The sequence below is a fragment of the Megasphaera sp. UBA4233 genome, from assembly GCF_002395615.1.
Classification (GTDB): Bacteria; Bacillota; Negativicutes; order Veillonellales; family Megasphaeraceae; genus Megasphaera; species Megasphaera hexanoica.
Genome location: NZ_DGXL01000007.1, coordinates 1 through 57,671, shown reverse-complemented (window position 1 = coordinate 57,671; position 57,671 = coordinate 1). Strand labels below are relative to the sequence as shown.

At 44.4% G+C, this 57,671-nt stretch carries 52 protein-coding genes, 5 tRNA genes and 1 pseudogene; 38 read left to right on the top strand and 20 right to left on the bottom strand.

Going from position 1 to position 57,671, the window contains the following annotated elements; all coding sequences use genetic code 11:
• Positions 1 to 181: 181 nt before the first annotated feature.
• From amrS to B2U90_RS01700, 5 genes are all read right to left on the bottom strand, one after another.
• Entirely contained in the window at positions 182 to 1,033 is an 852-nt protein-coding gene (amrS, locus tag B2U90_RS01720; protein ID WP_292016952.1) for an AmmeMemoRadiSam system radical SAM enzyme, read from the bottom strand.
• Positions 1,034 to 1,043: 10 nt separating this feature from the next.
• Positions 1,044 to 2,405, bottom strand: coding sequence for an AmmeMemoRadiSam system protein A (gene amrA / locus B2U90_RS01715; RefSeq protein WP_292016951.1), 1,362 nt, complete (start codon positions 2,403 to 2,405; stop codon positions 1,044 to 1,046).
• A 93-nt stretch (positions 2,406 to 2,498) separates the two neighbouring features.
• Positions 2,499 to 3,833 (bottom strand): MATE family efflux transporter, encoded by a 1,335-nt coding sequence (locus tag B2U90_RS01710; protein WP_292016950.1) that lies wholly within the window; start codon positions 3,831 to 3,833, stop codon positions 2,499 to 2,501.
• Positions 3,834 to 3,844: 11 nt separating this feature from the next.
• Positions 3,845 to 4,282, bottom strand: coding sequence for a MarR family winged helix-turn-helix transcriptional regulator (locus B2U90_RS01705; protein WP_059076597.1), 438 nt, complete (start codon positions 4,280 to 4,282; stop codon positions 3,845 to 3,847).
• Positions 4,283 to 4,389: 107 nt separating this feature from the next.
• Entirely contained in the window at positions 4,390 to 6,192 is a 1,803-nt protein-coding gene (locus B2U90_RS01700; protein WP_113856342.1) for a sulfatase-like hydrolase/transferase, read from the bottom strand.
• A 303-nt stretch (positions 6,193 to 6,495) separates the two neighbouring features.
• Here B2U90_RS01700 and B2U90_RS01695 point away from each other — a divergent pair.
• From B2U90_RS01695 to B2U90_RS01675, 5 genes are all read left to right on the top strand, one after another.
• A tRNA-Asp gene (locus B2U90_RS01695) sits at positions 6,496 to 6,572 on the top strand.
• 5 nt (positions 6,573 to 6,577) lie between these two features.
• Positions 6,578 to 6,653: transfer RNA gene (locus B2U90_RS01690), tRNA-Phe, on the top strand.
• A gap of 15 nt (positions 6,654 to 6,668) precedes the next feature.
• Positions 6,669 to 6,754 (top strand) — tRNA-Leu (locus tag B2U90_RS01685).
• A gap of 278 nt (positions 6,755 to 7,032) precedes the next feature.
• Entirely contained in the window at positions 7,033 to 8,394 is a 1,362-nt protein-coding gene (locus B2U90_RS01680; RefSeq protein ID WP_292016949.1) for an amidohydrolase family protein, read from the top strand.
• A 19-nt stretch (positions 8,395 to 8,413) separates the two neighbouring features.
• Complete coding sequence (locus B2U90_RS01675) at positions 8,414 to 9,829, top strand: Na+/H+ antiporter NhaC family protein (RefSeq protein WP_292016948.1); 1,416 nt, start codon at positions 8,414 to 8,416, stop codon at positions 9,827 to 9,829.
• A gap of 97 nt (positions 9,830 to 9,926) precedes the next feature.
• Here the strand turns inward: B2U90_RS01675 and B2U90_RS01670 are convergent, their stop codons facing one another.
• The 4 genes from B2U90_RS01670 to B2U90_RS01655 form a co-directional block, all read right to left on the bottom strand.
• Positions 9,927 to 11,201 (bottom strand): SLC13 family permease, encoded by a 1,275-nt coding sequence (locus tag B2U90_RS01670; protein ID WP_113856339.1) that lies wholly within the window; start codon positions 11,199 to 11,201, stop codon positions 9,927 to 9,929.
• Between the two features lie 69 nt (positions 11,202 to 11,270).
• Complete coding sequence (locus tag B2U90_RS01665; protein ID WP_059076601.1) at positions 11,271 to 12,173, bottom strand: hydroxymethylglutaryl-CoA lyase; 903 nt, start codon at positions 12,171 to 12,173, stop codon at positions 11,271 to 11,273.
• Between the two features lie 25 nt (positions 12,174 to 12,198).
• Positions 12,199 to 13,395 carry a CaiB/BaiF CoA transferase family protein gene (locus B2U90_RS01660; protein ID WP_059076602.1) on the bottom strand — a complete coding sequence of 399 codons (1,197 nt, stop codon included), beginning with the start codon at positions 13,393 to 13,395 and terminating at the stop codon, positions 12,199 to 12,201.
• Positions 13,396 to 14,000: 605 nt separating this feature from the next.
• Positions 14,001 to 15,908, bottom strand: coding sequence for a sigma 54-interacting transcriptional regulator (locus B2U90_RS01655; RefSeq protein ID WP_113856338.1), 1,908 nt, complete (start codon positions 15,906 to 15,908; stop codon positions 14,001 to 14,003).
• Between the two features lie 208 nt (positions 15,909 to 16,116).
• Between B2U90_RS01655 and B2U90_RS01650 the strand changes: the two genes are divergently transcribed.
• From B2U90_RS01650 to B2U90_RS01640, 3 genes are all read left to right on the top strand, one after another.
• The gene (locus tag B2U90_RS01650) at positions 16,117 to 16,749 is read left to right on the top strand and encodes an NAD(P)-dependent oxidoreductase (protein ID WP_292016947.1); all 633 of its coding nucleotides are present in this window, start codon (positions 16,117 to 16,119) and stop codon (positions 16,747 to 16,749) included.
• A gap of 83 nt (positions 16,750 to 16,832) precedes the next feature.
• A complete protein-coding gene (locus B2U90_RS01645; protein ID WP_349678354.1) occupies positions 16,833 to 17,165 on the top strand; it encodes a type II toxin-antitoxin system Phd/YefM family antitoxin in 333 nt (110 codons plus the stop codon).
• Positions 17,158 to 17,418: a Txe/YoeB family addiction module toxin gene (locus B2U90_RS01640; RefSeq protein ID WP_170088017.1), complete on the top strand. Its 261-nt coding sequence runs from the start codon at positions 17,158 to 17,160 to the stop codon at positions 17,416 to 17,418. Before B2U90_RS01645 ends, B2U90_RS01640 begins: the two co-directional genes overlap by 8 nt.
• A 216-nt stretch (positions 17,419 to 17,634) precedes the next feature.
• Here the strand turns inward: B2U90_RS01640 and B2U90_RS01635 are convergent, their stop codons facing one another.
• Entirely contained in the window at positions 17,635 to 18,882 is a 1,248-nt protein-coding gene (locus B2U90_RS01635) for a M20 metallopeptidase family protein (protein ID WP_075581562.1), read from the bottom strand.
• 606 nt (positions 18,883 to 19,488) lie between these two features.
• Between B2U90_RS01635 and B2U90_RS01630 the strand changes: the two genes are divergently transcribed.
• A complete protein-coding gene (locus B2U90_RS01630) occupies positions 19,489 to 19,692 on the top strand; it encodes a helix-turn-helix domain-containing protein (RefSeq protein WP_059075608.1) in 204 nt (67 codons plus the stop codon).
• A gap of 44 nt (positions 19,693 to 19,736) precedes the next feature.
• On the opposite strand, the gene B2U90_RS01625 is transcribed toward B2U90_RS01630, so the two are convergent.
• Entirely contained in the window at positions 19,737 to 21,686 is a 1,950-nt protein-coding gene (locus B2U90_RS01625) for a sigma 54-interacting transcriptional regulator (protein WP_292016946.1), read from the bottom strand.
• Positions 21,687 to 21,945: 259 nt separating this feature from the next.
• Between B2U90_RS01625 and B2U90_RS01620 the strand changes: the two genes are divergently transcribed.
• From B2U90_RS01620 to B2U90_RS12555, 13 genes are all read left to right on the top strand, one after another.
• On the top strand, positions 21,946 to 23,073 hold the full coding sequence (locus B2U90_RS01620; RefSeq protein ID WP_292016945.1) for a 2-oxoacid:acceptor oxidoreductase subunit alpha: 1,128 nt from the start codon (positions 21,946 to 21,948) through the stop codon (positions 23,071 to 23,073).
• 11 nt (positions 23,074 to 23,084) lie between these two features.
• Positions 23,085 to 23,906 carry a thiamine pyrophosphate-dependent enzyme gene (locus tag B2U90_RS01615; RefSeq protein ID WP_292016944.1) on the top strand — a complete coding sequence of 274 codons (822 nt, stop codon included), beginning with the start codon at positions 23,085 to 23,087 and terminating at the stop codon, positions 23,904 to 23,906.
• 12 nt (positions 23,907 to 23,918) lie between these two features.
• Positions 23,919 to 24,443 carry a 2-oxoacid:acceptor oxidoreductase family protein gene (locus tag B2U90_RS01610; protein ID WP_292016943.1) on the top strand — a complete coding sequence of 175 codons (525 nt, stop codon included), beginning with the start codon at positions 23,919 to 23,921 and terminating at the stop codon, positions 24,441 to 24,443.
• A 12-nt stretch (positions 24,444 to 24,455) separates the two neighbouring features.
• Positions 24,456 to 24,698, top strand: a complete 243-nt coding sequence (locus tag B2U90_RS01605; RefSeq protein WP_292016942.1) for a 4Fe-4S dicluster domain-containing protein — start codon at positions 24,456 to 24,458, stop codon at positions 24,696 to 24,698.
• Complete coding sequence (locus tag B2U90_RS01600) at positions 24,691 to 24,972, top strand: hypothetical protein (RefSeq protein WP_292016941.1); 282 nt, start codon at positions 24,691 to 24,693, stop codon at positions 24,970 to 24,972. The genes B2U90_RS01605 and B2U90_RS01600 overlap by 8 nt, the downstream gene beginning before the upstream one ends.
• A 146-nt stretch (positions 24,973 to 25,118) precedes the next feature.
• Positions 25,119 to 26,249, top strand: coding sequence for a CoA transferase subunit A (locus B2U90_RS01595; RefSeq protein WP_059075614.1), 1,131 nt, complete (start codon positions 25,119 to 25,121; stop codon positions 26,247 to 26,249).
• Positions 26,250 to 27,104 (top strand): CoA-transferase subunit beta, encoded by an 855-nt coding sequence (locus B2U90_RS01590; protein WP_292016940.1) that lies wholly within the window; start codon positions 26,250 to 26,252, stop codon positions 27,102 to 27,104.
• Positions 27,105 to 27,149: 45 nt separating this feature from the next.
• Entirely contained in the window at positions 27,150 to 28,598 is a 1,449-nt protein-coding gene (locus B2U90_RS01585; protein ID WP_292016939.1) for a sodium:solute symporter family protein, read from the top strand.
• Positions 28,599 to 28,621: 23 nt separating this feature from the next.
• Complete coding sequence (locus B2U90_RS01580) at positions 28,622 to 29,815, top strand: pyridoxal phosphate-dependent aminotransferase (protein WP_292016938.1); 1,194 nt, start codon at positions 28,622 to 28,624, stop codon at positions 29,813 to 29,815.
• Positions 29,816 to 29,997: 182 nt separating this feature from the next.
• Entirely contained in the window at positions 29,998 to 30,162 is a 165-nt protein-coding gene (locus B2U90_RS01575; protein ID WP_292016937.1) for a hypothetical protein, read from the top strand.
• A gap of 8 nt (positions 30,163 to 30,170) precedes the next feature.
• Positions 30,171 to 31,286, top strand: a complete 1,116-nt coding sequence (locus tag B2U90_RS01570; RefSeq protein WP_292016936.1) for an acetamidase/formamidase family protein — start codon at positions 30,171 to 30,173, stop codon at positions 31,284 to 31,286.
• Between the two features lie 104 nt (positions 31,287 to 31,390).
• Positions 31,391 to 31,618: an SDR family NAD(P)-dependent oxidoreductase gene (locus B2U90_RS01565; protein ID WP_292016935.1), complete on the top strand. Its 228-nt coding sequence runs from the start codon at positions 31,391 to 31,393 to the stop codon at positions 31,616 to 31,618.
• Between the two features lie 29 nt (positions 31,619 to 31,647).
• Positions 31,648 to 31,725: a hypothetical protein gene (locus B2U90_RS12555; protein WP_366788511.1), complete on the top strand. Its 78-nt coding sequence runs from the start codon at positions 31,648 to 31,650 to the stop codon at positions 31,723 to 31,725.
• Here the strand turns inward: B2U90_RS12555 and B2U90_RS01560 are convergent.
• Positions 31,693 to 33,054, bottom strand: a complete 1,362-nt coding sequence (locus tag B2U90_RS01560; protein WP_059075620.1) for an ATP-binding protein — start codon at positions 33,052 to 33,054, stop codon at positions 31,693 to 31,695. The two genes, B2U90_RS12555 and B2U90_RS01560, sit on opposite strands and share 33 nt — an antisense overlap.
• A 280-nt stretch (positions 33,055 to 33,334) precedes the next feature.
• Positions 33,335 to 34,240 carry a LysR family transcriptional regulator gene (locus B2U90_RS01555; RefSeq protein WP_292016934.1) on the bottom strand — a complete coding sequence of 302 codons (906 nt, stop codon included), beginning with the start codon at positions 34,238 to 34,240 and terminating at the stop codon, positions 33,335 to 33,337.
• Positions 34,241 to 34,740: 500 nt separating this feature from the next.
• Here B2U90_RS01555 and B2U90_RS01550 point away from each other — a divergent pair, with 500 nt between their 5' ends.
• The 3 genes from B2U90_RS01550 (at position 34,741) to B2U90_RS01540 (ending at position 37,507) form a co-directional block, all read left to right on the top strand.
• A complete protein-coding gene (locus B2U90_RS01550) occupies positions 34,741 to 36,204 on the top strand; it encodes an alanine/glycine:cation symporter family protein (protein WP_292016933.1) in 1,464 nt (487 codons plus the stop codon).
• 143 nt (positions 36,205 to 36,347) lie between these two features.
• Positions 36,348 to 36,842, top strand: coding sequence for an aminotransferase class I/II-fold pyridoxal phosphate-dependent enzyme (locus tag B2U90_RS01545; RefSeq protein WP_292016932.1), 495 nt, complete (start codon positions 36,348 to 36,350; stop codon positions 36,840 to 36,842).
• On the top strand, positions 36,782 to 37,507 hold the full coding sequence (locus B2U90_RS01540; RefSeq protein WP_292016931.1) for a pyridoxal phosphate-dependent aminotransferase: 726 nt from the start codon (positions 36,782 to 36,784) through the stop codon (positions 37,505 to 37,507). Before B2U90_RS01545 ends, B2U90_RS01540 begins: the two co-directional genes overlap by 61 nt.
• Positions 37,508 to 37,601: 94 nt before the next feature.
• On the opposite strand, the gene B2U90_RS01535 is transcribed toward B2U90_RS01540, so the two are convergent.
• Entirely contained in the window at positions 37,602 to 38,882 is a 1,281-nt protein-coding gene (locus tag B2U90_RS01535; protein ID WP_141700313.1) for a nucleobase:cation symporter-2 family protein, read from the bottom strand.
• Positions 38,883 to 39,116: 234 nt separating this feature from the next.
• On the opposite strand from B2U90_RS01535, the gene B2U90_RS01530 reads away from it, so the two are divergent.
• From B2U90_RS01530 to B2U90_RS01510, 5 genes are read left to right on the top strand one after another with little or no spacing between them, the layout of a single operon-like run.
• Positions 39,117 to 40,706, top strand: a complete 1,590-nt coding sequence (locus B2U90_RS01530) for a hypothetical protein (RefSeq protein ID WP_292016929.1) — start codon at positions 39,117 to 39,119, stop codon at positions 40,704 to 40,706.
• Positions 40,707 to 40,718: 12 nt separating this feature from the next.
• Complete coding sequence (locus tag B2U90_RS01525) at positions 40,719 to 40,934, top strand: hypothetical protein (protein ID WP_059075626.1); 216 nt, start codon at positions 40,719 to 40,721, stop codon at positions 40,932 to 40,934.
• Positions 40,931 to 41,368, top strand: coding sequence for a hypothetical protein (locus tag B2U90_RS01520; protein WP_292016928.1), 438 nt, complete (start codon positions 40,931 to 40,933; stop codon positions 41,366 to 41,368). Before B2U90_RS01525 ends, B2U90_RS01520 begins: the two co-directional genes overlap by 4 nt.
• Before the next feature lie 5 nt (positions 41,369 to 41,373).
• Positions 41,374 to 42,987: an AAA family ATPase gene (locus B2U90_RS01515; RefSeq protein WP_292016927.1), complete on the top strand. Its 1,614-nt coding sequence runs from the start codon at positions 41,374 to 41,376 to the stop codon at positions 42,985 to 42,987.
• An 18-nt stretch (positions 42,988 to 43,005) separates the two neighbouring features.
• Positions 43,006 to 43,509, top strand: a complete 504-nt coding sequence (locus B2U90_RS01510) for a hypothetical protein (RefSeq protein WP_292016926.1) — start codon at positions 43,006 to 43,008, stop codon at positions 43,507 to 43,509.
• A gap of 83 nt (positions 43,510 to 43,592) precedes the next feature.
• On the opposite strand, the gene B2U90_RS01505 is transcribed toward B2U90_RS01510, so the two are convergent.
• The 3 genes from B2U90_RS01505 to B2U90_RS01495 all read right to left on the bottom strand — a co-directional run bounded on the left by B2U90_RS01505 (position 43,593) and on the right by B2U90_RS01495 (position 46,222).
• Positions 43,593 to 44,987: an SGNH/GDSL hydrolase family protein gene (locus B2U90_RS01505; RefSeq protein ID WP_292016925.1), complete on the bottom strand. Its 1,395-nt coding sequence runs from the start codon at positions 44,985 to 44,987 to the stop codon at positions 43,593 to 43,595.
• A 19-nt stretch (positions 44,988 to 45,006) separates the two neighbouring features.
• Complete coding sequence (locus B2U90_RS01500) at positions 45,007 to 45,909, bottom strand: mechanosensitive ion channel family protein (RefSeq protein ID WP_059075631.1); 903 nt, start codon at positions 45,907 to 45,909, stop codon at positions 45,007 to 45,009.
• Between the two features lie 142 nt (positions 45,910 to 46,051).
• Positions 46,052 to 46,222: a hypothetical protein gene (locus tag B2U90_RS01495; protein ID WP_154662685.1), complete on the bottom strand. Its 171-nt coding sequence runs from the start codon at positions 46,220 to 46,222 to the stop codon at positions 46,052 to 46,054.
• 888 nt (positions 46,223 to 47,110) lie between these two features.
• Here B2U90_RS01495 and B2U90_RS01490 point away from each other — a divergent pair.
• The 3 genes from B2U90_RS01490 (at position 47,111) to B2U90_RS01480 (ending at position 50,717) form a co-directional block, all read left to right on the top strand.
• A complete protein-coding gene (locus tag B2U90_RS01490) occupies positions 47,111 to 47,704 on the top strand; it encodes a recombinase family protein (protein WP_292016924.1) in 594 nt (197 codons plus the stop codon).
• A gap of 585 nt (positions 47,705 to 48,289) precedes the next feature.
• Positions 48,290 to 49,183 carry a hypothetical protein gene (locus tag B2U90_RS01485; RefSeq protein ID WP_292016923.1) on the top strand — a complete coding sequence of 298 codons (894 nt, stop codon included), beginning with the start codon at positions 48,290 to 48,292 and terminating at the stop codon, positions 49,181 to 49,183.
• A gap of 505 nt (positions 49,184 to 49,688) precedes the next feature.
• Positions 49,689 to 50,717 carry a tyrosine-type recombinase/integrase gene (locus B2U90_RS01480; protein ID WP_292016922.1) on the top strand — a complete coding sequence of 343 codons (1,029 nt, stop codon included), beginning with the start codon at positions 49,689 to 49,691 and terminating at the stop codon, positions 50,715 to 50,717.
• Between the two features lie 111 nt (positions 50,718 to 50,828).
• On the opposite strand, the gene B2U90_RS01475 is transcribed toward B2U90_RS01480, so the two are convergent.
• Positions 50,829 to 50,905 (bottom strand) — tRNA-Val (locus tag B2U90_RS01475).
• Positions 50,906 to 51,066: 161 nt separating this feature from the next.
• On the opposite strand from B2U90_RS01475, the gene B2U90_RS01470 reads away from it, so the two are divergent.
• The 3 genes from B2U90_RS01470 to B2U90_RS01460 all read left to right on the top strand — a co-directional run bounded on the left by B2U90_RS01470 (position 51,067) and on the right by B2U90_RS01460 (position 53,839).
• The gene (locus B2U90_RS01470; protein WP_292016921.1) at positions 51,067 to 52,632 is read left to right on the top strand and encodes a tetratricopeptide repeat protein; all 1,566 of its coding nucleotides are present in this window, start codon (positions 51,067 to 51,069) and stop codon (positions 52,630 to 52,632) included.
• An 81-nt stretch (positions 52,633 to 52,713) separates the two neighbouring features.
• Positions 52,714 to 52,789 (top strand) — tRNA-Ala (locus B2U90_RS01465).
• Between the two features lie 498 nt (positions 52,790 to 53,287).
• Positions 53,288 to 53,839 carry a hypothetical protein gene (locus B2U90_RS01460; RefSeq protein ID WP_292016920.1) on the top strand — a complete coding sequence of 184 codons (552 nt, stop codon included), beginning with the start codon at positions 53,288 to 53,290 and terminating at the stop codon, positions 53,837 to 53,839.
• A 503-nt stretch (positions 53,840 to 54,342) separates the two neighbouring features.
• Here the strand turns inward: B2U90_RS01460 and B2U90_RS01455 are convergent.
• Entirely contained in the window at positions 54,343 to 55,491 is a 1,149-nt protein-coding gene (locus B2U90_RS01455; RefSeq protein ID WP_292016919.1) for an ISLre2 family transposase, read from the bottom strand.
• Positions 55,492 to 55,602: 111 nt separating this feature from the next.
• A complete protein-coding gene (locus B2U90_RS01450; protein ID WP_292016961.1) occupies positions 55,603 to 55,839 on the bottom strand; it encodes a hypothetical protein in 237 nt (78 codons plus the stop codon).
• Positions 55,840 to 55,941: 102 nt separating this feature from the next.
• On the opposite strand from B2U90_RS01450, the gene B2U90_RS01445 reads away from it, so the two are divergent.
• Positions 55,942 to 56,646: a transposase gene (locus tag B2U90_RS01445; RefSeq protein ID WP_292016959.1), complete on the top strand. Its 705-nt coding sequence runs from the start codon at positions 55,942 to 55,944 to the stop codon at positions 56,644 to 56,646.
• Between the two features lie 464 nt (positions 56,647 to 57,110).
• Positions 57,111 to 57,671: pseudogene (locus tag B2U90_RS01440) on the top strand (ATP-dependent helicase); the annotation flags it as partial.

The following is a 57,671-nucleotide window of genomic DNA, read 5'->3' as shown; positions in this document are numbered from 1 at the left end:
AAAAGAATGGAAATAAGAGGGAAAGAAGGTAGTATCCTTTTTCCGTTTGCCTTGCAATTACCTTGCAAGGCTGTTGTTAGTATACCATATTCAGGAGAAAAAACAAGGAATAATAGCCTATGAGTATGTAAAATATTTAAAACAATTCCATGATAGAATAAACACGACGGTATGTCACGCCTTATACGTTTCCCATATGGACATGGGACAGGTACTGACAGGCAATCTGCTGCAGTGTTTTCAATGTTTCTATGGGAGTCGGCGGCAGCGTGCAGTGATATCGTGGGAAATATCGTGTAATATGCAGGGGAATATCCGGACGGATGGATGCCAGCCACGAGGCGAGAGAGACCATGTCTTCCGGATTATCATTGACTCCGGGAAGAATGAGACAGGTTACTTCTACATGAGATACAGCGGCTGCTTTTTCGATAGTATGAAGAACCGGGGATAATGTGCCCTGACAGATACGCCGATAGTAATCATCACTCCAGCTTTTCAAATCGATGTTCCAGGCATCGATAAGCGGGAGAAGCGATTGGAGAGGCGAGTCTTCTATGTATCCATTGGTTACTATCACATTATAGAGCCCGGCCTCGCGGATCAGTGGTGCTGTATCCCGTATCCATTCATAGGTCACGGACGGTTCATTATATGTATAGGCAAGACCAATATTATCCCGTTCTTTCAGGCTCCGGGCCAGATGGGCTGCTCTCCGGGGAGACAATTCCTGCCAGGAAGGGCTGCCCTGGGATATGCGCCAGTTCTGACAAAATGTGCAGGTCAGATTGCAGCCCCACGAGCCAGTAGATAAAATCTGACTGCCAGGGTGAAAATACCGGAACGGTTTTTTCTCGATAGGATCCAGCACCAAGGATGTGCACTGACCGTAATTGAGGGCCAGAAGGGTCCCATCTTCATTTTTTCGGGTGCGGCAGAATCCTGTTTCCCCTTCTCGTATATGACAGTGATGAGGACAGAGCTGGCATTGAATCACCTGGTCACTTCCCCGCTTGTAATATGCAGCTTCCATGGGGCATCACCTACTTGTAACGGGTTACCGTAAAGCGGTATAAATCAGGGCGGACCTGTGGCGGGATGCCGGCCTTTTCTTTGGCAATATCTATCTGCTGCTGTACCGTATCGACACCAGGAAGATCCGGGAGCAGCAGACCTGTACGGGCATGGCTCATGACGATGACACCGTATTTTTTCGGGTCCAGTTTGTCCGGTGAAGTGATGGCTTCAGGAGCGCCGAGTACGTCAACGGAGATAGACAATTCATTCAGTTCTTCCGGCCGGACCGGATAGAAACGGGGGTCTCTGGTGGCGGCAGAGACGGCGTTATGAATAATTTCACTGGCAATGTTCATCTGCATGGGAAGAAATGTCCCGATGCAACCGCGGAGCATGCTGCCTTTGTGAAGCGAAACAAAAGCACCTGCCCGGTCTGTCAGGCCTTCCGGAAGATTTTTTGGCACGGCCATTACGCTGTGATGTTCCAGATAATAAGCAATACTTTCCCGGGCCAGGCGCACGCGAATATCGGGAACAGCCCGGTCTGTGACCTGGGCGCCGTCGCTTTCATTGAGATAGAGTGCCACGCCGTATCCGACTCCGAAAGGCCCTTCATAAGAGAATACAGGCATCGATGGATGCATGCAGCGCAGGGCTCCAAAGAGAAAGTAGACCGAGGGGAGGCCGCACATTCCCGCTTCTTCAATGAGCTGGGATGACATGGCGCGGATGCCGGAGAGATCTTGTTTTTTCAATCCTTCCATGACGGTTTTGTCGAAGATAGCGCCCGATGGGGAATACCCATTGGGTGATCCGGGAGAAAGGCGGTGGGACAAGTCACCAGAGGCGATGATAGCAATGCGACGGCCGGTCCTGGCTGCAGACTGGACGACGAGGTGACCTAATTCCGTCATGCTTTCATAATCGTCAAAACGGGGCGACAGCAGGACGACAGGACCGTCAAATCCGGCTTTCTTCATATAATACAGGGGGACGAACGCGCCCTGGTCCAGGAAGATGGCATGGCCGTATTTTTCGGCCCACTCTTCATCAATCCGGTATAGAGGTGTGTGACCATCAGCCTGACGGAGGATTCCTTCAGCCAGTTCCATGTCGGTGTTGACGTTCATGGTCAGGTCAGGAAAACCGAATTTTCCCAGGTCCCCGTGAATCCGGGCTGCGGGAAAGATAGCCGCGCTGTCAGAAAAGACATAATTATGTGGGGTAATGACGACCAGTGTTTCTGGCCGGCGTTCCACCAGAAGCGATGCAGCCGTTGAAACAGCGGTTACAGTAGCTTCCATTTTTTTCAGTTCCTGCTGGCCGATTTCCGGCAGCATGATGGGCGGATGTGGCAGCAGTGCGGCGCCCAGACAAGTCGTATCCATAGGAAAACCCCCTTTGTGGAAGGAATAGAAATCAGATATATTCTTATATACTATATTCTACACTATTTTCAGGAGAAAAACAGACGTCCATGCCTAATGGAGATAGCCGTAGCGGGAACCCAGTCTGTAAAATGTGGATACCGTAATCAGACAGGTGCAGATTTCGGCTATGGGAAAAGCCGCCCATATACCGGTCGTCCCATATAAAAGAGGAAAAATGATGATACAGAGCGGTTCAAGTACGAGTGTCCGGACAAATGCCAGAAGTCCTGAAACGAGGCCGTTGTTGAGGGCCGTGAAAAAGGCGGAGCCGAAATAATTAAAGGTACTGAACAGAAATGCCAGACTATACCAGCGCATGCCCTGCAGGGTAAAAGCCCACAGGTGCTGGTCATAACCGACGAACAGAGCGGTAAGGGGTGAGGCGAACAGCTGGGTGATGGAAAACGTCGTGAGACTAAACGCGGCCAGGATATGCATGCTGCGGCGGAACAAATTGTGCAGTTCTTCCCTGTTTTTCGCGCCCAGATGATAGGCAATGACTGGCGATGCTCCCATAGCATATCCGATATAGACGGCGGCAAAAATGAAGCTGAGGTACATGACGACGCCATAGGCGGCAACCCCGTCCGGGCCCGCCCATTTCAGCAGCTGATAATTGTATAGGAATGTGACGAGAGAACTGGCGGCGACGTTTACCATTTCTGAAGAGCCGTTCAGGCAGGCACGACCCAGTATACGGGCTGCATAAATGCCTCTGCCCAGGCGGAGGAGACTCGTATTGGGGCGGATGAAATACAGGACGGGAAGCAGTCCGCCTACGGCCATGCCGAGTACCGTGGCAGCAGCGGCTCCTGTCAGGCCCCAGTCCAGAACGATGATGAACAGGGCATCGAGAAGGGCGTTGGTAATGCCGGCGGCAATGATGATTTCCAATCCCAGACGCGGTTTTTCGGCTGCGGCAAAAAAACTTTGAAAGGCATCCTGCAGCATCAGAAACGGAACGCCTAGCAGGGCGATTCGTCCGTAGTGAAGACTTTCTGCCAGAAGCGTTCCTTGGGCGCCGAAGAGTTGTAAAGCCGGCTGCAGCATCCATTGGCCCAGTATCAGGACGATGATACCGGCTGCAGCAGTGGTCTGAATCAGACTGGAAAAAAATCCGTTGGCAAGGTGGCGTTTCTTCTGGCCCAGCGTCGCGGCGACAACAGCTGTACCGCCTGTCCCCAGGAGATAGCCGGGACCGCTGAGAAAATATAAGACAGGCATGACCAGATTGACAGCAGCGAAAGGAGTTGATCCTACGAAGTTGGAAACGAACAATCCATCTACGACGCCGTAGATGGATGTGAATACCATCATAATCATAGACGGGAGAGAAAAGCGCAGCAACGTGCGGTACGTGAAGTGATCTGATAACTGAATACGCATAGGGGATACCTTTACGGCATGTCTTTTAAACGCTGTTCCAGCTCCCGGCTGAAACACTTCATGCTGTTTACAAAAGAAGGATATACTTGCAATACCGCGTCCAGAGCCCCGGATTCACACTGGTACATGACTTTTAAGGCTTCGTTGGCGTAAGCGATGCCCTTATCTGTAAGCCAGATTTTCTTTTCACGTCGTTTGCCGGGAATCGCTGCCTGCGTAATCAGCTCGTCCCGTTCTAAATCTTTTATGATGGAATTGACCGTAGTCCGGGGTAGTAACCAGTTTTCGCTGATTTCTTTCTGGGAATGGCCCTGTCCATCATTCAGTGCATAAAGCAGGATGAGCTTGTTTTCCCCAATGGAACTGTTGCGGGCAAACTGATAGTAGACATTGTCAATCCGGTTGAATGCCAGGATAAGCTGGCGCATTTCTGTTGTGTGATGGGGCATAACAAATCCTTTCTAAAAAAATAAAATCCGAAATCGTACTATTATCATAGTAATACGATTTCGGATTTTTGTCAAACTGGGTGTTGTATCATCACCCTGCCAGAATTCTAATATTCCGTATCATCCATCAGGCTGTCCCGGCCAAAGCGGGTACGCAGGTCCTGACGTTCCAGATGCCACTGATCAGAAGCGAGGCTCCACGACGGGTCGTAGTTGGGCGACTGCATATTGAGGATGCCGCAGATAAATTCATATTCCAGATCATTAGTAAAATACGCATTCTGGTGCTCTTTGACGGTGCGGGTGATTTGCGGATTCCGCGCCGTATAAGCGTCTGATAAGTAGACGAACATAGGGATGCGGAGGACTTTAAAGCTGGAGCCATCCGGGGCACGGGCTACGTCCGGATCGGAACCGTGGTCGGAGAAGTAAATCATGGCATCGAGGTTCAGATTCTGACGGCCATAATCATAAATCTGCTGGAGAATCCAGTCAGTATAGAGAACGGTGTTGTCAAAATCGGCTTCTTCATTGATCTTACCATCGTTGAAGTGCTGGAATTCTGCCGGGTACCGGTTGCGGTATTCGATATGGCTGCCCATAATGTGGAGGACAATGAAATTCTTTTCATCGGGATTTACCTGATTGAGGAATTTCAGCAGGGCTTCGTCATGGGTTGATTCTTTGAGATCCCGGTCTACCCATTCGGATACATCGGCTGTATTGGCAACCAGGGTGATGGGCGTATCGGCGACGCCGACAGATCCCTGGTTGCTGAACCAGTACGTTTTATACCCGGCTTTTTTTGCCATGTCAATGATAGAAATAGACTGGTTAAATTCCTTATTATTATAGAAATTAGATTCTGTCAGGGCATGTTCCAGAACGGGGACGGTATACCAGACACAGGCGTAAGCGTTGTTAAACAAGGTAAAACGGGGATTGCTTTTTTCTGACGTCAGCCAGGGCGTGTTGGGAACATGATCCGGATTATAGGCATTCATGAGTGTCCGCGTTTCCGATTCACCGATGACGACGATGATTGTATCGGGATACTGCGCCGGATTCAGTTGGACTGCCTGGAGATTGGCAAATTTGCTGGAGTGGTTCTCGGCATAGAGTGCGGACCGTTCCATATAATCATGAGTATCCAGGAAGGTACGGATGGGGAAGCATTCCGGAAAGATTTCTTCTCCCAGGGCGCCGATGGAAGGCAGCACAATGACCAATGAGAGCAGTGGCAATACTTTGCGGTATAACGTCGTGCGAGGTAATGGCTGCTGCAGATACTGGCAGATGACAAAAAAGGCAATCAGGGCTGCTACAAAGAAAAGAGCGAGCAGCATATTACCCAAACCGAGGGAACCGAAATATTCCTTTACTTCCGCAGGGCCGGTCTGAAAAATCAGAAGGGCGCCCGATGTGGTGATGGAGGAATGATAAAGATAATAATATCCCCATTGCAGGACGATGACCGAAATGGCCAAAAGCTGGATCAGTGTCATGAGAACCATCCGCACTTTTGGTGGGGCATATTGGCGCAATGCCATAGAAAGGCAAAACAAAATAGCAAAAAAATACAGCCCCACATAAATGTCATAAATATTGTTTAAATAGACGGTATTACTATTTAATAATGTATTATAACTCAGTACGGGACCTGTTATAATCCAGGAAATGCCAATGATGGCATTGGGGAGGATGGCTGAAAGAGTCAGATGTTTCCAGTATAAAGCCAACGATAACGTAACGGCGGCAACGGCCGGTATGAGGCCGAAGGTCATATCTTCGATGTTATCTTCACCCAGGCCTAGTGACACGAGAAGCTCCCATTGGAAGCATAATGCATATATGACGGCAAAGATACAAATAAGGTAGAAAATCTGGCGTCCGGTATTGCCCCTGGCCATTGAAGAATCCTGATTTTTCCTGCATGAAGGTGCAGGACGTTTTTTGTGAAAACCTAACATAGGATGACGCTGCCTTTCTGACATAATATCTATTTGTAAAAAGTCCGGGTACTTCATGTAAGAATCCTGTAAATAGCGGACCGTCCTTATTATACATCATTATAAGTTCTTTACCTAGAGGAAAAATGGTTCTTTTCACCAAAAAAATGAAAAAAACTAAAAAAAGTACTTGCCAAAGTGCGCGATACATGATACAATTCTTTTTGTTCGAGGCACTCAGGCCTCGGAACTGGAAGTGGAAACGGCCTCGTGGTGTAGCGGTTTAACATGTCGCCCTGTCACGGCGAAGATCGTCGGTTCAAATCCGATCGAGGTCGCCATATTCGCTCAGGTAGCTCAGTCGGTAGAGCAGGGGACTGAAAATCCCCGTGTCGGCGGTTCAATTCCGTCCCTGAGCACCACAAACAATTTCATATGCGGTCGTGGCGGAATGGCAGACGCGCTACTTTGAGGGGGTAGTGAACGTAAGTTCATATGGGTTCAAGTCCCATCGACCGCACCAACAGATAGCGAAGGTTTTCAGTAGATTTACTGGAAACCTTTTTTATTGTGTATGTGGAATAATCTGCTTCTGCCAGGAATTATATTCATTCAGTTTTTTGATTGAGTGCATCGTATTTTTTTATCGCCATTGGGGGGCATTTTTTATTGTCATAAAACGTGATACGTGCTAAGATAAAAATAATTTCAAGGCTTATAAATGAAAAAATATATATAAACACGATTGAATCATTATCGTTTTTAATGCGCGTCGTGTTTTCTGGGAAAGAATGTGATTTTTTGAAAACCCTGATTAAAAATGGCCTTCTCATTGATCCGGCTAATGCGGTACAGGCGAAACTGAATCTGGTGCTGGAGGATGATCACGTGCTGGGTGTGACAACGGAGGAACCGGAAGCCGATACGATCATTGATGCGGCAGGTCAGGTCGTATCTCCGGGCTTTATCGACATCCACATGCATGAAGATTTTGTAACGCCCCAGGGCACTCTGGAACAGAACGAAAACAACGCCATTTTCGGCTGTATGCTGCGCATGGGTGTGACGACGGTCCTGGGCGGTGAATGTGGTGTTAACCGCTATAATCCTATACAGTATCTGGATATCGTGGACCGCGATGGAACTCCCGTTAATGTGGCTCTCCTGGTCGGGCACAGCTGGCTCCGGGAAGCTGTCGGTCATACGGATAAGTACAGTCATGTGACAGATGATGAACTGCAGGCCATGGTGCCGCTTTGTCGGCAGGCACTGGATGCTGGCTGCTTTGGTATTTCCTATGGGATGCGCTATGTGCCAGGAATCGACCGCCGGGAATTTGTGACGACGGCCCGGACCTGCGTGTCAGACCGGCGACTTATCGCAGCCCATGTCCGGGATGATGCGGCAGGCATATTTGCAGCGGGCCGGGAATTTCTTGATGTGGCCTGCGAACTGGGACTGCCGGCGGAAGTGTCCCACATCGGATCCATGGCGGCATTCGGTCAGATGGAAGAGTTTTTGCAGATGATCGATGCCTATCGCCTGAACGGTCTCGATGTGACTTGTGACTGCTACCCTTATTATGCCTTTTCTACGGCAATCGGTTCGACAACGTATGATGATGGGTGGCTGCAGCGGTACCATTGCGATTATGATGTGGTGCAGCTTTGTGAAGGCACTTATCAGGGACAGCGTTGTACGAAGGCGATATTTGAAGAAGTGCGCCGGACCCACCCGGAATATCTCACTGTCTGTTATGTCATGAAAAAACAGGAAGTAGACATGGCACTCCGCAATCCCGGTGTCATGATTGGCAGCGATGGCATCCTGAATCATGGACAGGGACATCCTCGGGCGGCCGGGGCATTTCCCCGCGTATTCAGCCAGTTTGTCCGCACAGGAAAACTCTCCTTGTACGAAGCCGTCCGCAAAATGACGGCTATGCCGGCGGCGCGCATGGGTATTTCCCACAAGGGAAATCTGGCAGCCGGATCTGATGCCGATGTTGTCATTTTTGATCCTCACGTCATTGCCGACGGAGCGACCTTTGAGAATCCGGTTCTGCCGGGCAGGGGGATTTCACATGTCCTGCTCGGCGGCCAGGTGGCAGCCCAGGATTGTCAGGTGACCCAGTGGCATCTGGGACGTTCTGTCCGTAAATAATTTAAGGGGGAAATATAGTATGGAATATGGTTTTCTATCAGTTATACCACCGCTAGTGACAATTGTACTGGCTCTGGCTATACGAAATGTGTTTATCGCTCTCCTGGTCGGGATTTTCATGGCAAGCATGACGCTCAGTCCGGATATTTTTACGGGGATTAATGCAACCTTTTATAATGTCGTAAAGACCTTTGCCAGCAATGGCAATACGATTGTTATCATGTCCCTGCTCCTGATCGGGGCGATGCTCTATCTCATTGAACGGTCCGGCGGTATCGAAGGTTTCGTCGATATTATGGTCCGCAAAAAGAGCATCATCCGTTCCAAAAAAGCGGCAGTCTTTTTTACCTGGCTTCTGGGAATTGTCATCTTCACGTCCGGCTCGCTGAGCTGTATGGTCACAGGATCTATTGCCCGACCCCTCAATGACAGCATGAAAGTGTCTCATGAAAAAGCGGCATTTCTCATTCATACCACATCGACACCTTGGTGCGTATTGCTGCCACTCAGTGGCTGGCTCGGGGCGATGACAGGCTATCTGACATCGGGCGGTGTTCCTGCCGATCAGGCCATTACTGTTCTGTTTCAGTCCATTCCTTTGAATTTTTATTGTATTATAGCTGTCGTTTTTGCCCTGATTTCCTGCCTGGCTCCTGTCGATTTCGGACCGATGAAAAAAGCGGAAGAACGGGCGTCTCAGACGGGCTATCTTGATGATCCGTCCCATGTAGCTGCCAATGCTTCCCAGAATGCGACTAAATTGGCGCCTAAAGCAAAACCGCATCTGGCCAACATGATTGTGCCCATTGTCGTCATGATTGTGACCATTATCGGTGTCCTCTACGTAACCGGTTCGGGCAACCTCACCAAAGGCGCTGGCATGCAGGCATTGCTCTGGGGATCGGTCTTATCAGTACTTTCTATTTCCATCATGTGTCTCGTAGAAAAAGTATTTACCCTGGAAGAACTGACCAGTGAAATACTGAAAGGCATGTGCACCATGTTTGGCATTGCCACCATCCTGTGCCTGGCTTTTACATTGGGCCCTCTGGTAAAACAGCTGGGAACCGGTGCCTATCTGTCGTCTATCTTTATGCAGTTCCTTACACCGTCTCTCCTGCCGCTTCTGACATTCATCATCGCCATGATTTTGTCCTTTGCAACGGGGACATCCATGGGGACAATGGCTATCATGGCCGTTATTGCCCTCCCTATGGCGATTAATATGGGTGTAAGCATTCCTCTTACGGCAGGAGCCATGTTTGGCGGATCCATTTTTGGTGACCATGCCTCGCCTATTTCTGATACGACCATCATGTCCTGCGCTACATCAGGCTGTAACATCATGGACCATATCAAGACACAGATGCCTTATGTAATAGGCTTTGCCTGCGTCTCTATGGTATTATATGTTGTCTGCGGATTCATCATGTAAGAAGCATATATACTAACGGAAAAACGCGTACCAGCCATTGACTGATACGCGTTTTTCGTTAATGTGTGTACAGCGTATGGGATGCATGCATAGGAAGTTAGCTGTGATATAGCATGTCGGCAATAGGACCATAGGTCAGACCTGATATAATAGCAAGCAGGACTAAGGCACCGCCGGCAAAAATTAACAATTTGACAAATACCTTTGTTTGCTGCGTAGAGGTGAAATTGTCTAAGTTTGTTCCTAATGCTGCCAGAATCAAGGCACCGCCTGTTGACATAGGAGAAAGACCGGCGAGTGAACCGCCGCCACCAACAGCCGCCATTAGTGCAACAGGACTGACTCCACCTACCTGGGCGGCAATATCAGGACACATAGGCATCATGGTCGGGTAGACAACGGCCAGTGCCGAACTGACCAGGCTGAGCAAACCAGCAGAGATACCCATGAGAGGTACAGCTGTACTGCTGGTCATAATAGAAGAAATAGCAGAACTCATAAGCTTGATACCGCCTACTTTGTTAACTACTCCGAGTAGGGCACCGACGGCAACAACCATGATAATTGTGCTCCATGGCAGTGCTTTCAGGGCTTCTCCATCTTTAGCTACGCCACATAAAACGAGAATAGCAGAAGCAAAGAATGCAGCCAGACCGATATTTACTTTGAACCCAATCATAAGTAATAACATGAGTGGGATTCCTAGCAAGGATAAAATTTGGTCTCTGGTGAAAGAGGGCAATTTTGTATCTGTCAAATTTTGTTTTGGGGCTTTTAATTTATATCCTTTAAATACAATGAACACAACTATACCGTAAACAAACGTTACTAGTGTCTGGCAAACTAATACCGTTGGCATGACATCACCAAATCCGGCGCTGGTTGCGGCATTAGTGATAATAGCGGCTTCAGGCGTGATACTGGTCATTCGGCCTGCCATAAGTCCGAATTCGCCAATCAGGGCAAGCATTAGTGGATCATATCCTACTTGAATTGCTGTGGTGACAGCCAATGCAGGGATAATAGCTAGTGCTGGAATTGCCCCAGGACCGACACCGGCGATAACGAAACCAGCGATGTAAATTGTAATGGGGAGAAGCCAGACACGATTCCCGGTACTGGAGACTATTTTTTTGGCAAGCAAATCCAGAGCACCAGTCTGTTTGATAATGGCGAACAGGAGTGTAATCCCAACCAGGGTGCAGAACATACCACTGCTGATACCGCTGATTAAATTTTTATCCGTTAGTCCAAAGATTCGTACACAAATTACGCCCATTGCTAAGGCTACGATACCAATGTTGACATGACGGACAAATGCTAATATAATCGCCACGAGAAATAGGATAATTGCTAATAAATCCATACTCATGATGAACAACTCCTTTCTGTTCTGCCCAGATTATATGTATCCGGGCAGAACCTAGGGGATAATGTAAAATTATTTAGAGCAAGGTTCACCAATATGAATCTGGTGGCTGCTGAAATTTCCGTCTATGATCGTCGTTTCGTATTTTGCGGCAGCAAGCATCTTATCAAAATCAATACCCGTTTCCATATCCATAGCATTGAACATGTAAATTAAGTCTTCTGAGGCGACATTACCGGAAGCACCTGGTGCAAAGGGGCAACCTCCCAGACCACCCAAGGCGGCCTGGACATTGGGAATTCCAGCTTCAATCGCTGCTAGCGTGCAAGCTACGCCCATATTACGGGTATCGTGGATGTGCACTTCAAAATATTCGTTTGGGAATACTTTTTTTACAATTGCTATAGTATCGCGGACCATTTTAGGATCAGCCTGACCAATTGTATCGGCTAAGCAGTATTTGTGAATACCCAGCTGTACGCCTCGGCGGATGATGCGCAATACATTTTCTACGGGGGTTATGCCCTCAAAGGGACAGGTAAAAGTTGTAGCCATAGAGAGAATAATATCTATATCGGGTAATTCTTCACGAATTTTTGCCAGCCCTTGTAGAGATTCTTCTACGGTCCGGTTGATATTTGCCTTGTTGTGAGATTCGCTGACGGAAATAACCGTATCGATTTTTTTTAAACCACAGGCTGCAGCTGCTTTAGCACCATAGAGATTAGGGACGAGAGCGAAGAAATCGATGCCTTCATCACCGTGTTTTTCTAACGTTTTCGTGACGACTTCTTTGATGTCCTTCATCTGGGGGATGGCTTTGGGATGGACGAAGGATCCGATTTCCATGGATTTGACACCAGCGTCGATGAGCATATCGATTATTTTCAACTTTTCTTCTGTAGGAATAAATTCTTTTACATTCTGGAAGCCATCGCGGGGACCGACTTCAACAAAATTTATTTTTTGTGTCATGATATATACACTTCCTCACTGGACATTACAAAATTTTTTTATCTTGTAGCTGCTTAACTTCGTCTTCTGTAAGACCTAGCACCTTGCCATACACTTCTACATTGTCCTGACCAAGTGCGGGAGCTGGAACACTGATATCTACTTTTGTATCCATCAATTTCACCGGGTTGCCATTTACTTTCATATCGCCGATAACCGGATGATGGAGAGGAACGAACATTTCACGGGCTCCAGCAATATGGGGGTCAGTAGTGATTCTAGGCAAATCGTTTATTGGTGCGGCCGGTACACCTGCGGCTAATATTTTTTCGACAGCTTCATCAATAGTATATTGAGAAGACCATTTTTCGATAATGGGTTTGAGTTCTGCATGGTGGTCACAACGTTTGATATTTGTTACAAAACGAGGATCTTCCAGTAGTTCCGGCTGCATCAGGACTTTATTGCACAGCAGAGTGAAGAGTTTATCGTTACCGCAACCGATGACGAAGAGACCGTCTTTGGCTTTGAAGGAGTCATAGGGATAAGCGGATGCATAGCGGTTGCCCATGAGTTCCGGTTGTTTGCCCGATGCGAAGAACCGTTGGATGCCGATTTCCAGACTGGATACGACAGAATCGACGAGAGCGACATCAACACGCTGGCCTTTCCCGGTCAGTTCTCTTGCATGCAGTGCCATGAGAATGCCGATTGTGAGGTTCATTCCACCAAGTACATCACCCATTGCATTGCCGACACGGAGCGGATGGCCGCCCGGTTCACCGGTGATGCTCATGAGGCCGCCTGTAGCCTGGGCAATGATATCATAGCCAGGACGTTTATGGTTAGGGCCGTAGCAGCCGAAACCGGAAACGGCGGCATAGATGATGCGGGGATTGATTTCTTTCAGCACATCATAACCGACCCCTAATTTATCCATGACGCCGGGACGGTAATTTTCAACGACGACATCGGCTTTTTTAACCATTTCTTTAAAGATTTTTTTGCCTTCTTCAGGTTTTAAGTTCAGCGTTACACCTTTTTTGCCGCGATTTACATTGGCATAATACATGCTGGCTCCGTTTTTAATCGGCCCCATACTGCGAGTGTCATCACCTTTTCCGGGCATTTCGATTTTGATTACCTTGGCACCATAATCAGCTAGCATCATTGTGCAATACGGACCAGCGAGAACACGGGTCAAATCAAGTACAACGATATCTTCTAATGCTTTTTTAGTCATAATTAATCACCTTCGGGAATACAGTTTTAATAAATTTGTGTGATAAGTTTGGAAACCCATTTACGTTAATTGTCCGGACATATGTATTTTGGATTTCCTTTTGACGAGTTCATTATATAACTGCATTTACGATATTATCAAATGTAATAGATTTATGTAATTGTACAAAAATGCATCAAAATGTATTATTGTGTATCAATGTGTAAATATCATAAAGTTATAATAAATTGAATAAAGCACTGTCTTTAAATAAAGTAATCGTGCAAACGACTGCAAATATGTTGACTAATGGCCATTATTGTACAAAATGCTCAATACATTTTTTGTACAGTTTGTTTAGAAAAGAAAAAAATTTAATGGAAACTTTTAAACTGATGATATGTTGGGATTATTTTAATGAATATGCTGTAATTGCATTAAAGAAATATGTATATAAAAAGAAGGAACCATAACAAAACAAATCAAAATTTCGTCTTGTTATGGTTCCTTCTTCAAGTAAAACGTATAAAATATTGGTTGGAATAGTGGATATGCAGACATTCCTACTGTCGGGATGCTTCCTGAAAAATCTGTGTCTTTATGCCTTTGATACTATATTTATAAATCTATCGGATATTATTGACTTTTATGTTTAATTCCTTCATCTTTTTATATAATGTACTGCGGCTGCAATTCAACATTCGGGCGGTTCTGGATATATTAAGATGACTGGCTGTCAATGCTTCGACAATAGATGAGCGAGTCCATTTGCCTAATGTTACATTCTGATTCCGAATCAGTTCGTTTCCTCCATGGGGCAGAGTGGATATGATTTCCTCTACGGTCATATCATTTTTTAACAAGACACTGATCCGTTCTATTATATTCGATAGTTGGCGGATGTTTCCTTTCCACTCATATCCTTGGAAATAGTGAACGATAATATCAATCTTTTTTTTGTATAGAACGTAATCGGCTCCAAAATTGCGATGAAACCAGGTATCACAAAATAGTACATAATCCATGTCCCTTTCATGAAGAGAAGGAATGTGCAAAGTAAGCACACTGAGTGAATACATGAGTTCTTCTAGGAAGTGGCCCTGGCTGGCATCTTTAGTCAGATTATGACTGGTGGAAGCAATGATGCGGACATCAATGGGGATGACCTTGTCGCCGCCAATCCGTCGTACCTCTTTGGCATCAATAATTCGGGCCAATAAGGACTGGACTTCTAGTGGGGAATCTCCTATTTTATCAAGAAACAACGTACCTCCATGAGCCAGTTCAAATGCCCCTTCTTTACTCCCTTTGATACCAAAGGGGGAAAAACCGTTTTCATACCCGAGGAGATCGGCTTGTAACGCTTGTGATGAATAATTAGTACAGTTGATGGTAACAAATGGTTTATTGCGGCGGTTGCTTTCATGGTGAATCGCATGAGCGAACATTTCTTTTCCTGTTCCGATTTCACCAGATATTAAAATATTGGAATTCGTATGGGCATAGCTTTTGGCGATGCGGATGGCACGGCGGATAGCGCGGGATTCTCCAATCATATCGGCAAAACGATAGCGGGAAGCCAACCCTTTGCGATGGAGGCTGCTGCGGATTTTCTGTTCGCTGTTTTTGATAGATTCTATGTCCCGGAAGGTAGCGACGACGCCTTCTATTTCTCCATCGACAATAATAGGAACACGGTTGGTGTTGATGATCACGTTGCCGATTTTCATCAGTTCATCTAATTCTTTATTGCCATTTTGCAGGACTGAAGGTAGTTTTGTCTCTGGGAGAATTTCTTCAATATGACGGCCTTCGTATGGCTTATTTTTTAATGGAAGAATATCATCAGCCTGCTTATTTACTACTTCAACTTTACCTTTTTTATCGATAGCGATAATGCCGTCGTGAGTATAGTTAAAGATTGTTTCATATCGTTTTAAGTGCAATTGCAAGATATGATTGCGTCGTTCTCCTTCCAAAACGGATTGTAGAATTTGCTGAGCCGTATCCAAAGCCGTTTCAATGTCTTCCCGCGTATTTTCCAACGTATAGTAATCCAGTTGCAATTTCTCTGCAAATTTTTTTGTCAGGACGCCGCCAACACCGAAGATATTACCGTCTTTTATGGCCTGCTTAACGGCGGCCTGGGCACCTTCCGTATCCTTGAAATAGTAGTAGTTGGCGTCCACATGAAGAAAATAGCAAAGAGATCGAACGTTATCTTGAATTTTATCGATAGAGAAAAATGCTACTGGACCATTGACCATACGGATTTTTTCAAACGCATTGATATAACTGCCGCTGGTCAGCTTTGTATCTACAACGGGAATATGGCATTTCTGTTTTAATAAAAAGGCCATGCCACTACGACTGATGATAACCTTGATGCCTCTTTTTATTGCATCGATAGCAATACTTTCTGCTTCTTCAAGAATTGCTGTACAAGTTTCAATTCCTATGCCGCGTTCCTCAGCAATAGTTTTCATCTGTTCTGCAAGCATTTCTGACGGGGAGATTAAAAGTATCTGTGTCATAATATTCTCTTTTCCCTGTATTCCGACTTATCACACACCTGTAGTATAGCATGAAACTTCTAAAAATTAAATATAGATTAAATGTAATGAAAAAGTTGACATTAATCAGAGAACCTGGTATAGTATCACTTACAAGAAGTAATTAAAAATATTACATCAAATACATTAGGTCGTGAGAAGCCAGGCTTCTCAGAAGGGAGCACATACTATGAAAATTGCAGTTGTAGCAGCCGATGGCCGCGTTGCCAAAAAAGTTATTGCCGAAGCCTTACAGAGAGGTCATGAAGTAGTTGCTTTTGGTCGTCATGATATCAATGAAACGCCAGCCAAGACGTATATTAAGAAAGATATCCTTGCTTTGACGAAAGAAGACCTGCAGGGCTTCGATGCCGTCATCGATGCCTTTGGGGCCTGGACGCCGGAAGCACTGCCGGGACATTCGACGACGACCGCTCATCTGGCCGATATCCTTTCCGGGACGAATGTCCGGCTGCTCATCGTCGGTGGTGCTGGTTCGCTCTATGTTGACCCAGACCATACGACCCAGCTCGTTAATACGCCGGATTTCCCCGATGCTTTCAAACCGCTGGCCAATGCCATGGGCAAAGCCCTGGCTGAATTACGCCAGAGAAACGATGTGAAATGGACCTATATCAGCCCGGCTGCTGATTTTCAGGCCGATGGTCAGCGGACAGGTAAGTACCTCCTGGCCGGTGAAGAATTCACCCTGAATAGCAAGCAGGAATCGATTATTTCCTATGCTGATTATGCTATTGCCATGGTCGATGAAATCGAAAAGGGCCAGCATATTAAGCAGCGCATCTCCGTCGTTCGTGCCTGAGACATTTTGAATATAACGCAGGAATAGCCATCCTGCTCCTTACCCTCCCCTCTTATAGATTTTCCTGTAAGAGGGGATTTTTCATGATATATTCCTATTTATTGACGTACAGAAATTCGTACGTTATAATCAAATTAAAGGGAGTGATTGAAATGATGGCTGTCAATTATACTCAATTCCGTGACCACATGAAGGCGCATATGGATCGAATCGTGGAAGATTATGAACCGCTCGTTGTAACGCGCAAGGGAAATAAGAATGTCATTGTCCTGTCTGAAGATATGTATAATAATCTGATGGAAAATATTCATGTTCTGGGAAATAAAGAAAACTATCGCTGGCTGATGGAATCAAAACAGCAGTTAGAAACGGGAAAGAGCCGGATGCATGAATTGCTGGAGCCTGATGATGAATAAACTCTTTACGGATAATGCTTGGCAGGACTATTTGTATTGGCAGAAAGAAGACAGGAAAACGCTAAAACGGATCAATCAGTTGATTCAGGATATCAGCCGCAATGGCAATACGGGGATTGGTAAGCCAGAACCACTGGTAGGACCGTTGGCAGGTTTTTGGAGTCGCCGGATCAATGAAAAAGATCGGTTAATTTATAACATAGAAGAGGAAACTATTAATATTCTAGCCTGTCGTTACCATTATAAAAAATAAATCAGACAGGAACTGGCTGTAACATAATACCATTTGCAAACATATGCCATCTTGTTTATTGAGATGTTTGAAGTTTGAAGAAAAACTTTTATTTTATCGTATCCTTTTTACAAACTATCCACTACAAACTGAAAACTAAAAGAGGGCTGTAACAAAATGAGCTCATAAAGCTCATTTTGTTACAGCCCCACTTTTTTTATGGTGATTCGCCGTGACTTACATACCACGCAGGCCGAGCTGTACCGGATCTTCTGTATTCTGTTTGAATTCGATTTCCGGTTTGGCAGCGAGCATTTCAAGAGTATAACCGACACCGGCAACGACACCGGCACGCAGGCCTTCTTCATCAATATCAAACTGGGGGGTATGATGGTTTCCGCCGCAGCCTTTTTCTTTATTGGCAATGCCGGTAAAGGTAAAGACTCCCGGGAAGAGGGACAAAGTCAGACCAAAGGTTTCGGAAGCCATCCAAGGTTCTACATCGTACAGGGCGTCTTCGCCGAGATATTTGGCAACAGCTTTGCGGGCATAATCGCCGCAGACCGGGTTATTGCGGACTTCCAAGAGCGGCTGTTTCATGCGGACCAGTTCATAAGTGCAATCGTAGTTGTCGCATTCGTTTTTGAGAAGTTTGAGGAAGTCATCGTAGAATTTTTTGCCAGCATGTTCATAACTGAAGAAACGGGATGAACCGCCGAAGAAGAGTTCATTCGGAATGACGTTATAGGCAGAGCCGGCCTGGACTGTACCGATAGAAAGAGTCAGGCATTCCAGCGGATTGACATCGCGCATGCGCAGTGCCTGCAGATTGCCATAGAATGCGTGGAAACAGTCAATAGGGCTCTGGGACAGGTCTGGACGGGAACCATGACCGCCGTGACCTTTGATTTTAATCTGGAAGGCAAAACCGCCGGCCATGGCTGCTCCTTGTTCTACATTGATTTTACCAGCCGGTACATCCCAGCGGACATGGGTGCCATAGCAGTAATCGATGTTCTGCTTGAGCAGGTACGGCATGAGGTGCTGTGTCGCATCGGAGCCTTCTTCGGCTCGTTCAAACATGAAAATGACGCGTCCGGACCACTGGTCTTTGATTTCCTGCAGGATTTTAGCTTCTGTGAGCAGCATAGAAATATGGCCGTCATGACCGCAGGCGTGCATTACACCAGGATTTTTGGAAACACATACACGTTTCTGATTCAGATTGGTTTCTGTTTCCTGAATAGGAAGACCATCAATATCGGCACGCATCAGAACAGTTTTACCAGGGCCATTGTCAATAAAACCGAAAACGCCACCGTGTTCCACGACTTCGGTGCGGATTCCATATTCTTCCAACTTTTTTTGGATTGTATCGCATGTCGCATCTTCTATGTTGGACAATTCCGGATGTTCATGAAAATAACGACGTAATTTAACTAATTCATCATAGTGAGCATCTGCTAACGCTTTTACATTAATCATTGGAAAAGACAGCCCCTCTCGAAATATTTTCAGACTTTTAGCAAAGATTTTTAAATAAAATATTTGTTTTGCTATAGGCAACTTCATTATATCACGGTATATATCAAAGTAAAGAGAAAACAAATGGATGATTTTTTTATCCTTTATTTTAGAAATATTTATCGGAACTCATTCGTGTATAAAAACTTTGAATGTCTTTCCGGATATCAATGAATTGCGATGATAATATAATTATATTTTGATTGATAAATCACCGAAATAAACATCGGATGAAATAGATTTGTATCTAGTATTTGTTTTAAAAATATATAAATATTAATATTAATTAGCATAAATAAACATAATATAATACTGCACTTTACAGAAAATGATTATAACACATAGATTATATGGCGAAAATATGTATTTTGTCTATATGTTGAGAAGAAAAAATGCGACACAATACTTAAATATTTATAATAAAAAGTAGGATATCTTTATTAATATAAGTGAGAAAAATTGAACCTCCTAAAGCAATAAGAAAAACGTATAGATAATATTTTTGCAAAACTATGCAAAATGTATTATACTAAATTAAGATAATTATAGGAGGGTGGGGAAAGATATATGGAATACTATGCTCGACTGCGAATATTGCGGCGGGAACGAAAATTATCTCAACGAGAAGTTGCTAAACTTTTAAATTGCACACAGGAAGCATACGGTATGTATGAATTAGGAAAACGAAAAATTTCTGTGGAGAAGTTGATTATATTAGCACGTTTTTATAACGTGTCCCTGGATTACATTACAGGCCTGAAGGATGAATAGAAAGAACCCTGCCAGCAATAGGGGAAGTGCTGACAGGGTTCTTTTTATTCCTTTTTTTCTTTTAATTTATTCCAGATTGTGGCACGACTAATCCCTAATTTGGTAGCTAAACTCTGTTTGTTTCCGTTTTCTTTTTGCAGAAGCAGTCTGATTATTTCTTCCTCCATTTTCTCTAATGTATTAATCTTCACAACGATATGACTTTGATCTTCGGAAAAATTGCCTTTAGGAATTACAGTCGTATCAGGCTTTGAGTTATCCAGGCTAAAGTGATTTCCTGTATATTCTTCTAGTGTATTTTTGATAAATGTTTCGTCGATGGTGTCAGAATCGGCTGTGATTACAATTTTCTCAATAAAGGTCTCTAATTCTCTGATGTTTCCAGGCCAGGGATATTTTTTTAATATAGATAATACTAAGGGCGAAAACATCAGTATATTCCGGCTGTATTGGACATTATATTTCTGTAAAAAGAAACAGATTAAGCCTTTGATATCTTCAGGACGGTCGTGTAAGGCTGGTATTTTTAATGTCAGGACATTTAATCTGAAGTATAAATCTGGACGGAATTTATTTTGCATCATGAGATCGTACAGGTCTTTATTAGTAGCGGCGATGACACGGACGTTTACTTTAATCACTTTGGTTCCACCGATTCTCATGATTTCTTTTTCCTGAAGGACTCTCAATAAACGATTTTGGATAGATAAAGGGAGTTCTCCGATTTCATCAAGAAAAATAGTTCCGTTATGGGCCAATTCAAATAATCCGATTTTTCCTCCTTTTCGTGCACCGGTAAAGGCGCCTTCTTCATATCCGAACAGTTCGCTTTCTAACAAATCTTCTGGAAGGGCTGCGCAATTGATAGCGACGAATGGGCCGTTTTTTACCTGACTTTCCGTATGGATGCTTTGTGCAAATAATTCCTTGCCAGTTCCTGTATCTCCTTGAATCAAAATAGTTGCCGTTGTCTTACTAAAACGCTTGGCGTTCTTTATGACAATCTCCATTATATGACTGGAGTGGATAATATCTGAAAATGTATGGTGGGCAACTAAGCCTCTGGCAGCTAATTGCATACGCGTACTATATTCTATTTTTTGATAGTAAGATACTCTTTGTACCATGATGATGGTTTCTTCGAGGTCTTTGTTAATATTTATGGGAATACGGCTATAAATAAGATTTTGCGGAGTGGCTTTTAGTACCTTATCGTGGATGAAGGACCGGTCCCCTAATAGTTCTTTTAGAAGTGGAGGTATATTTTTATCATGGATTGTTTTTGGTGATTTTTCTAAATTAAAAATTTTTTTTGCAGCCGTATTAAAACAGGTGATATCGCCTGTTTTTGAAACAGATATGACACCTTCTAAAGAATAATTGATGATGCTTGTCAAGCGATTATTTTGAAATTTGTCCTTATTAATGGCCTCTATTATATTTTTAGCTGAACTGAGTGTCTGTCTTATGGCGGTATAACTCGGCTTAATCAACACGTAATCCATATCTTTTTGGTGCGCCAGTTCCTGTACACAGCCACCATGTCCAACTATAGTCGTATCATGCCAGTCCATTACACGTGAAATTTGTGATTCGAATTCTTGTTTTGAAGAATAAGGCAGAAGTTGATACTTTACATTTAATAATTGGGTTAAATCCTCTAATTCATTTATTTTGCTGGTTTGATAGCTGACTAAGGTTAATGGTTTGTTAAAACGGATTGCCTGTCCTAGTGCCCTTAGAATATCACCTGATGTCGTTTCAATCGAAAGAACTGGCACAGTTGTAACCATTTTTTTTATCGTTTCGGCAGTTCCGCTGATGCTTATGATAACGTCGTATAAATCGGCTTTTGCGGCAGCATAGATATGACCATTATTTAAAATGCCGCCTTCATATACATCAATGGGAATGCCTAATTCTCTAGCAATCTTTTTTGCTTGCATTGTCAATTCTGCGTAAGTTGAAATTAGTAATATTTGTGCCCGTTTCATAAATTGTTCATCCTCACATAAATGCGTAAAAAAAATAGACAGAGTATAAATTTTAAACAAAAATAAGCTAATTAATAGAATGTATTTGTTGATTTTTTTGAAAAAAATACCAATGAATAATTGTAATATACCGCATAACCGTGCGGAATGCAATAGGAGAATAATTGATAATCAGGAATTCGATTATTTTGGCATAAATATTTCACATAGAATGATGAATGATTGATTACAGTACGAAAAGCTTGAAAGGAGAGTAATTATGACACGGACAGCTCAATTAATTCAGGGCAATGAAGCATTAGCGCAAGGAGCTTTTTACGCTGGCGCACGCTTTTTTGCCGGATATCCTATTACTCCTTCATCGGAGATTGCCGCTATTTGCTCACGAGAACTACCAAAACTTGGCGGTACGTACATGCAGATGGAAGATGAATTGGCTAGTATGGCTGCTATCATAGGCGCTTCGGCAGCCGGGGTGAAATCTTTTACCGCTACTAGTGGACCAGGGTTTTCATTAATGCAGGAAAATCTGGGAGTAGGCATCGTAGGTGAGATTCCCCTTGTTGTTGTGGATGTACAACGCGTAGGCCCTAGTACCGGTTTGGCAACGAAACCGGCACAGGCTGATTTTATGCAGATCCGGTGGGGGCGTCATGGAGATCAGTTAATCATCTGTCTGGCACCTGCAACTGTGCGGGAATGCTATGAACTGGCTGTCAAATCCTTTAACTTGGCAGAAAAATTCCGAGTTCCCGTTATTCTGGCTCCTGATGAAATCGTGGGACATATGCGTGAAAGTGTACTTCTTCCTGAACCAGGTGAAATGGAAATCGTAAATAGAAAAACACCGGATTGTGCACCGGAACAGTTCATGCAATATGATTTTACTCCGGGTGCCGTTCCGGAAATGGCGGCGTTTGGCAGTGAATATACTGTACGGATTAACAGCACGATGCACGGTGAAAATGGTTTTGCCAATAATTCTCCAGAAAACTGTGAACATCGTGTAGCACAACTTCATTCGAAATTGTTAATGCATAGAGAAGAAATTATCTTTACTAAGAAATTTGATGTAGATGATTGTGACGTGCTTGTTATTGCTACTGGATCTCCTGTACGTGCGGCGAGAGTAGCGGCTCAGGAAGCACGTAAAAAAGGAATAAAGGCTGGCGTATTACAATTGCAGACGGTATGGCCCTTTGCAAATCAGGAAATTGCTCAATATGCAGGTCAGGTAAAAAAAGTAATCGTTCCGGAATTAAACTATTCTGGGCAGATTGCTGGAGAGGTACGTAAGATATTTGATCTGAGTATTCCGGTTATTGGTGTAAATGTTTGTGGTGGTGTAGGCATTACGCCGCAACAGATTATGCAGGCAATAGAGTAGGAGGCATGGTTATGGCATATGCAACGGGAAAGCAGTTTTTAAATAAAGCTAAAATGCCACTCATGTGGTGTGCAGGATGTGGTAATGGCATTACATTGAGTTCTATGTTACGGGCTATTGAAGAATTGGGATATGAAAAGAAAGATTTCGTTCTTGTTACGGGTATTGGATGTTGGGGAAAAGCCGGCGAATTTACGACGGGAAATCTGTTGCATACTACGCATGGGAGAGCGCTTCCTTTTGCAGAAGGAATTGCAGCTGCGAATCCGGATTTGCACGTTATTGTCATCATGGGAGATGGTGATGGCGCAACTATCGGAGGTAATCATTTGATTCATGCAGCAAGGAGGAATATTGATTTGACGGCGATTGTTGTCAATAACTGCAATTATGGAATGACGGGTGGACAAATGTCGGCATTGACGCCAGCTCATGCTATAACTCAGACGTCTGTTGCAGGTAATCCGGAACGGGCATTTGATTTATGTAAACTCGTTGAAGTAGCCGGGGCTAATTATGTTGCCAGAGAAACAGCTTATCAGGGATTGGCATTGAAAACCCGCATTAAAGAAGGTCTACAGAAAAAAGGGTTTTCCATGATTGAAGTAATCAGCCCGTGTACAACTTTGTTCGGACCCAGAAATCAAATGAAGACGCCTGTGAAGATGATGGAAATGCTAAAAGAAAAAGGCGTTTCAGCAAAAAAATATAATGAAATAGATCATGCGGCAGAAAAAGGCTATTACATAACTGGAAAATTAGTTGACCGGGATGAACCGGATTTCATGACACGGTATCAGTCTGTCAGGCAGCATATGGCACAGGGAAAATAGGGGGCGGATACAATGAAAAACACCTATGAATTAATTTTTGCAGGCACCGGTGGACAAGGTTTGGTGACATCGGGAATCATGATAGCTAAGGCGGGGATTATAGACGGAAAAAATGCGTTGCAGACCCAAAGCTATGGGGTAGCGCAGCGTGGCGGATTTAGTTCGGCAGAAGTCATCATAAGTGACAGTGAAATCTTATATCAGAAAGTTCAACATCCTGACATTATTATAGCTTTAAATGATATTGCAATCGATAAATACAAAAACATAAAAACAAATGTTTTATATGATTGTGGCATGATGAAAAACTGTGATGCCTTGGGCTGGCATGGGATTCCCTTCCATGAAATAGCTCAGAAACTTGGTTCACCTAAAATGGCTAATTTAGTGGCAATCGGTGCCATGATTGAAAAAGTGCCCGTTGTCAGTTTTACAAGTTTGGCCGAAGTCATTAAACAAAAATTTAAACCAGCTATTGCAGATATGAATATTGAAGCCGTGAAGGTTGGTATGGAAACGGCTAGAACTATGACGTAGGGGGTGAACTTTATGGATGCAAAAAATAGAAAAATTTTTCCAGAAATAGATTCAACGTTATGCAAGTCTTGTGGTTATTGTGAAATGGTATGCCCGCAGCAGATGTTCTGCCGTTCTGGTAAGGTTAACTCACAAGGTTATGATTATATGAAAGTAAATGAAGATGGAACCTGTATTGGATGTTTGAAATGCATCAATATTTGTCCGGATTTTGTTATTACGATACACGAAAATGGGAGTATGCAGCATGGATGAACATAAAAAAATGGGAAACTGGCCAGATATTTTACGAGTTCTCCTACTTGGAAACGGACTTGTCAATAATTTGGCAGAACCTGAAATACAAATAGGTGATTTATTGAAAAAAGCGGATATATTGCAGAGCTCTTTTGCTGATGCAGAATTATCATCTGAAAAAAAGAAATTGATATGTAATGAGCTGCAACGGCAATATAAATATTTGAATCATTTTCATGATGAACTATCACTACTTTTGACATATGTACAGGAAATCGGATGTGAAAAATAATATATCAGACAGGAAAAAGTTTATTTTGAAAAAAATAATAAAAAAGTGTATTAAGTCCGATACAAGAACTAAAAGATACGGAGACTTATATTTAACATATGATGAAATAAAAGAATTGCAACAACGTTTTAAGCGAGGTGAACGGAATGGGAGAAGACTTAAAAGATAAAGTCATGTCTGCAAAAGAGGCGGTACAAAAATATATCAAGCCAGGTACCCATATAGCCTTTGGGGGATTTACTCTTTTGCGCAGGCCCAACACGATTGCCAGAGAGATTGTCCGGCAGGGGGTGGGTGATCTGTATGTAACCATGAACGGTGGTACCTATGTAGAAGAAATGCTGGCAGGAGCAGGCCTGATTAAATGGCTCGAATCAACGTATATTGGTTTGGAAGGTGGAATGCCTGTAGCGTATGCAATCCGCCAGGCTATCCAGAATGGCGAAATCGAACTGATAGAAGACTACTCCAACTGGAGTTTTGCCTTACGCACAATCGCAGGTAAATACGGCTTGCCGTTTATGCCATGCATGACTGATATGGGCAGCGATCTGATGACATATGATGTCTTCGGGAAAGCCGGATTGCGAGGAAAAAATGCGCAGGGTGAATGGAAACATCCGGGGATTCCACCGCATAAATATTGCGTAATTGATGACCCCTTTGATGGTTGGGGACTCCGGCCGAGAACGTTTAAATCTGGTGATGATTCGTGTCCCAATACCACGAATTTGTATGAGAAATATAAAGAACGGTCAACAGCATATACGGGAAATGAAGGCGTTAAGGTTGCATTAGTTCCGCCTATTCTGCCAGAGGTATGTGTTATTCATGTTCAGCGCGTTGCTTTAGATGGAACAGTTCGGATGGAGGGATTGATTGGTCCGGATATAGATCAAACTTTGTGCGGGCGCACGTTGATAGTGGAATGTGAAAGAATTTGTTCACCTGATGAAATCAGGACAAATCCGGAACATAATCAGATTCCAGGAGCATTTGTTTCTGCCATTGTGGAACAACCATTTGGTGCATATCCAACGTGTGTGCCCAATTATTATGATTATGATTATGAATGGTTTAGAAATTATACTAAAGTAGTTAATCATAAGCCCAAAGAAGTTGTAAAGGAATATTGGCTGAATTATGTAACCGACACAAAAGATGATTGGGAATTCTTAGAAAAAAAAGTTGGATGGGATAAATTATGGTCTCTGCGTACGGATCCACAGTACCATTACAATCCGGAAGTTGATCGTTTTGGAACGGGGGTGAAATGATTGAACGAGTATGAAAAGTATTTAAAAGAAAAAAAATTACTAGTGGATCAAAGTACGTTTATGGAATTACTTGCTGTAGCCACGGCACGGGAACTACCGGATGGGGCATGTGCATTTGTTGGAACGGGACTGCCATTATTGTCTGCATCACTGGCCAAGCGGACAACAGCACCTGATATGATGATTATTCTAGAGGCTGGAACCGTGGACCCGGATATTGAACACCTGCCAGTTTCTGTTGCGGATCCAAGAGCGTCTTATAGGGCAGCTACATTATCGACACTGGCCGATGCATTTGGCACTATTGCCTGCCGGGGATATTGTACGGTTGGGATTTTAGGTGCAGCAGAATGTGATATGTATGGCAACTTAAATTCCACTTCTTTAGGAGGATATTGGCCGGCGGCAGTATCTGATACGGGAAAAGGACCGAAAGCACGGATGACTGGAAGTGGTGGTGCTAATAATATTGCCAGTCTGGCAGATAAAATTATTGTTTCCATGGTGCATGAAAAAAGGCGCTTTCCTGAACATGTTGAATATTTGACGAGTCCGTGTGGAATCCGTGGAGCTGGCAGTGAAAATCGGTTTAACAAAGGAATTTTCCGTGGAGGGGAAGTTTGTGTCATCAGTGATTTGGCAATTTTGCGCTCAGATCCAGAGACAGGAATCTTATACCTGAGTGAAACTTTTCCAGGGGTAACGGCTGAACAAGTAAAAGAAAATACGGGATGGGATTTAGACATATCCAGAGCAAAACCATTTACTCCACCGACGGCAAAAGAATTGGAAATACTCCGCATGAAAGTAGATCCTTCGCGTATGTATCTGGGAAGGAAGAGTAAGAGAAAATAAATATGGCAAAGGAAGATTAATGTTGTAGAGAAAGAGGTGAGCTGAATGGAAGTTTCATTCATGCACTTAGCAGCGATTGCATTGACGATTTTAGCTACTATTGGTGTGGCAGTGTATTCTGCAAGAGGCGTAAATTCTGCAGCTGGTTTTAGTTTATCGGGGAGAAAAGCGACTGCGCCACGTGTAGCTGGTAGTATTGCTGGTGTCATTATTGGTGGAGGAGCGACTGTCGGCACGGCACAGATGGCTTTTCAAGTAGGATTAGCTGGTTGGGCGTATGCGTTAGGTGCTGGACTTGCTTTTTTCGTGATGGGACTGTTTTATGCTAAACCGTTACGGAGAACAGGTCTTGAAACGTTGCCACAATTTTTCACACTTCATTATGGAAAATGGGCAGGGGTCATGGTTGGTGTTGCAACAATCCTTAGTATGCTCATTTCTCAATTGCCTGGGACAATTGCAGCTATTCAGATTTTTATTCAAGTATTAGGCATTACCCCGGAAGTATCTTCTGTGCTTTTCGTTTTTGTTGTTGTTGCTACTGTGTTTTTTAGCGGTCAGAAAGGGAATAGTTTAACTGGTTTGATAAAGATGGCTTTACTATGGGGCTCTCTGCTAATAGGTGGTTTTATTGCTATTAAATATTTAGCATCTATGCCTAGCGATGAATTCCATGCAATGTTTCCATATGACCCTTGGTTTAATTTATTTAGTCGCGGTACGGCAGAAGTTTTGGGAAATATCTTTTCAATGATGGTAGGTATATTATCGGCACAGGCATATATTCAAGCTTTGTTTTCTGCAAGTGATGCAAAGACAGCGGCGCGTGGAGCTTTTACGGCTTCAGCAATTATTATCCCTATAGGCTTGCCTATCGTTGCTATTGGGATGTTTATGCATGCGACACATCCGGAAATTATACCTATTCAGGCACTTCCTACTTTTTTCTTAGGATATTTTCCTGATTGGTTAGGCGGTGTAGCTATTGCGGGAATTTTACTGGCAATTATCAGTTCAACTGCCGGGATGGCACTGGCTATTGGCACTTTATTTGCCAGTGACTTTGTAGGAAATTTAATGCATGTTAAATCTAATTCAAAAATACTGTTGACGAATCGGCTCACGATTCTTATTACGATGGTAGTAGGCACCTATTTCTCATATTTATATTTAAATGCGACTATTTTGGAATTAAATTTCCTTTCCATGATTCTTCGTGGAGCAGGTGTATTTGTACCTTTGTCGCTTGCTGTCTTTAAACCGGGATGGCTAACTCCTAAATGGGCTTTTGCATCTATTTGTTGTGGTACATTACTGCCAATCATTTCTAAAATGGTATTGCATTTAACTATTAATCCTTTGTATCTGGGGTTAGGATCAAGTGCGTTGCTCATTATTATAGGTATTATGGTCAGTGGCAAATCATTCCGACAAAGTTATCTGGCTGCTCAGGCGGCTGCTGATAATCGTAAGGAAGAAAGTAAAGTAGACTAATGCAAATGGATAGGAGGGATATTATGGAACATGCATATGATTTTTCAATAGGAGCCCGGAGATTAAAAAATGTACATCCATCAGCAATTCGTAAGGTTTTAGAAAGAGCAACTATCTTGAAGAATGAAGGAAATCCAGTAATATTTTTAAGTATTGGAGAACCGGACTTCGATACGCCGGAAGATATAAAAAGTGCTACTATTCAGGCATTAACAGACAATTTTACACACTATACTTCCAATCGGGGCTATCCTGGCTTACGTAAAACATTGCAGCATTATATTAAAAATGAAACCGGTGTGGATTATGATCCGGACAGCGAAATTATTTTGACATCAGGTGGTGCAGAAGGGTTAAATAATACCATCTTAAGTTTCGTTGATCCTGATGATGATGTGATTGTGCTTACTCCTTCGTTTGTAAATTACAAATCATTAGTTAATATGTGCGAAGCACATTTTGTTGATGTACCATTGAAAGATTTCCGATTAGATATAGAAGCTATTCAAGCTGCGATTACATCTAAAACTAAGATGTTAATCATTAATAATCCCAATAATCCTAGTGGCGTCGTATTTACACGTGAAGAACTGGCTGCAATCTGTAAATTGGCAAGAGAAAATAATTTCCTTATTTTATCGGATGAAATGTATAGTCAATTAGTATATGGGGATTCAGTATTTTATTCCATTGCTAATTTTCCCGATATGAAAGAAAGAACTATATTAGTCAGTGGATTTTCTAAAACTTTTGCAATGACAGGATGGAGAGTAGGGTATATTGCTGCACCTAAACATCTGGCGGATGTGATTATGCGCACGCATCAATATTCGACTACAAGTGGTACAACATTCATACAAGTGGGATTAAGTAAATCAATGGAAAGTAAAAATACAAAGCAGGCCGTTGATTTGATGGTTAAAACTTTTTCTAAGAGACGTGATTTGATTGTAAAGGAACTATCTAAAATTCCTGAATTGACTTATTCTAAACCGGATGGAGCATTTTACCTATTGGTTAATGTTTCTAAATTGGGGCTGTCAGGTGATGAATTTGCTAAAGTATTGTTGGAAGAGAAGTATGTAGCGACAGTTCCAGCCAAAGCATTCGGTGATGCTTATGTGGATTACATCAGAATATCGTATGCTACTTCGGAAGATAATATTATCGAAGGTGTACACAGGATTTCTGAACTTGTTCAGGAAATAAAGAGATAACCCTAAAACTTTCTTTCTATACTTGAATTTGGCGACACGTACAAAGAAATTTATCGTGTCGCCAATATTCTTTATGCAATATATGAGAATTGGAAAAATGTTGAAAAGGAAATTGCGTTGATTAGGAGAATAAATTATATATAGGCAATATAAAAACAGATATTCTGTGAGGAGGTGGCAATATGGCTAAACGTACAATTTTTGTCAACACATTTACAAACGGTATTTTAGGACCAAATGTTCCTATGACAGGCCCGGTAGCGGATGGAGGATATATTGTTGCTAACACAGCACCGGGCTGTTGGGGACCAATGTTAACCCCTGCTATCCGTGGGGTCACGAAGTGACAACACCTGTGAAAGTAGAAAATGCTGAGGTTGGAGATGCAATTGCGATTAAGATTGTTTCGGTTCAAATTACATCGCATGGTACGGCGTCAGGTAATGATAAAGTCTTTCCTGATAGGTGTCTGGGGGATCCATTTGTTGCTGGGAAATGTCCTCAGTGTGGCACTTTATATGAGGAGACGGTCATTAAGGGAATTGGACAGGATGCTATTCGTTGCAAAAACTGTGATGCTCCTGTAGCGCCTTTCGCTTTCACCAGTGGATATACGATTGCATTCGATGATAATCACACAATCGGGGTCACACTTGATCAAAAAGGAGCTGAAGCGGCAGCTCATTCTGGTCGTACATTTATGCAGACGCCAGATAATTCTATTCAGAATCCTGTGGTAACACTGGCCCCACATGATTTGCCAGGTATAGCTACACGATTGAGACCTTTTTTAGGGCAATTAGGAACGACGCCGCCTGTCAATACTCCGGATTCTCATAATGCCCGTGATTTTGGACAATTTCTTGTAGGCGCTCCTCATGAATATGCGCAAAGTGAAGAAGAATTGAAAACTGTCACCGATGGGCATATGGATATTAACAGAGTCAGGGCAGGATCTGTACTCATTGCACCAGTTCGTGTTCCCGGTGGCGGTGTTTACGTAGGTGATATGCACGCATTGCAGGGAGACGGAGAAATTGCCGGTCATACCTGTGATGTATCGGGTATTGCGATTTTGCAGGTTTCGGTCATCAAAGGATTGACTCTTGATGGTCCAATCTTGCTGCCTCTGTTGGAAGATTTGCCGTATCTTGCTAAGCCGCTTACCGATACAGAAAGGATACTGGCACAACAAGAGGCTGATAAATGGGGGGTGAAACTTGAAGAAGCTGCTCCTATTTCTTTTATAGGGACAGGAGCTAATTTGAATATTGCTATTGAATGTGCCATGCAACGTGCGGCAGATTTACTTGATATGACAGTGCCTCAGGTCATGAATCGCATTACTATTAGTGGCGGATTAGAAATTGGCCGGGCTCCGGGAACCGTGACGGCTACATTCAGAGCTCCTATAGAAAAACTGAAAAAGTTGGGGCTATGGGATATGATCAAAGAACAGTATAGTTTGTAGAGCAAAAATATTTTTCACAATTCCCTAAAGGATATTTTCCTCATGCCGGCGAAATTATATATAGTAAAATTTTTTTACTATTATACATGAGGGAGAATGACAGGATGGGTGAGTTTGCTGGAAAGATTGTCGTGGTTACTGGTGTCAGCAAAGGGATTGGCGAATCGATTGTACGCAGGTTTTGGGAAGCGGGAGCGCGTTGTGTGATTGTCAGTCGACATCCCGATGAATACCAGGCGCTGGCCGATGAGTTGAAGGCTGCTGGCATGACGGTCAATGTCTTAGCTTGTGATGTCAGAAAGGTGGGTGTAAATAAAGAATCTGGTGGCTGATACGGTGAAACAAAGTTGCCGACGCCGTTTTGTTCCTGGCTTTATCAAAAGCCAGCTATATTACTGGTGCCGATTTATGCATCGATGGTGGATGGACTGCCAGCTGATGCTTGTAAGTATTCTTTGAGCAGGAAGGTGCAGAAATAGGGAAAGGTTAAAATTTGTTCTGCATGACCGATGTTTCCGCGAATCAATTTTATGCCAAACCGGATATCGGGATATGTTCTGCTGTTGAGCAGGGTATGCAGTGATTTTGATTTGTTATTGGTTGATTTTACTTCTACGGGTACAAGACTGTTTTTTGTGCGGACGAAGAAATCTTCTTCCAATGTGGCGTTCTCTTTTTTGTAATAATACAGATCGTAGCCGGATTTTACCAAAGCTTCGGCTACGATATTTTCATATAGAGCGCCTTTATACACTCCCAGATTTTTATTTACCCTTAAATCATCCTGTGCTTCTTCATCCAGCATGGCCACGAGCAGGCCGGTATCCTTCATATAAATTTTGTATTTTGTACTTTCATAATTACCTTTTAGTGGGAGTTCTGGAAAAGACAAACAGTAGCATATATTTATAATACCCGCGTCATGCAGCCATTCTATGCATCCTCTATAGTCCTTAAAACGGGCGTTGGGAGCTACTTTGGAGATTTGAAATTTTTTATTGTCCTTGGCCAATTGGACGGGTATATGTTCGAAAACATTTAAAATTCTGGTCTGATCAACACCACTGGCATATTTGCGGACATCTTCCCTATAATCGGCTAATAATTGCCTTTGTGTATTCAAAGAGCCTTCAAATGTCTGATTTGCAATGTAATCCCGTACGACGGCTGGCATACCGCCCAGAATGCAGAAATCCATAAAAAGAGAAAAGAAGGTAGATAAGATTCCTGGACTGAATGGGGTTTGCGTGACCATGTGATTGAGCAGTGTGGTGCGGATAGAATGATCATAACCGCGGGCCCAGAGAAACTCTTCAAAATCCAGAGAGTGCATTTCATAATCTGTTTTGTATCCAACGCTGTTACTTTCAATTTTTTTGTATTGTATTCCCAGCATGGAGCCACTGCAGATTACGTCGAATCTGTTATCTATCTTAAAAAATTTTAAGGAAGTTGCAATGTCTGGAAATTCCTGTAATTCATCAAAAATGATGACCGTATTGCCGGGAATAAATCGTTTGGATGGGTCCAAAAGGGAAATCATTTTGATGATTTCTTTTGCGCTATAGCCATTTTCCGTTATGGTTTTATATTTTGGTTCTTCTACGAAATTGATATAAATAACGCTGGCGTATTGTTGGCGGGCAAATCGAAGGATGGATTCTGTTTTTCCTACTTGTCGGGCTCCCTTGACAATAAGAGGGCTTTTGTTTTTGGTTTCCTTCCAATGTATTAAAAAGGTGTCAATTTTACGTTCTAAATATAACATAAACCGGCCTCCTTCCTGTATTCCTACTGTATATTATACCGATATTCTGCAATGGCTGCAACAAAACATGAGCGAATATCAGACGATTTCACACATTTTATGAGCGAATATTTGGTAAGGAGTACACATTTCATGAGCGAATATTAAGGGTAGCGCACACATTTCATGAGGAAATGAAAAAAACACGCAGCAAAACAGACGGGCATAGAGCCTGTTTTTGCTGCGTGTTTTTATTTTGAATATCAATAAGGTATTCACCGAAGCATAGACCGGTTACAAATCAATACAAGATATCCAGCTGATAGGGCGGCTTTTTTTCCAATTCTTCATGGAGACAGGCCAGAAAGGCCTGGGTACTCGGCATGGTCCGGGCTGCCTGGGTAGCGACACAGTAGGTGACACGCTTGGGTATTTTGAATTCAGTCCGGCATATTTTGATGGAAGCGTTGTCGGCAATTCCTTCGGCAACGCTCAGGGGGACGATGGCCCAGCAATTGGGCTGGGATGTGAAAATCCGGAAGTTGCTCATGATTTCTAAATGGACGAGCGGCCGGATATCCTGGCCGAACATATTCTGGTGCCATTCGTACTGGGTGTCGCTCCATTTTGTGAAAATTTCCCTGTCTATGAGGAGCTCTTCCCTGTTTACTAGTTCGGGGTACGGCGAATCGGTCGAGCAGATCAGCACCATGGGTTCACTAAAGACGGGAAAGATATGCAGCGTTTCTGATGGCTGGATGTCGCTGTGAAACATGAGGTCTACCAGGCCGCTGTTCATTTTTTTGTTGGCAAGGGCCGGTACATTATCGGCCTCCTGTATTTCCAGCCGGTACTGGGGATACTGACGGAGAAATTGCCCGTAAACGGGAGGGAACAGGAATGTCCCGATACTGTTGACGACGGAAATACGCAACTGTTCTGGCCCTTTGCTATGAGATACGGCCAGCATCTGCCGGGTCAGTTCCCGGTACTGACAGGCATATTCGTAAAATTTCGCTCCTTCCGGAGTCAGTTCCAATGAACGGGCCCCGTTGCGTCGGGCGACGAGTTGACATCCGATTTCTTGTTCCAGCTTTTTCAGGCGCGTACTTAGAGAAGACTGACTGATATACAGTGCTTCAGCCGCCTTAGAAATACTTTTGTGCCAGCAAATAGTCAGAAACGTTTCAATTTCCAGATTCGTCATGATGACAGTCCCCCTATGATACGGAAAATGTACGCCACTATTATAATCGTCTGCAAGTATACTGACAAATCATCTGAACTAAAAATGTTTAAACTATTCTATAAATTTTATGGAACAATGGATAGAAAAAATGAAAAATTATATATAAAAAATACAATTCGAAAAATAATACGTGATTCAAAATATGATTTTCCTTAATATATTCTATTTTTATTAAAAAAGATAGAGATAGTTTGTTATTTTATGCCTAATATTTTTAAGATACAGCTGAATATCTAGTTTTAATAATATTTTTTTCGGAATTTTGAATTTTACAACAGGCTGTACAGTCTGTACAATGTAGACAGATGTTCATTCGGAAAACAAATATAGATTCGGTATGATGGATAGGGTTGTAAAGAGCAGGATGGTTTCTGACTTCCCCATCATAATGCTCTCATTGATATTATCCTTATATTATTTCAGAGGGAAGTTATATATTTTGTGGGGGTGTAATGCGTATGGAATTTTTTGGTTTGATTGCAAAAGGTATGATGGCTTATGCCGACTTTGTCTGGGGCTGGCCGCTGCTCATCGGCACGTCTTTTGTGGCTGTTTTTATGTCGGTCCGGCTGGGATTCTTTCAGTTTACGTATTTTGGGCATGTCATGAAGAATACCTTTGGCAAAATCTTTGACAAAGGTTCTGGTGACGGCAATATCAAGCCGTTTAAGGCGGCCTGTACGGCTCTGGCATCGACACTGGGTGTCGGTAATATCGCCGGCGTTTCCGTTGCTATCGCAACGGGCGGTCCTGGTGCCGTCTTCTGGATGTGGTTCATCGCCATGCTGGGCCTCATCGTCAAGTTCTCGGAAGTTACGTTGGGACTGGCTTATCGTGAAAAAGACCCTGTAAGCGGGGTCTGGCATGGTGGTTTTCCCTGGTATGTCAAGAATGCCCTCGGGAAAAATTGGCGTTGGCTGTCCGTCCTCTGGGCGGTTGTCATGGCTGCGGGCATGATGTTTGCCCCGTCTATCCAGGCGGCAGAAATCTCTAATGCTGTCAATACGGCTTTTGCCATTAATCCCTATGTCGTCGGCATTACTGTTGCAATTCTCATGGCGGCCGTACTCCTGGGTGGTCTCAAGAGTATAGCTAACTTTGCCAATCTCGTCGTTCCCTTCATGGCTGTCATCTACATCATCGGCGCTATCTTCGTCATGATTACCAATGCCAGCATGATTCCAGCGGCCTTTGCCATGATTTTTGAAGACGCTTTCACTGGTACGGCTGCAACCGGCGGCTTTGCTGGCAGCACGGTCATGCTGGCCGTCCGCTGGGGCCTGGCCCGTGGTATTTATTCCAACGAAGCCGGTACAGGTACAGCGCCTCTGGCTCATTCGTCGGCATCGGTCAACCATCCGGTCAAACAGGGTCTGTGGGGAATTTTTGAAGTGTTCTTCGATACCATCGTCGTCTGCACTATGACGGCTATGGTCGTCATGACATCGGGCCTGTGGAATACGGGTATTTCCGGTGCTGCCCTTACGACAGCCGGTTTTTCCTCTGCCTTTGGCAGTGTAGCCGTCGGGGCTGTATTTATTTCGGTTATTATTACCTTCTTTGCTTTTACGACCTGTGTCGTCAACGTATATTATGGCGGTATCTGCCTCAATTCACTGGGGCTGGAAGGCGTCTGGATTAAGATTTACTATGCCATCGGTTGTGCCTGGGCCGTCGTCGGAGCTATCGGCGCAGCAAAGACCCTGTGGTCTACCTTTGACTTCTTCTATGGTACGTGTGTCATCTGCAACCTCATTGTCGTATTCCTCCTGAGTGGCAAAGTCAAGATTCTGGTGGATGATTACAAACAGCGCCTCCAAGATGGAAAATGGGATGCATCGGCTGCCGACTGCGTGGCACGCCTGGGCATCTGGCGCGATGAAGTCACTCTGGCTGCAGAAAAAGAAGCAGAACATAAATAACATTCATAACTTAACATTTTTAACGAGCACAGCTGTTTTCGCGGTGCTCGTTATATTTGACCAAAAATCAGGAAAATATAGAGCGAATTTAATGCATATCATTAAAATTTAAAATATATATTTATGTGTCAGGGGGAATTTGTATGAAACCATTAGCCAAACGTATTTCCAGTGTGGAAGGCTCTGCAATCCGCCGCATGGTTGGTAAGTCCTACGGACTCGACAATGTCATCAGTTTTGCTTTTGGAGAACCAGATTTTATCACACCGGAACACATCATTGAGGCGGGAGTCCGGGCTTTACAGGACGGCCGGACCTTTTATACACCCAATGCGGGGATTCCTGAACTGCGCGATGCCATTGCGGCATCGTACGGGCCACGGGGGATGGCGTACAGCCGGGATAATGTCATTGTTACGGTTGGCGGCTGTGAAGCATTGCTTTTGTCGGTTCTGACGCTTCTGGATCCGGGAGATGAAGTCATCATATCCAATCCCTACTGGGCAAATTACAACGGATTTGTATCGGAAATGTATGCCAAGCCTGTGTTGGTCGATGTATATGAAAAAATGATTTCATGTTTGATCCCGATGATATCAAAAAGGCGATTACACCGAAGACAAAGGCTATCCTCATGAACTTCCCTTCCAACCCGACAGGTGGACTGGCGACAAGGGAAAACTTGGAAGCTATTGCACAGCTGGCGATACAGTATGACCTGTATGTCATTACCGATGAAATGTACCGCCGCCTTATCTATACGGACGAAGAATTCGTATCCATAGCAGAAATCCCGGGCATGAAAGAACGGACCATCATCGTCGATGGCTTCTCCAAAGCCTATGCCATGACGGGGTGGCGCATCGGGTTTGCCGTAGCTAATGAAGAAATCATCAAAGGCATGATAAAGATGCAGGAAAATGCCGTATCCAGCGTCTTCGAACCGGTGCAGCGGGCCGCTCTGGCAGCGCTCACGGGAAGTCAGCAGCCTGTAGCGGATATGCTGGAACAGTACCGGGCACGGCGGCAGTTGATGCTCGAAGGGCTGAATACGATGATGCACGGCAAGATTACCTGCCGGGAACCAAAAGGCGCTTTCTATATGTTCCCCAATATTACCGGTACCGGCCTTTCATCAGAAGAATTCAGCAACCGGCTGCTTGATGAAAAACACGTTGTCACCGTTCCGGGAACGGGATTTGGCAGCAATGGCGAAGGATTCATCCGCCTGTCTTACGCAACGAGTGAAGCCAATATCCGGGAAGGACTAAAACGAATCCGGGAATTTATTAAATCGCTGTAAGAGGGGACACGCAGTATACGGATAGACATAAAGGAGCATTCTCTGAAGAACGAGCTGTCAGAGAATGCTCCTTTTGTGAGAAACGAAAAGCAGATTACGATTCCTCTTGTTTACCTATACCGTTAAAGATGATATTGAGGACGACGGCGGTGATGCTGCCCAGTGTGATGCCACTGTGCAGAACAATCTGGGACCAGGAAGGGAAGGCGTGGAAGAAATTGGGAACGGTAAGGGTAATCATGCTGACACCGATGCTGATGGCGACGAGCATCAGGTTGGAAGTGCCTTCAAATTTTACTTTCGATAAGGAACGGACGCCGCTGGCGATGATCATGCCGAACATGGCAATACCGGCACCGCCCAGTACGGAGTTGGGGATACAGGCGACAATGGCGGCCATTTTGGGAAGCAGGCCAAGACCGATGAGGATGATGCCGGAAGCGGTGACGACAAAACGGCTTTTGACACGGGTCAGGGCGATAAGGCCGACGTTCTGGGCAAACGCTGTATAGGGGAAGCTGTTGAAGATACCTCCGATTACCGTAGAAAGGCCATCGGCGCGGAGACAACGGGCCAAATCTTTGCGGCCAATAGGTTTATCGACGATTTCCCCGATAGCAATGCAGTCCCCGGTCGTTTCGACCATGGTGACGAACATGACGACAATCATCGATAAAATCGAGCCGATATCAAAGGCAGGGAAACCGAAAGAAAAAGGAGTGACGATACCGACCCAGCTGGCGCGGCCGACTTCGGCAAAATTCGTCTGCCCCAGAACAGTAGCGATGATCGTACCGCCAATCAGACCGAGAAGAACGGCAATATTACTGACAAATCCCTTGCCATAGCGGTAGAGTACGATGACAATAGCCAGGGTGATAAAGGCAAGAAACAGGTTCATAGGACCGGCAAAGGCGGGGTCACTGGTATTGCCGCCGCCACCAATCCAGATGACGGATACGGGCAGGAGGGTGATCCCGATGATCATGATGATTGTACCGGTCACGACGGGCGGGAAAAAGCGGATGAAGCGGCTGAAAAACGGAGCGATGAGAAAAGTCACCAGACCGGCGGCGATGATGGCACCATACATGACGGGCAGACCGTGCTGGACACCGATGAGGCACATCGGTGTGACGGCAGCAAAGGTAACACCCTGAATCATGGGAATACGTGCACCTACTTTCCAGAAGCCCAGAGTCTGGATAATGGTGGCGATGCCGCAGGTAAAAAGGTCGGCATTGATCAGATGGATCAGTTGTTCCGGCGGCAGGTGCATGGCCTGTGCCAGGATAATCGGTACGGCAACTGCTCCGGAATACATGGCCAGGACGTGTTGGAGACCGAACGCAAAGAGCTTGCCGTATGGCAGCATTTCATCTACGGGATGAACGGTTGCAGAAGTGGAGTGAGAGTCCATGATTTCACCTCGATGGGAATAATTAAAAATGAATAATAAGCATTATAGCATATTTTGACACCTTTGTAGTATGAAGAATAGAAATGGCAGGGAAAATTGCAGACCGAATGGGAGAAAGGCACTTTTTTTGCAGAAGAACATCTTGTATAATATAACATAGTTATATCATAGTTCAGGGGGCGTGTAGGTGTGACAGCATATGGACAATCAGAGTACGCATCGCGGACGGCATTATTGTCCAGCCGTGATGTCCGGGTAATGACCCAGGGCATACTGAAAAATATGGATACAGGGCTGCTAACGAAAGAAACGCTGCAAAAGAAAGCAGAAGAACTGCTCGTTTCGGCAGATGATTACTGGATGGCATATGGATTGGCAGCACTTATCTGCTGGCTGGCAGATGACCGGGCGAAAGCACAGCAGGCTCTGCAACGGTCACTGCAGGCCGATGACCAGAAGACATCGTTGTTCTTTTTCCTCCTTTCCCTGTGGGAAGAACGGGACCATGCGGCAGATGTCTGGCTGGCACGGTATCTGGGACAGCAGGATGGTTCATCGCTGGCAGAGCATTTCCAGTACTGTATGGAAGCGTATACCGACGGGCTGATGAACATGTCCGGATCTCGCCATGTAGAAGGCAGGTTGAATGACTGGAAAAGTGAGCAATGCCAGGATGCCCGGCTGATACAGCAGCAGATCCAGACCTGGCATGACTGGTTTGATAAGGAGCGCAGTTCCGTTACTCTGAATGAAGACGAACAGTTTAAACTGTTGAAAAAGGCTCCCAAGGCCAGTGTAGAAGAATTGCTGCAAGGAGCGCATCTGCCTGGGAAGGCGCTGGATGACCTGCAGAAACTCATGGACGATGATGAAGCGTCCGTAGCAAAGGAACAGGCCAAGAGTGTTTTATTGGAACGATTCATTGAAGCCGACCGTTCTGAAGAAGAACAGCCGTCTGTATATAAGCCGTATATTTCCTGGCTTACGGACTGGTGCCTCGATGACGGAGAAAAGGCAGTCATATCCCTGCGGCAGTATGCGATAGCGTCATCGAAAGACTGGATCCGCAGCGCCGCTGACGATGCGCAGGGGGAAACGGTCCAGAAACTCCCCGATTCCTTTGAATTTTTTTCTAATCTGTCCTATGAGGGCCATGTGGATAAACTGACATTCTATTCCATAGATGGGAGAAATGAACGGGATCATCTCTCGGCCCTGCATACCATTATTGATGCCTGGCAGAAGGAAGAACTTAGCAAGCACCGGCCGGGATGGACTGTGGTCGCCATGCTGTTCTGCATCATCGGCGGCGGGGCACTTCTGTACTATGGCGGCGGCTGGGTCCTGGATAATCATCCCTTTATGCTGCTGGCAGGTGTGGCCCTGCTCTGCATGGCCTTTGCCGGTCCGATAGGAGGCCTGATCGTGACGGCGATCCTGGCGGGGATTACGGCCTTTTTGATGAACGCCATCACGGCTGCCTATGCCAGCCATCAGTATATCTTCATTACCGCCTGCGTATTGATTCTGGCAGGGCTGTCCTTTAAAGTATACTATGCTACCTTTGGCATACGGCGGAAACTGGAGAAACAATTCAAACAATACGCCTGGGAAGAAGAAAACTGCATCTGCCGCTGCATGGCCGAAACGGCTGATTTCTACGATTACTATACGAAAGGTATGGAACGGCAGCAGGATTTGCATGCATTTCTCGATGGCCTTTCGGCATCGGACTATGTCCGCCGCAATCAGGGAAGTGCGCGGCGGATCCGCATATAGGAGGTACTATCCATGGAAACAGGACAAGATGTAAGGCGTCCGTCTGGGCGCAGGCATATACAGATCAGGCGCCCGCAGGAAGAGACACCACAGCCGGCATCGGAATTAGCTGAACCGGCGCAGAGCAGGCCGGCAGGGGATAAAACGGTACATTCCCAGTGTATCACTGGACTTCCGGACTGGGATCTTCTCCCTCCCCGCGGTGTCGTACGGAGGTATCGGGAATGAGCAGGGTACCAGGTATTTATGCAGAATGGATCCCTGTTCTGAAGGAATTTGCAGCCGGCCGGAATGATGAGGAAACCATACCGGCCATGCAGCAGGGACGGCTCCATTGGTGTGATATTGTTGCCGGCCGGTTTGCCAGCCGCCTCATGGCAGCCTTTAACGCCCGGTTTGACTATATAGGAGAACGTTTCCGTAAGGCCCAGGACGATGGAATTCCTATAGAACAGGCTTTGAAACAACTGGACCGGGATCTGGATCTGCTGTTTCAGGCCAGTCAGCTGCAGTGTCTGCCCGAAAAAGAAAAGCAGATGCTGCAGGACGAATTGCAGAAAACACGCCAGGATATGGACGACGCCCTTGAAGAGTCGGCCCGGCAGGACCCGAGTGGTGAACTGGACGTACTTTTGCGGCGCCGGAATAAAGGGAGCAGATAAACGAAATGAGTAATAAAAGTGAATGTAAAAAGCAATTGAAACGGTACCTCATTGCCCGTATTCCCCTGATTGTCGTGAATACGATCGAACGCAGCCGTATTCTGGGGATTCTGCGGGATGTAGCCGAAGAAATGGTAAAGGATACGATGATAGAAGAGGGCAGTTTCTTCGTCCATACCTTTTCCCGCGGCATTTACGATATCCGCACCGGTGATGCGGTCGATGAAGGTGCGGTGTCTTTTGTGTCAGCGCTTGATTTCGCGGCCGATATGATGCGGACCCAGCACCGGGACAATCAGACGCTGGTACTGACAGAAGTTTCGGATATCAGCAGTGATACGTCCGATGCCCAACGCCTCCTCGATGTAGTCAATCTGGCAGTCGAACACGGTACCTGCCTGATCGTCCTGACCAATAAACCCGTCTGGAACACGCTGCAGCGCCATGGCCTCATCGTCAGTCTGGACCTTCCCGGGGAAGAAGAAATGTATGACATCATCAGGCGGTTCATCGACGACTACCGTCAGGAAATGCCCATCGAATGGGGCGAAGAAGAAATGCGCGATGCCGCGGCAACACTGGCTGGTGTTACCCAGATTGAAGCGGAAAATGTCATGGCCGCTCTCGTCGCCAATGGAGAAATCCGCAATGAAGACATGGCCGAAGTGCGGTCTGCCAAAAACCGCCTTTTTTCCAATATTTCCGGCCTGGAAAAAATCGATGTCGATCCCGATATGAAAAACGTCGGAGGCCTTCAGGGGCTGCGCAACTGGCTCGATGAAAAGAAAGAACTGCTGCGGCCGGAAAAACGGGAACAGATGCGCCAGCTTCATCTGCAGCCGCCACGGGGCATTCTCCTCGTCGGGGTACCCGGCTGCGGCAAATCTATGTCGGCCAAGTCTATTTCAGCAAATTGGCAGTTACCCTTGTACCGCCTCGATTTCGCTACCGTCCAGGGCAGCTATGTGGGTCAGTCGGAACAGCAGCTGAAAGATGCGCTCACGACGGCGGAAAATGTGTCGCCGTGTATCCTCTGGATCGACGAAATCGAAAAAGGCCTTTCCGGCGCCGGCTCGTCCAATGATGGAGGCGTATCGACCCGCATGGTGGGGCAGTTTTTGTTCTGGCTGCAGGAATGCAAGAAACAGGTCTTTGTCGTAGCTACGGCCAATGACGTTTCCATGCTTCCCAGTGAATTGCTGCGCCGCGGCCGGTTTGATGAACTCTTTTTTGTCGATTTGCCGACAGCGGAAGAGCGCAGGGAAATCCTGGCGCTCTATTTTGCCAGATATCTCCATGCCCGGCTGGCTGCTGTTCCGGAATTTGCCGATAAGCTGGTGGAACTGAGCGATGGCTTTACCGGTGCTGATCTGGAATCTACTGTCCGGGAACTGGCCTATCACCGCCTGGCTGATGAAAACGGGAAACTAAGCGATGACGATGTGATTTCGACCTTTGAAAATGTCGTTCCCCTGTCGAAAACCAGTCCGGAGAAAATCGAAGCTATCCGCGATTGGGGCAGAGAACGGGCCGTTCCGGCTTCTGGCCGTCCAATCGGAGAAGAAACACTGCCACAGGCGGACCGTCTCCATGTACGGCGCGTCCTGACACGCCACTAACGTAAGGAGATGATAGGAATGGCACGTTTTATTTTGCGTCCCCGGACGCAGGCCGATACGAAAACCGAAAACCATACGCGGCTTTCGGTGGCACCGCGCCGCCAGCGGGAAAAAATGCAGATGGATACGGGAAAACTGGCTCTCCTGCTGCGCAGGCCACGCTCACGGGAATACTGTGAAGCACTGCGCCGGCTCGATGCCGGAGGCGCTCATCTCAGCCCGGAATTGCTCGATAAATTTATGAAAATCATAGAAGAGGAATTTCCGGAAATCGCCATCCGGGGCACGCTGATTGGCATCGTATCCCGGTGTTACCTGGGTGATCCCTATGAAGTCCATACGCTGGATTTAACGGGGGACATCATCGAACATTACAAGCGGGGCGAATCGCTGCCGGAATATATGGAAAAGGCCAGGGGACTGGCCCTGCACGGTAATTATGCATTTGTCGAAGTCTATGAAAATGCCTGCCGTGCCATAAGCGAAGATGGTTCGGTGGCCGTCATCATGGATGAGGCATAACTCTGATTATTCCGTGGATATTGCATGACAAACCGGCTTTTTTCCGTACATGATATGTATAGAAAAAAGCCGGTTCGTTGTTTTTATCGAATTTCTTGAGTTTCTCCTGTCACCGAAGCCCATTGTTCATTGATGGCCTGCGCCATGAGCTGTTTGCCCGTACTGTTCAGATGGATGCCATCGATACCCAGTGCAGTCGGTAATTCCTGGTCTTCCGGGATTTTGGCAGACAGATCAATATGGGTCTGCTGGCGTATCCATGCATTGACCTTCTGAAAACGTTCCCGCCAGTCTTCCGCTGTCGGTTCGTCAAAGGCTTTTTTGATATTGGCCGGATTGATGGGTGGCAGGGTGAGGAAAATGGGCTGGATGTCATGGTCGAGGCATTTTTCTTTGATGGCAGCCAGGTCGCTGATGACATCGTCGGCACTGGTCCAGCCGCGAAGACTGTTGCTGCCGGTCATAATAATCAGGTATTTCAGATGAAAGGGAAGGACATCCTTTTCAAAGCGTTCCCGTGTCATCTCACTGGTATCGCCGCTTTCTCCCAGGTTAATGGTATCAAAATCGAGGTAATGCTGATAACTGAATTCCCAGTCTGATGGTGAATAGGACAGGTCTCCGCCGCCGTGGGTAATGCTGTCACCCAGCGTGCCTATAATATACGGTTTATCCGGATTAATCATCATTGGCTGGGGCGGGCAGAATACGCCCAGAGGCTGGTTGTCTTTGGTGTAAGCACGGACGCGCCAGTACAAAGTCTGGGTGGACATACGGGGGCTGTCGTCATACCAGTCGAACCAATGAGATGTGCCGCGGCCCATAACCAGATTGTCCGGTGCATCCTGATCCGGCATTACGTCGGGGGATGTGAGAATTTCTACTTTATAGGATGCGGCCCCGGTCACGGGAACCCAGTTGTATACTGGATAAAGCAGTGTTGCACCATTCCCCGTGTTAAATTTGCTGAGCGGATGAGGGTAGAGCGCAGGCTGCTGCTGCGGGTCTACGTACATCGGTTCTTCCGGTGAATAGGCTGTGATAGGATTGTAGTCGAAATCAAGGGCACGGACGCGCCAGGTTGCCGTCCCTTTTTGCGTATTGGCCGGGAGAACGGCATTATATCCGGGAACGAAAATATGACGTATCGTCTGAGAAGGCATCTGAGGCGGCGTGATTTCTACTTCATAGGATACGGCTCCTTTTACTTTGTCCCAACGCAGGACTGGCCGCAGGGAAGCCGGTTGTTCTTCCGTGTAATGAGATAGAATATGGGGCGGCTCCTGATTATACAATTCCCGGACCTGGTCAAGGGGAATGCCCTGAACCATGGGAAGCTCGGATGCAGCCGCTTTGGCATGGACTGCGGTCCGCGTGGCATGGGATGCATTCACGGGAGTTGCCGGCGTACGGGCCAGTGCCGGGGTACAGGAAAGGGCAATCAGGATAAAGACAGATACTGTGCGGAATACAGACATAATATACCTCTTTTATATACTAATTTTCTTTCTTTTCTTCCCGCACATAGACGACGCGCTGTGGGAAGGGAATATCGATGCCACCGGCATCAAAGGCGTCTTTGACACGGGACATGGTATCATAGAATACGGGCAGATAATCGGCATTGGCTACTTTAGGATACGCGGCGATACGCACGGAATTGTCAGCAAATTCCTTGATGCCGATTTCCATCGTATCGGCGTTCAGAATCCGCTTGTCTGATTGGAAAATGTCTTTCAGGATAGCGATCGCTTTATGGTGATCATTGTCGTAGCCGATGTCGAACAAGAAAGAAATATACCGTTCATCCTGATAGGAACTATTGATGACCTGATTGGAGGTGATGATAGAATTGGGAATGAATACGGTTTTGTTGTCTTTGGTAATGACGGCCGTATTTAGCATCTGGATTCCTTTGATACTGCCTTCGACGCCGCCAATCGATACCCAGTCACCGGCTTTGAACGGTTTGAAAATAAGGATGAGCAGGCCAGAAGCAAAATTGGACAGATTATTCTGCAAGGCCAGACCAACGGCGAGACCGAAGGCACCAAATGCAGCTAAAAACGAATTGGTCGGGATTCCCGCTTTATTGAGAGCCGAAAGGATGACCAGAGCCATGATGGCATAATAAATCATCTGGCTGACAAAGGTAATGACCGTATGATCGTAATTGGCATGGGTCATCATACGGATGGCTACGTTTTTGAATCCTTTGGCGATATAGCGGCCAATAATAAAGATGATGATGGCATAGATGACATCGGGACCGTGGTTCAATAAAAATTCTTTTAACTGATCCAGAGCGGAGACACTCTGGGTGACCTGGTTCTGCACATCTGCCTTTACGGCAGAGGCTGCAGTCTGGGCCGTATCAGCGGTATTTGCGGCTAAACTCATGATAAACGCTCCTTCCTGTCATGAAGAAATATGGCAGATATTCTTATTGTAGACGTTTTATGCTTCCTTGTACAGATGAGCACGAAAAAGGGACGCCATCAGTAATCCTGAATTGGCGTCCCTTTACTCATAAAAGTGTTTCTTATCTATTCAATGCAGCTTCTGTAATCATTTTGCCATAGGCAGTGTAGTTATATACGACCTGGCTGCTGAAATTTTCATTTGTAGCATTGCCATAGTTGGCAAAAGCAGTACCAGCGACAGCGGCAACGGCAATGATGCAGGCAATAACACAGACTTTTACGCTTTTCATGATGAATTAGCTCCTTTATAAATACAATAACCCTATGAGTGATTGTATTGTACAATACTTTTTCATGAAAATAAAATATAATATGGCTATAATTTACATAGCTTTTGTGCATGATCTTGCCCGGCTGCAGAGCGACAAAAAAACAGCTCCTGCCTTTTGACAGAAGCTGCATATTTATTCTTATGGTGGGATTAGGGGGACTCGAACCCTCGACCTCTACGATGTGAGTTTTTATATCAACATCATTTTGGGAACAACACAATGAATAAACATGAAAACTAATTAATAAAAATACGGCACCTATTTAAAATCGTCTGTAAGGCGTTTTTATGAATTTCATGATAAATAACATGCAATGGAAAATAAAAATGGCTTAGAAACGATTTTAGGAAGACATATTTGGGAGAGTGAACCAAGAATAATAACGGATTCAGATAAACAGAGGTGAAAGGCATAAACAGATACACAACATTGAGCAGATTGCTTTTCAAAATATGAGACTCCAAAATATGCAAAAAATCTGTATGCCCTTACCGTGTTCCGTTTTCATGCGTACAGCCCCCGTATGGCCCCTTTGATTGATTGAGACTTTCCGCTAATACTTCTCCTGTATTGTTTTGTTGTCTTTCTTTTGAACATAGCCCAGATAAGAAAGCAGGAGCAGACACAAAGGGAGCAGGTGTAGAAGTATCATGATGTACTATTGTCCGCATCATAGATAGACACAAGAAGGAAAGACAAACATAGCCTATGCTTTTTATGTATGGTGTCTAAACTTATAAGTATTGACACCGATGGAGAAATAACGTATAATTGCGGTATCATGAGGTGTCAAAACTTAGTGTCTAAACGATTTGATGAATAAGAGAAAAAAGGGAGTGATTTTTCATGATTTACGGGTACGCAAGAGTAAGCACAAGAGGACAATTAGTACATGGCAATAGTTTGGAAGACCAGAAGGAAGCACTATTACAGGCAGGATGTCAGACCATTATTACAGAGCAATACACAGGGACAAAGACAGATAGACCAAAGTTCACTGCCTTGATTGATTCTTTAAAAGCAGGAGACACACTGAAAGTCACAAAGCTAGACCGATTTGCCAGAACAGCAGGAGATGGAAGCAAGATAGCGAAAGAACTTATGAGCAGAGGTGTTACGCTACATATACTCAATATGGGAGTCATTGATGATACGTCTATCGGGCATCTGCTCTTGAATGTGTTGTTGTCGTTTGCAGAGTTTGAACGTGATATGATTGTTGAAAGGACACAAAGCGGTAAGGCTATTGCTAGGACAAAAGAAGGTTTCAAGGAAGGAAGACCGAGGATAAGTACAAAGAAAACTGATTATGCAGTATCATTGATTGAAGATGGACACACATATAAGGAAGTTGCCGACACACTAGGTATATCAAAGAGTACCATTATACGGGCTGTCAGGAGACACAGAGCAGACACAATGCAGGAAAAAGACCAATAGAGACACCAGACAGAGAGCTTGTAGATAATCTTCAGGCTCTTTTCCTTTTTGTATCTTTGATAATATCATAATGATATATCTGTCTTCTCATCTGTTTATATTATTTGTGGCGGGTAAATAAGAAGTAAAAAGTGTGGCACGGATTGAAGGAAGAAGACTGTAATAGAGGCATGAGTATACAAACTAGGAATTGTTCCAGAATGCAAAGGGGAAAACAGGTTTCAAAGACAAGCATCATAATTTCTGTTTGGTGTCCTTATAAATTAATTGTTCCACTCTTGGGAGAAAGAAAACGCTAAAAGGGAGATGATAGATAATCATCAAGGATTCAGGTTTATGTCTTGCATGTACACGACATGATTCTATCGGGGCCATTCAGACCAGATATACCGCTTCAGGCCATTCAGGGCCTTTACGTGTCTTGATGGTGGTGGTCATGGATGGATGGTTTTTGTCGGTCTGATGGCGTATCTTTATGGAGTTTTGGGGAAGGTCTTAGGACCCCTTAGAAATGGCTTAGTTATGCGGTTTATGGGACTTTTAAGTGTGAAAATACTATGATAAATTTCAAAGGGAGAGATTGCAATGGATGAAGATTGGAAAGAAGATGGATATACGGAACGGAAAATTGACGTGTTTTGTCTACCTTGTGGCACCTATATCAGGGAACAGACAGACACCAATACAGAGGATAAGACAAAACGTGTATTGCTATCAGAAGAAGACAAACAAAGAATATTGAAATGCAAGGGAGCCAAAAAGAAGAAACAAGATGAGCTTTTACGACATTTCAGGACATTACCACTTGAAGACCAATTACAATTTTATTATGACCGTAACAGGGCGGTACAAACACATATGCTCTATTTTTGTAGTATTGCTGATACAGCTATAGCGAATGAATGGCGTGTTAGTTATGTCGTATTCCGTAAACGGATAAAGCAAGACGAGATTGCTAAGGAACAACATCGTATTCAGTTATGGTTGAGCAGACAAAACAAGGATATAGATTTGTTATGTTTTACAGCTATTACTATAGGCATGGGAGACAGGGGATATGTGTATATCTACTATATCTCTACATCTGAAAATGAACTGTATGTTGGTGATACTGCTACAGCTTTTTATCAGTTCATGCGAAAGAAAGACTACTATCCTATTGAGTGCAAGCCTTTTGAGAAAGACCCATATTCTTTTTTGCGTTATAGGTATTGTACATGCAGGAGCCTTGCAGAGCTTTTAGAGGAAGATAGTTTAACAAAAGAAGCGGTACAGGTTATTCATAGCAGTATGTTACTGCATAAGAAACAGAAGACACTAAAAACAAAAGGAGCCAGAAGCAATTTACAACGGTATCAGAAGGAAGATAATTTCTATGATTATGATATAGGGGTAACAAGCCAATCCATTTTTGACTCTATCCGTTCTTTAAAGTTGGAAGATGTACGGACCAGAGAGGAAGACCCAGAACCTTTTTAAGAAAGAGAAAGAATAATCATAGATTTACTGTTTTTGTGTCTCTAGACGCATCCCAGTGCGTTTTTAGGATTTGTAAATGGGTTTAGGTATCCAACTATACCTCAGAGCCTTACAGAAGCTAAAAACGCTTCCCAGTGCGAATTATCATATATCTTAGTATATAGCAAATAGATATGTTAGTTGACCGCATCAGGGAAAGACACAAAGCATAGGGAACCTTGCATCATGATTTACTGTTTTTGTGTCTCCGGACGCATCCCAGTGCGTTTTTAGGATTTGTAAATGGGTTTAGGTATCCAACTATACCCCAGAGCTTTACAGAAGCTAAAAACGGCAAAATAGGAATATTTTTGGTTATCATCCTTTATTGGAGCCTATGAACATTTTCGTTTGTAGGCTCTTTCTTTTTGTCTATTTTCAGTATTCGAGAATAATGCTATGATGAATATGGTTTACATGTTTATCATTGTGTTGTTCTCGATTAGTAAAAGGAGAGAATGATATTATGATGAACAAACAGGAATTAGAACAGATGTGCAAACAATTACATGAAATGTCCAGAACGCATTATAAAGGTGAAACAATTCCTGTCAATACGTATATAGCCGAATGGTTGGAAGCAAAAGGAGTTGAAATAAAAAGAAACACATGGAAGAAGTACGATGTATATTGTCGTAAATACTTCTATCCTGCTTTTGATGGTCTTATGTTGACAGAGCTTACAAAGAAGACAATACAAGACATGGTGAGAGACGCTTCTTTGAATATAGCTCCACGGACTATTCAAGACATGATAAATAGTGTGTTAAAACCAATTCTGAAAGAAGCCGTAGGGGAAAAGATGATAGAGTCTAACCCGGCTGAATATGTCAAACTGCCAAAGGTTCATAAGAACAAAAAAGAAACAGCCTTGACGGATAAAGAAGTAATGGCACTGTTTTCAGCATCAAAAGACCATTATCAATGGCTGGCATTGCCTTTGATGTTCTTTACGGGAATGAGACGTAGCGAATTATTAGCCTTGCGATGGGAAGACATAAACATGGATAAACGTACTATCTTTATTCACAGTTCAATAGTCAAGACGGGGGAAAAACCATTATTGACAGACTATAACAAGACAGAAGAAAGTACACGTATCATTCCTATTTCTCCAGAATTATTTGTATTGATTCAGCAGTACAGAGCTACATATGGCAAGGGCAGAAAGATTGTTATAGGCCAGAAGGAAGAAGACAAATATATGGACCCAGACAATTTTAGCCGTACTTTCAGGGCATGGAAGAAAAAAGCAGGTATTACCAGAAATATTGGTGTCCATGCGTATAGACACACTCTGATAACGATATGTCTGCAACAGCATCTCCCGTATGAGTATATTATGGCTATTACAGGACACACTGACCCCAGAATGATAACCCATTATGCAGATTTACATAGAGCGGATGGAGCAAAAGCGGAAGTTGTACAAGCCGTAGAACAGTATATAGACACAAACAATTTATTACAGACATTCCGTGTAAATCATGTATAAAAGTACAGTTTTAACAGCGTGATGATATAAAAAAAGTAGCCCCTACCTTGACTATAGGAGCTACAGGACAAAAAGACTGCCTAACCTTGAAAAAAGTAGTCTTTATGCAGATGGTGGGATTATGGTGACTTGAACACCAGACCTCTACGATGTGAGCGTAGCGCTCTAACCAGCTGAGCTATAATCCCGTGAAACATAGTTATATTATAATCGTTTACCATGATTTTTCAAGTCTCACTGTGAAAAAAATAAGGGATACGAATAACATATAGCCATAGTTTAAGTGATTATGGTATACTCTGAATATCATATAAAATAGTATCTGCATGATTCAGGGGAGATGAGAAACGTGGGGAAATGGTCAATCAGAATGACGATACTGACGGTGACATTGGCGCTGTATGTGGGAAGCCTGTGTGCTGCCACGGAGGCGGGAACGCAGACAGAGACACCAGCTGCCAGGCAACGTATCGGTATGAGTTCATCTGGGACAGTACACTGGCAGTCTGGAAAAGCGATGGAAAGTGGCGTCCGACCGGGAGACCGGATACCGTCTGTGGCGCTGTATGATATGGGAACACAAAAGACGGTGTCGAATATCGGACAGAATCATCGGGCTGCATTATTGTACATGGCACAGTCCATTCCTCACAGCATCCAGCTGGATAAGAAATTGCAATTTGTGCAGGAAATGCAGAAGAAATACAAAGGGCGGGCCGATTTCTACATCGTTTTTCCGGCCACGCCCAATCAGTCCCGTTTTCAGGAACTGCGGGACTGGGATATTTCTTTACCCAAACTCTATACCGACCAGGCCTCATATAGCAAACTGGGCCGGATGGAGCAATTGATTTTTATCGATCGCGACGGCTATGTCCGGTATGCCATGAATACCTGGGGAATGGGAAACCAGGTCCTGGAACATATGCTGAAAGAAGTCATGACTACGCCCCTTCCGGCGGATGCAGGGGAACGGCAGGTACACCTTCTGACAGAAAGAATTCACCGGCAGGAAATGCACAAAGAACTGCATCTGCCTGAAGCCTGGCCGAAAATGGTGCAGGTTGCCACCGTGTGGCGGGATGGGATATTGAAAGACCTGACCTATGGAGCGGCCAATCAGGCAGCACAAGATCCGGTGCTGTATCGCCCAGTCATGGAAGCCGCCTGGGCGGATCAGCAGCAGGACTATGTACGGGCGGCTGCCGCCTGTGAGGAAGCGTTGCGATTGAAACCGGATAATGCCCATCTTCATGCGCTGCGGGCGTATAACTGGCTCCTGCAGGGAAATGAACGGAAGGCCCGGGATGAATTAAAAAAAGCCGTTTTGCTGTCGCCTCATGATGCGGGGCTCTGCTGGAATCTGGCCTTGCTGGAATATAATCAGGGGCGTCCTCTGGAAGCCGCTCACTGGCTGGAACAAGCCGACCGGACGTATATCCCGGCCCGGGAACAAGCCTATTACGCCAGCTGGCTTTCTATCTATGGTGGAAAAGTACAAGAAGGGCTGGTCCGCTATGCGTCCTGGCTGGCTAAGGATACGAATCCGGCAAGAGGAAATACGGACTATGCCCTGCTGCTTATCCAGGCTGGACGATATGAAGACGCAGCGGGGTATTTGGGAAAAGCATTACAGTGTCTGGATACGGAGAGACAAGGTTCCCTGGAACAGGCCTTCCGCAGCCAGCTCTATGCCCAGAAGGCCTGGTGTGAATGGAAAAGTCACAAAAACAGGACGGCCCTGGCCGATATTACCAAGGCTCTGGAAGGAGAAAAGCGCCAGTACTGGGCCAATTGGAACGACCTCCGGGACCAGATACGGCAGGAATTAGGTATGAAGATAGAAAAAAGAAACGGACGCGGAATGAATGAGCCTATTTCTCTTCCGACACTGTCGGAAGACTGGAAAGACTGAACGGGAAGTTCCCGGCGGATTCAAAATTTGCCTTGACAAGGAAATCAGTAAATGCTATAATTCCCCTTGTAGTCACGACATGGGGGTATAGCTCAGCTGGGAGAGCGCTTGCATGGCATGCAAGAGGTCAGGAGTTCGATCCTCCTTATCTCCACCATAAAGAATATGATAACCACGCGGTTTACGAGCCGCGTGGTTATTTTTTTGTTTGCGTACGCATAAGGCTGTGGGGGTATGAAAAGGGAAACATGGGGTAAGGATTTGTCTTATGAAGCATTGGTTGCTTCACAAGACAGACTGTACAGAACAAAATCGGTCGTTTTACCTAACAGGATAGCTGGGAACTTTGTCTATCGCTTAGTGTCAGTTCGATAGAAGAGGCTTTGCGAAAGCTGATAGCTTCTGGTAAACTGAAGAGAAAAGGGCTGGGAAAACGTTCCCGTTATTACCGGCTGAAATAATAGTATTCCGGATGGACTGTGGATGAAAAATTCCTAGTTCTACATTTCACATGGTGTAGCGTTTTTTACTTTTTGAACGGGCAAAGCGTTCTAACCTGGATGCTGATTATCCGGATTGCAGGAATTTTCCTATGCTTTGACGAATGTATTTAGAAAGAAATGCGGAAATCAACAAAGAAGCGAAGTGAAATTTTATGAGCAATCGACACCCTAAAGGAAAGTTGGAAGGAAATTGGCATATTGAATATGACCCTAATATGTATACTCCGGGACGTAGAAAAAAAACATGTAAATTTTATGATATGGATAAAAAGTGTTGTTGTAATGTGGCTGCTCCTGATTTTTCAGTCGGATGCAATCCAGGTTATTGTGGCTACTATGAATACGGGAAGCCCGTTTCTGAAAAAACATATAAGATTCCTCAACAAATGTTGATACAGAAAAACATTACTACTATGCCTGTATGGAACAAGAATGATAAAAATAAAAATAAAAAAAAGAAAAAACAAAAAAAGACAAGCCAGCCAATAATCAATTCTCACATCAATAAAAAAAATTGGACAGGGTGTAAATCAGTGGTCGTTTTAGAAATTTCCAATAATGGCGATAGCATTCAAAAAGTTTTTTATTTGGAAAAACCAGGCACAGGTCATCCTACAACATTTGCAAAGGCTTGTATCCAGGCACATGTTGATGATGTCATTTTGTTTAATGGGCTGAAATATAAGATTTTACGCTTTAAATGATGTTATCAATTTCGAATATCGATAAATTCTATATTGGATTCTGGTACTCTGGTAAAAAATACTTATTTTGTTGCTATACTATCTTTGATACTTTTAAAATAACAAAAATACTCGCAAGGCCTGTGGTAATGGGCTTTGCGAGTATTTTTGTTTAGTCTCCATACATGCTATTTTTTTGGTATTAGTCCAGATTTTGTGGTGTGGTCACCCTTAGTCCAATTTTTGTGGTCTCTTTTTCTAGTCCATTTTATGTGGTCATCCTAGTCACACTTTGTGGTGGGGCTGTTTACACTTTGTGGTCTGCCCCTTGCAATAAAAAACTCCTTCTTAAAATGAAAGCATCACCCATTCATTTCTAAGAAGGAGGCAAGACAATATGTCTTTACATCAGTTTATCACAAATATTTTGAACATCAAACCCGAACAAATCCAGGGTTAGTGTCAAGAAGTTTTCGGTCTTTCCTTTAGACCTAGGTAATAAGCGGGGTCTTATTTCCACATTTTTACAAAATATATGCCATTTGCAGCCCTTTTGCCAGCTTTCCTAACGGACTGCTTGCTGAGCTGTACGTTCCTATACTTCCTTGATGCACGCCCTTGTGAGGCTGCATAGGGACCCGTTTCATCACTTTCCTCATGATGTTCTTAAATCGCTTTCGTAACCGTTCCACGTCTTGTAATTCATCGTTTCCTTCTGCTTCCGATTCAGCCGTATCCAGCCAGAGTGCCAGACTCGTTTCATCATGCTTCCAGATACTCTTCCGGATTTCTTCCTGTACCTCCGGTGCAGCAAAAGGCAGCCGTTCTTTCACCTTGCGGTGTACATGATAGACATCCCGTTGGTGCTCATGCCACTTGCACCCTGCTGCCAGTTCCTGAAACGCCTCATAGCCATATCCCGTTCCGCCATCCCCGTTGCTGATCACTATCGTATGGCTTAATCCATACTGCCGGTGCATGTACCACCCTGCTTGGTCCCGTGTCTTTTCATATTCTGTAGAAGCCATGTGATACGCATGGAGCAGCCGGGTCCGTTTTCCTTCTTTTTTCCGTCCTTCATACACCTGCATCCGGTGTATTTCCAACTGCCTCTTATGCTGTCCCCACAAGACCAGCCCGTCTCCTTCGATGTACACAACCGGGGCTTCCGTTTCTTCTGCGGGACTTTCCTGACGCTGAATGTCCTGCCATTCCTGACACAATTTCCCCGATTGCATCACAATATGCTTCACCGTTTGATGACTCAGGTTCGTCAGGGTAAATCGGTTCACGATATCGGCCGTTTTTCGATATACACAGCTGGTAGCCGTTTCCGCCACTTTCTTCATCAGCAAAGCGGAAAATCGTTGGTAGGGTTTCAATCGGAGCTGTTTATCCAGTGGATAGATGCCTTTCTTTCTCGGCTTTTTCATTCGTCGGCGGACAAACGATACGATACCGCACAGGCATTGCACTGTCCGTCCATCCTGGCGCTCTACGATATATCCCTGCTTTTTATATTCCATTGCTAATTCCCGGTCGAGCTGTTCTAATGCTATCCCCAATGCGGTTCGGAATAATTCGAAAAACAGGGCTAATAATTTCATATCCCGTTCAATAACTGTATCGGAGTCCTTTATTGTTTTGATGATTTCTGTTACAATAGTTTCCATAGAAGACCTCGGTTTGATGAGATTGGTGTGGTGGCCTCTCATTATTATCAGGGTCTTCTTTCTTTTTGACAAGTCTTACCGAGAACTATTTTACACTAAGAAATCCAGGATTTACTGACCCTCAATCAATCCGACGGTTCTATGGTCATTAAAATCCGTCTTGTTGACGCTCACTGTAGCTGCCCGTATTGCAGCGGCCAGACGCATATTCATGGATATTACCCACGCAAACTTACTCATTCCACATTCATCAACAGAGCATGCATCATCCTGCATCTCCAACGCAGGTATCGTTGCAACACCTGCCAGATTACATTCAACGAACCGAATCCCTTCACGCATTCTCATGAAAGCATTACTCATGAAACTAAGATCAACATATTACAGAATCTTAAACATCCGGAAATCACCTACACCCTCGCGGCCAAGAGGAACTACATATCTAAAGCTATGGTTCTCCGTATTTTCGACAGGTATGTCCATATTGCACGCAAACTATTGCCCCCAAAAATTTTATCTCTCGATGAGCATTATCTGCCAGACTCCGACTATGATTCTTTTTACTGCAGTCTCTTGATGGATTTTGTTACGGATGTCATTATCGATATACTTCCCGACCGCAAGAAATCTTATCTTCTTTATTATCTCAGCCATATTAAACACGAGACGTATTCCTATGAAACTCACACAAGTGAGTTGGGTCGTATTCAATATGTTTCCATCGACATGTCTGAATCATTTCGCTCCGTCTTCCAATCGTACTGTCCCCAAGCCATCATCTGTGCCGATAGTTTCCATGTCTTACAACATCTCACCAAAGATTTCAATGCGGTCCGACTGAAATGTCGCAGGGAAACACCAGACCCTGTCCTGGCATATGTATTGATGAAATTTAAAGTGGTACTGAACTATAATGTACAGCTGGATAACGTCGCTAGATACAACAAACGGTTGACTGTACTTTCCAACTGGAAACAAGAAATCGTAAATTCATTTACCGTTGTAAATGGCCGCCGTATCAACAATAGCTATATCGAATCAAAAAACCGTCAAGTACAGCGTTTATTAAACAATGCCAATGGATTCTGTAATTTCAAGAGGACCAGAAATCGTATTTTATACTACCTGAATAAAGAAGACACTTATACCTTTTGACCACAAACATGGTCTAGTCAACCACAAAATGTATCCAGCAAAACCACAAAACTGTAAACAGCGTGACCACAAAAAAAGGTCTAGCCCAACCACCAAAGTTGGACTAGACCCATTTTTTTTAGTTAATGGTTTTGAATTCTTTACGATGGTTCGTATTATTACTTTGGTCATGAATTTATAGTTTGTCTTGAATCCGGATAATTCATGCAGCTCATCGATGAGCTGTGTCCGTTTGTAAGAAAGGATATAATCATTTGTGATAGATAGTTTCGTTACGTAGGGCCCGCTGGTATAGTTGCCAAACTCCGACTGTTCATTTTGAAGCGGGTTGCTTGTATATAGCAACTATAGGATTTATAATTGTGTTATATTGGTTAAAATGGGAAATATTAACTTCGGAGATAAAAAGCTGTAATATGATGTGTATTTAAAGAATTTATGGATAAAGATACTGGAGCAAATAAATGGAAATATTCAATAACACTACTAAGGTCGTAAAAGATGATCTAGTCAAGATAATACAATCTGGAAGCAAGGTGTCTGTGGCAGCGGCATGTTTTTCTATTTATGCATATCAGGCACTTAAACATGAGCTGGAACATTGTGATGAATTCCGGTTCATTTTTACGTCTCCCACTTTCATTGCAGAAAAAACGCCCAAGGAAAGACGAGAATTCTATATTCCGAGACTGAATCGTGAAAAAGGACTATATGGAACGGAATTTGAAGTCCGGCTCCGTAATGAACTGAAACAGAAAGCGGTAGCCAAGGAATGTGCAGAATGGATGCGCAAGAAGGCGACATTTCGCTCCAATAAGACCTGGGAAGGCATGAACAATTTTCTCGTCGTAGAAAATCCAGAAGACACCTATACCTATATGCCGGTGAATTCTTTTACAACAGTAGATATGGGTTGTGAACGAGGAAATAACATCAGCAATATTGTAACTCGCTTTGAGAACCCGGCAAGCAAGGAACTGTTGAATCTTTTTAATACCCTATGGAATGATAAAGAAAAACTTACC

Coding starts and splice junctions, on each gene's coding strand:
- B2U90_RS01625 (WP_292016946.1), bottom strand. CDS start 21,686: ATGAAACGGGCACAAATATTACTAATTTCAACTTACGCAGAATTGACA.
- B2U90_RS01500 (WP_059075631.1), bottom strand. CDS start 45,909: ATGAGTTTAGCCGCAAATACCGCTGATACGGCCCAGACTGCAGCCTCT.
- amrA (WP_292016951.1), bottom strand. CDS start 2,405: ATGGATACGACTTGTCTGGGCGCCGCACTGCTGCCACATCCGCCCATC.
- B2U90_RS01565 (WP_292016935.1), top strand. CDS start 31,391: ATGGGTGAGTTTGCTGGAAAGATTGTCGTGGTTACTGGTGTCAGCAAA.
- B2U90_RS01705 (WP_059076597.1), bottom strand. CDS start 4,282: ATGCCCCATCACACAACAGAAATGCGCCAGCTTATCCTGGCATTCAAC.
- B2U90_RS01665 (WP_059076601.1), bottom strand. CDS start 12,173: ATGACACAAAAAATAAATTTTGTTGAAGTCGGTCCCCGCGATGGCTTC.
- B2U90_RS01585 (WP_292016939.1), top strand. CDS start 27,150: ATGGAAGTTTCATTCATGCACTTAGCAGCGATTGCATTGACGATTTTA.
- B2U90_RS01645 (WP_349678354.1), top strand. CDS start 16,833: ATGATATATTCCTATTTATTGACGTACAGAAATTCGTACGTTATAATC.
- B2U90_RS01660 (WP_059076602.1), bottom strand. CDS start 13,395: ATGACTAAAAAAGCATTAGAAGATATCGTTGTACTTGATTTGACCCGT.
- B2U90_RS01525 (WP_059075626.1), top strand. CDS start 40,719: ATGGAAACAGGACAAGATGTAAGGCGTCCGTCTGGGCGCAGGCATATA.
- B2U90_RS01555 (WP_292016934.1), bottom strand. CDS start 34,240: ATGACGAATCTGGAAATTGAAACGTTTCTGACTATTTGCTGGCACAAA.
- B2U90_RS01630 (WP_059075608.1), top strand. CDS start 19,489: ATGGAATACTATGCTCGACTGCGAATATTGCGGCGGGAACGAAAATTA.
- B2U90_RS01650 (WP_292016947.1), top strand. CDS start 16,117: ATGAAAATTGCAGTTGTAGCAGCCGATGGCCGCGTTGCCAAAAAAGTT.
- B2U90_RS01505 (WP_292016925.1), bottom strand. CDS start 44,987: ATGTCTGTATTCCGCACAGTATCTGTCTTTATCCTGATTGCCCTTTCC.
- B2U90_RS01615 (WP_292016944.1), top strand. CDS start 23,085: ATGGCATATGCAACGGGAAAGCAGTTTTTAAATAAAGCTAAAATGCCA.
- B2U90_RS01620 (WP_292016945.1), top strand. CDS start 21,946: ATGACACGGACAGCTCAATTAATTCAGGGCAATGAAGCATTAGCGCAA.
- B2U90_RS01495 (WP_154662685.1), bottom strand. CDS start 46,222: ATGAAAAGCGTAAAAGTCTGTGTTATTGCCTGCATCATTGCCGTTGCC.
- B2U90_RS01540 (WP_292016931.1), top strand. CDS start 36,782: ATGTTTGATCCCGATGATATCAAAAAGGCGATTACACCGAAGACAAAG.
- B2U90_RS01445 (WP_292016959.1), top strand. CDS start 55,942: ATGGTTCTCCGTATTTTCGACAGGTATGTCCATATTGCACGCAAACTA.
- B2U90_RS01485 (WP_292016923.1), top strand. CDS start 48,290: ATGGATGAAGATTGGAAAGAAGATGGATATACGGAACGGAAAATTGAC.
- B2U90_RS01480 (WP_292016922.1), top strand. CDS start 49,689: ATGATGAACAAACAGGAATTAGAACAGATGTGCAAACAATTACATGAA.
- B2U90_RS01515 (WP_292016927.1), top strand. CDS start 41,374: ATGAGTAATAAAAGTGAATGTAAAAAGCAATTGAAACGGTACCTCATT.
- B2U90_RS01450 (WP_292016961.1), bottom strand. CDS start 55,839: ATGAGAATGCGTGAAGGGATTCGGTTCGTTGAATGTAATCTGGCAGGT.
- B2U90_RS01575 (WP_292016937.1), top strand. CDS start 29,998: ATGGCTAAACGTACAATTTTTGTCAACACATTTACAAACGGTATTTTA.
- amrS (WP_292016952.1), bottom strand. CDS start 1,033: ATGGAAGCTGCATATTACAAGCGGGGAAGTGACCAGGTGATTCAATGC.
- B2U90_RS01600 (WP_292016941.1), top strand. CDS start 24,691: ATGGATGAACATAAAAAAATGGGAAACTGGCCAGATATTTTACGAGTT.
- B2U90_RS01595 (WP_059075614.1), top strand. CDS start 25,119: ATGGGAGAAGACTTAAAAGATAAAGTCATGTCTGCAAAAGAGGCGGTA.
- B2U90_RS01520 (WP_292016928.1), top strand. CDS start 40,931: ATGAGCAGGGTACCAGGTATTTATGCAGAATGGATCCCTGTTCTGAAG.
- B2U90_RS01550 (WP_292016933.1), top strand. CDS start 34,741: ATGGAATTTTTTGGTTTGATTGCAAAAGGTATGATGGCTTATGCCGAC.
- B2U90_RS01605 (WP_292016942.1), top strand. CDS start 24,456: ATGGATGCAAAAAATAGAAAAATTTTTCCAGAAATAGATTCAACGTTA.
- B2U90_RS01560 (WP_059075620.1), bottom strand. CDS start 33,054: ATGTTATATTTAGAACGTAAAATTGACACCTTTTTAATACATTGGAAG.
- B2U90_RS01455 (WP_292016919.1), bottom strand. CDS start 55,491: ATGGAAACTATTGTAACAGAAATCATCAAAACAATAAAGGACTCCGAT.
- B2U90_RS01635 (WP_075581562.1), bottom strand. CDS start 18,882: ATGATTAATGTAAAAGCGTTAGCAGATGCTCACTATGATGAATTAGTT.
- B2U90_RS01675 (WP_292016948.1), top strand. CDS start 8,414: ATGGAATATGGTTTTCTATCAGTTATACCACCGCTAGTGACAATTGTA.
- B2U90_RS01670 (WP_113856339.1), bottom strand. CDS start 11,201: ATGAGTATGGATTTATTAGCAATTATCCTATTTCTCGTGGCGATTATA.
- B2U90_RS01655 (WP_113856338.1), bottom strand. CDS start 15,908: ATGACACAGATACTTTTAATCTCCCCGTCAGAAATGCTTGCAGAACAG.
- B2U90_RS01700 (WP_113856342.1), bottom strand. CDS start 6,192: ATGGCCAGGGGCAATACCGGACGCCAGATTTTCTACCTTATTTGTATC.
- B2U90_RS01640 (WP_170088017.1), top strand. CDS start 17,158: ATGAATAAACTCTTTACGGATAATGCTTGGCAGGACTATTTGTATTGG.
- B2U90_RS01545 (WP_292016932.1), top strand. CDS start 36,348: ATGAAACCATTAGCCAAACGTATTTCCAGTGTGGAAGGCTCTGCAATC.
- B2U90_RS01490 (WP_292016924.1), top strand. CDS start 47,111: ATGATTTACGGGTACGCAAGAGTAAGCACAAGAGGACAATTAGTACAT.
- B2U90_RS01610 (WP_292016943.1), top strand. CDS start 23,919: ATGAAAAACACCTATGAATTAATTTTTGCAGGCACCGGTGGACAAGGT.
- B2U90_RS01460 (WP_292016920.1), top strand. CDS start 53,288: ATGAGCAATCGACACCCTAAAGGAAAGTTGGAAGGAAATTGGCATATT.
- B2U90_RS01510 (WP_292016926.1), top strand. CDS start 43,006: ATGGCACGTTTTATTTTGCGTCCCCGGACGCAGGCCGATACGAAAACC.
- B2U90_RS01710 (WP_292016950.1), bottom strand. CDS start 3,833: ATGCGTATTCAGTTATCAGATCACTTCACGTACCGCACGTTGCTGCGC.
- B2U90_RS01535 (WP_141700313.1), bottom strand. CDS start 38,882: ATGCTGCCATACGGCAAGCTCTTTGCGTTCGGTCTCCAACACGTCCTG.
- B2U90_RS01580 (WP_292016938.1), top strand. CDS start 28,622: ATGGAACATGCATATGATTTTTCAATAGGAGCCCGGAGATTAAAAAAT.